Source organism: Rhodococcus pyridinivorans, assembly GCF_900105195.1.
Lineage (GTDB): Bacteria > Actinomycetota > Actinomycetes > Mycobacteriales > Mycobacteriaceae > Rhodococcus > Rhodococcus pyridinivorans.
This window is the reverse complement of the sequence record NZ_FNRX01000002.1, coordinates 740950-796550: the sequence shown is the minus strand read 5'-3', so window position 1 is coordinate 796550 and position 55601 is coordinate 740950. Positions and strand designations below refer to the sequence as shown.

58 protein-coding genes (2 of these 58 only partly in view) are annotated in these 55601 nt (G+C 66.9%); 27 read left to right on the top strand and 31 right to left on the bottom strand.

What is annotated here, in order from left to right:
- Together BLV31_RS04510 and BLV31_RS04505 are read right to left on the bottom strand one after the other, a co-directional pair.
- Positions 1–1127: the 5' portion of a sigma-54-dependent Fis family transcriptional regulator gene (locus tag BLV31_RS04510; RefSeq protein WP_496559998.1), read on the bottom strand. Its footprint begins 649 nt before the window's first position; 1127 of the gene's 1776 nt are visible here — the first part of the coding sequence; the start codon lies at positions 1125–1127; its stop codon lies off the left edge, out of view.
- A 99-nt stretch (positions 1128–1226) separates the two neighbouring features.
- A complete protein-coding gene (locus BLV31_RS04505; RefSeq protein ID WP_006554680.1) occupies positions 1227–2807 on the bottom strand; it encodes a long-chain-fatty-acid--CoA ligase in 1581 nt (526 codons plus the stop codon).
- A gap of 232 nt (positions 2808–3039) precedes the next feature.
- Here BLV31_RS04505 and BLV31_RS04500 point away from each other — a divergent pair, with 232 nt between their 5' ends.
- The 4 genes from BLV31_RS04500 (at position 3040) to BLV31_RS04485 (ending at position 7851) form a co-directional block, all read left to right on the top strand.
- Positions 3040–3939 carry an SMP-30/gluconolactonase/LRE family protein gene (locus BLV31_RS04500; protein ID WP_039583700.1) on the top strand — a complete coding sequence of 300 codons (900 nt, stop codon included), beginning with the start codon at positions 3040–3042 and terminating at the stop codon, positions 3937–3939.
- Between the two features lie 2 nt (positions 3940–3941).
- A complete protein-coding gene (locus BLV31_RS04495) occupies positions 3942–4916 on the top strand; it encodes an NAD(P)H-dependent flavin oxidoreductase (protein ID WP_170318582.1) in 975 nt (324 codons plus the stop codon).
- Between the two features lie 19 nt (positions 4917–4935).
- Positions 4936–5820 (top strand): crotonase/enoyl-CoA hydratase family protein, encoded by an 885-nt coding sequence (locus BLV31_RS04490; protein WP_039583701.1) that lies wholly within the window; start codon positions 4936–4938, stop codon positions 5818–5820.
- A gap of 1302 nt (positions 5821–7122) precedes the next feature.
- Complete coding sequence (locus BLV31_RS04485) at positions 7123–7851, top strand: MOSC domain-containing protein (RefSeq protein ID WP_064060407.1); 729 nt, start codon at positions 7123–7125, stop codon at positions 7849–7851.
- Positions 7852–7857: 6 nt separating this feature from the next.
- On the opposite strand, the gene BLV31_RS04480 is transcribed toward BLV31_RS04485, so the two are convergent.
- A complete protein-coding gene (locus tag BLV31_RS04480) occupies positions 7858–9291 on the bottom strand; it encodes an acyl-CoA synthetase (protein WP_064060408.1) in 1434 nt (477 codons plus the stop codon).
- 141 nt (positions 9292–9432) lie between these two features.
- Between BLV31_RS04480 and BLV31_RS04475 the strand changes: the two genes are divergently transcribed.
- The 3 genes from BLV31_RS04475 (at position 9433) to BLV31_RS04465 (ending at position 11186) form a co-directional block, all read left to right on the top strand.
- Entirely contained in the window at positions 9433–10170 is a 738-nt protein-coding gene (locus BLV31_RS04475) for an IclR family transcriptional regulator (protein ID WP_039583705.1), read from the top strand.
- 123 nt (positions 10171–10293) lie between these two features.
- The gene (locus BLV31_RS04470) at positions 10294–10968 is read left to right on the top strand and encodes a hypothetical protein (RefSeq protein WP_039583707.1); all 675 of its coding nucleotides are present in this window, start codon (positions 10294–10296) and stop codon (positions 10966–10968) included.
- Entirely contained in the window at positions 10968–11186 is a 219-nt protein-coding gene (locus tag BLV31_RS04465; RefSeq protein ID WP_039583709.1) for a helix-turn-helix domain-containing protein, read from the top strand. The genes BLV31_RS04470 and BLV31_RS04465 overlap by 1 nt, the downstream gene beginning before the upstream one ends.
- A gap of 100 nt (positions 11187–11286) precedes the next feature.
- Here BLV31_RS04465 and fahA read toward each other — a convergent pair whose 3' ends face one another.
- The 4 genes from fahA to BLV31_RS04445 form a co-directional block, all read right to left on the bottom strand.
- Positions 11287–12471 carry a fumarylacetoacetase gene (fahA, locus tag BLV31_RS04460; protein WP_039583711.1) on the bottom strand — a complete coding sequence of 395 codons (1185 nt, stop codon included), beginning with the start codon at positions 12469–12471 and terminating at the stop codon, positions 11287–11289.
- Positions 12468–13349, bottom strand: coding sequence for a hypothetical protein (locus BLV31_RS04455; RefSeq protein ID WP_039583712.1), 882 nt, complete (start codon positions 13347–13349; stop codon positions 12468–12470). Before BLV31_RS04455 ends, fahA begins: the two co-directional genes overlap by 4 nt.
- Positions 13346–14548 (bottom strand): homogentisate 1,2-dioxygenase, encoded by a 1203-nt coding sequence (locus BLV31_RS04450; protein ID WP_039583714.1) that lies wholly within the window; start codon positions 14546–14548, stop codon positions 13346–13348. Before BLV31_RS04450 ends, BLV31_RS04455 begins: the two co-directional genes overlap by 4 nt.
- Before the next feature lie 116 nt (positions 14549–14664).
- Positions 14665–15192, bottom strand: coding sequence for a MarR family winged helix-turn-helix transcriptional regulator (locus BLV31_RS04445; protein ID WP_039583716.1), 528 nt, complete (start codon positions 15190–15192; stop codon positions 14665–14667).
- A gap of 157 nt (positions 15193–15349) precedes the next feature.
- Here BLV31_RS04445 and BLV31_RS04440 point away from each other — a divergent pair, with 157 nt between their 5' ends.
- From BLV31_RS04440 to BLV31_RS04430, 3 genes are read left to right on the top strand one after another with little or no spacing between them, the layout of a single operon-like run.
- Positions 15350–16000, top strand: coding sequence for a DedA family protein (locus BLV31_RS04440; protein WP_006554664.1), 651 nt, complete (start codon positions 15350–15352; stop codon positions 15998–16000).
- A gap of 9 nt (positions 16001–16009) precedes the next feature.
- The gene (locus BLV31_RS04435; protein WP_064060406.1) at positions 16010–17101 is read left to right on the top strand and encodes a sensor histidine kinase; all 1092 of its coding nucleotides are present in this window, start codon (positions 16010–16012) and stop codon (positions 17099–17101) included.
- Positions 17089–17763, top strand: a complete 675-nt coding sequence (locus BLV31_RS04430; RefSeq protein ID WP_006554662.1) for a response regulator transcription factor — start codon at positions 17089–17091, stop codon at positions 17761–17763. The genes BLV31_RS04435 and BLV31_RS04430 overlap by 13 nt, the downstream gene beginning before the upstream one ends.
- 13 nt (positions 17764–17776) lie before the next feature.
- Here BLV31_RS04430 and BLV31_RS04425 read toward each other — a convergent pair whose 3' ends face one another.
- Positions 17777–18181: a hypothetical protein gene (locus tag BLV31_RS04425; RefSeq protein ID WP_033097552.1), complete on the bottom strand. Its 405-nt coding sequence runs from the start codon at positions 18179–18181 to the stop codon at positions 17777–17779.
- A 216-nt stretch (positions 18182–18397) separates the two neighbouring features.
- On the opposite strand from BLV31_RS04425, the gene BLV31_RS04420 reads away from it, so the two are divergent.
- On the top strand, positions 18398–19903 hold the full coding sequence (locus BLV31_RS04420; RefSeq protein WP_006554660.1) for a YhgE/Pip domain-containing protein: 1506 nt from the start codon (positions 18398–18400) through the stop codon (positions 19901–19903).
- Between the two features lie 132 nt (positions 19904–20035).
- The gene (locus tag BLV31_RS04415; RefSeq protein ID WP_170318580.1) at positions 20036–21601 is read left to right on the top strand and encodes a bifunctional 3'-5' exonuclease/DNA polymerase; all 1566 of its coding nucleotides are present in this window, start codon (positions 20036–20038) and stop codon (positions 21599–21601) included.
- Here the strand turns inward: BLV31_RS04415 and BLV31_RS04410 are convergent.
- Genes BLV31_RS04410 through BLV31_RS04395 form a run of 4 tightly spaced genes read right to left on the bottom strand, consistent with a single transcriptional unit; the run spans position 21574 to position 24083 of the window.
- Positions 21574–22470 (bottom strand): DNA-3-methyladenine glycosylase family protein, encoded by an 897-nt coding sequence (locus tag BLV31_RS04410; RefSeq protein WP_039583723.1) that lies wholly within the window; start codon positions 22468–22470, stop codon positions 21574–21576. The genes BLV31_RS04415 and BLV31_RS04410 overlap by 28 nt on opposite strands.
- Entirely contained in the window at positions 22467–23063 is a 597-nt protein-coding gene (locus BLV31_RS04405) for a methylated-DNA--[protein]-cysteine S-methyltransferase (RefSeq protein ID WP_006554657.1), read from the bottom strand. Before BLV31_RS04405 ends, BLV31_RS04410 begins: the two co-directional genes overlap by 4 nt.
- Positions 23051–23566: an RNA polymerase sigma factor gene (locus BLV31_RS04400; protein ID WP_064060405.1), complete on the bottom strand. Its 516-nt coding sequence runs from the start codon at positions 23564–23566 to the stop codon at positions 23051–23053. Before BLV31_RS04400 ends, BLV31_RS04405 begins: the two co-directional genes overlap by 13 nt.
- Positions 23553–24083, bottom strand: a complete 531-nt coding sequence (locus BLV31_RS04395; protein WP_064060404.1) for a methylated-DNA--[protein]-cysteine S-methyltransferase — start codon at positions 24081–24083, stop codon at positions 23553–23555. Before BLV31_RS04395 ends, BLV31_RS04400 begins: the two co-directional genes overlap by 14 nt.
- A gap of 108 nt (positions 24084–24191) precedes the next feature.
- On the opposite strand from BLV31_RS04395, the gene BLV31_RS04390 reads away from it, so the two are divergent.
- Positions 24192–24914 carry a hypothetical protein gene (locus tag BLV31_RS04390; protein WP_019288272.1) on the top strand — a complete coding sequence of 241 codons (723 nt, stop codon included), beginning with the start codon at positions 24192–24194 and terminating at the stop codon, positions 24912–24914.
- Positions 24915–24955: 41 nt separating this feature from the next.
- Here BLV31_RS04390 and BLV31_RS04385 read toward each other — a convergent pair whose 3' ends face one another.
- Complete coding sequence (locus tag BLV31_RS04385; RefSeq protein WP_064060403.1) at positions 24956–25576, bottom strand: TetR/AcrR family transcriptional regulator; 621 nt, start codon at positions 25574–25576, stop codon at positions 24956–24958.
- A gap of 95 nt (positions 25577–25671) precedes the next feature.
- Here BLV31_RS04385 and BLV31_RS04380 point away from each other — a divergent pair, with 95 nt between their 5' ends.
- Positions 25672–27051 carry a cytochrome P450 gene (locus BLV31_RS04380; RefSeq protein ID WP_064060402.1) on the top strand — a complete coding sequence of 460 codons (1380 nt, stop codon included), beginning with the start codon at positions 25672–25674 and terminating at the stop codon, positions 27049–27051.
- Between the two features lie 4 nt (positions 27052–27055).
- Here BLV31_RS04380 and BLV31_RS04375 read toward each other — a convergent pair whose 3' ends face one another.
- From BLV31_RS04375 to BLV31_RS04355, 5 genes are all read right to left on the bottom strand, one after another.
- On the bottom strand, positions 27056–27790 hold the full coding sequence (locus BLV31_RS04375) for an SDR family NAD(P)-dependent oxidoreductase (protein ID WP_064060401.1): 735 nt from the start codon (positions 27788–27790) through the stop codon (positions 27056–27058).
- Complete coding sequence (locus tag BLV31_RS04370; protein ID WP_064060400.1) at positions 27787–28815, bottom strand: phosphotransferase family protein; 1029 nt, start codon at positions 28813–28815, stop codon at positions 27787–27789. Before BLV31_RS04370 ends, BLV31_RS04375 begins: the two co-directional genes overlap by 4 nt.
- Complete coding sequence (locus BLV31_RS04365; protein ID WP_006554684.1) at positions 28812–30023, bottom strand: acyl-CoA dehydrogenase family protein; 1212 nt, start codon at positions 30021–30023, stop codon at positions 28812–28814. Before BLV31_RS04365 ends, BLV31_RS04370 begins: the two co-directional genes overlap by 4 nt.
- Positions 30024–30115: 92 nt before the next feature.
- A complete protein-coding gene (locus tag BLV31_RS04360; RefSeq protein ID WP_019288267.1) occupies positions 30116–30742 on the bottom strand; it encodes a TetR/AcrR family transcriptional regulator in 627 nt (208 codons plus the stop codon).
- A 47-nt stretch (positions 30743–30789) separates the two neighbouring features.
- Complete coding sequence (locus tag BLV31_RS04355; RefSeq protein ID WP_006554686.1) at positions 30790–31917, bottom strand: NDMA-dependent alcohol dehydrogenase; 1128 nt, start codon at positions 31915–31917, stop codon at positions 30790–30792.
- Between the two features lie 150 nt (positions 31918–32067).
- Here BLV31_RS04355 and BLV31_RS04350 point away from each other — a divergent pair, with 150 nt between their 5' ends.
- Positions 32068–32508 carry an SRPBCC family protein gene (locus tag BLV31_RS04350; protein WP_064060399.1) on the top strand — a complete coding sequence of 147 codons (441 nt, stop codon included), beginning with the start codon at positions 32068–32070 and terminating at the stop codon, positions 32506–32508.
- An 8-nt stretch (positions 32509–32516) separates the two neighbouring features.
- On the opposite strand, the gene hppD is transcribed toward BLV31_RS04350, so the two are convergent.
- On the bottom strand, positions 32517–33722 hold the full coding sequence (hppD, locus tag BLV31_RS04345) for a 4-hydroxyphenylpyruvate dioxygenase (protein WP_064060398.1): 1206 nt from the start codon (positions 33720–33722) through the stop codon (positions 32517–32519).
- A gap of 186 nt (positions 33723–33908) precedes the next feature.
- Here hppD and BLV31_RS04340 point away from each other — a divergent pair, with 186 nt between their 5' ends.
- The 3 genes from BLV31_RS04340 to BLV31_RS04330 all read left to right on the top strand — a co-directional run bounded on the left by BLV31_RS04340 (position 33909) and on the right by BLV31_RS04330 (position 37329).
- Positions 33909–34418, top strand: a complete 510-nt coding sequence (locus tag BLV31_RS04340) for an Lrp/AsnC family transcriptional regulator (RefSeq protein ID WP_006554689.1) — start codon at positions 33909–33911, stop codon at positions 34416–34418.
- Positions 34419–34559: 141 nt separating this feature from the next.
- Positions 34560–35813 (top strand): Glu/Leu/Phe/Val dehydrogenase dimerization domain-containing protein, encoded by a 1254-nt coding sequence (locus BLV31_RS04335; RefSeq protein ID WP_033097445.1) that lies wholly within the window; start codon positions 34560–34562, stop codon positions 35811–35813.
- A gap of 145 nt (positions 35814–35958) precedes the next feature.
- Positions 35959–37329, top strand: a complete 1371-nt coding sequence (locus tag BLV31_RS04330) for an amino acid permease (RefSeq protein ID WP_024102304.1) — start codon at positions 35959–35961, stop codon at positions 37327–37329.
- Here the strand turns inward: BLV31_RS04330 and BLV31_RS04325 are convergent.
- Positions 37311–37727: a VOC family protein gene (locus BLV31_RS04325; RefSeq protein ID WP_006554692.1), complete on the bottom strand. Its 417-nt coding sequence runs from the start codon at positions 37725–37727 to the stop codon at positions 37311–37313. The two genes, BLV31_RS04330 and BLV31_RS04325, sit on opposite strands and share 19 nt — an antisense overlap.
- A 131-nt stretch (positions 37728–37858) precedes the next feature.
- On the opposite strand from BLV31_RS04325, the gene BLV31_RS04320 reads away from it, so the two are divergent.
- Positions 37859–38473, top strand: a complete 615-nt coding sequence (locus BLV31_RS04320) for a dihydrofolate reductase family protein (protein WP_033097447.1) — start codon at positions 37859–37861, stop codon at positions 38471–38473.
- A 159-nt stretch (positions 38474–38632) separates the two neighbouring features.
- Positions 38633–39193 (top strand): TetR/AcrR family transcriptional regulator, encoded by a 561-nt coding sequence (locus BLV31_RS04315; RefSeq protein WP_019288261.1) that lies wholly within the window; start codon positions 38633–38635, stop codon positions 39191–39193.
- Positions 39194–39228: 35 nt separating this feature from the next.
- On the opposite strand, the gene BLV31_RS04310 is transcribed toward BLV31_RS04315, so the two are convergent.
- From BLV31_RS04310 to BLV31_RS04300, 3 genes are all read right to left on the bottom strand, one after another.
- Positions 39229–40341: an alpha/beta hydrolase gene (locus tag BLV31_RS04310; RefSeq protein WP_064060397.1), complete on the bottom strand. Its 1113-nt coding sequence runs from the start codon at positions 40339–40341 to the stop codon at positions 39229–39231.
- 220 nt (positions 40342–40561) lie between these two features.
- Positions 40562–40759 (bottom strand): helix-turn-helix transcriptional regulator, encoded by a 198-nt coding sequence (locus BLV31_RS04305; RefSeq protein WP_006554696.1) that lies wholly within the window; start codon positions 40757–40759, stop codon positions 40562–40564.
- A gap of 2 nt (positions 40760–40761) precedes the next feature.
- The gene (locus tag BLV31_RS04300) at positions 40762–41238 is read right to left on the bottom strand and encodes a hypothetical protein (RefSeq protein WP_006554697.1); all 477 of its coding nucleotides are present in this window, start codon (positions 41236–41238) and stop codon (positions 40762–40764) included.
- Between the two features lie 148 nt (positions 41239–41386).
- Here BLV31_RS04300 and BLV31_RS04295 point away from each other — a divergent pair, with 148 nt between their 5' ends.
- Positions 41387–42007, top strand: a complete 621-nt coding sequence (locus BLV31_RS04295) for a class I SAM-dependent methyltransferase (RefSeq protein ID WP_006554698.1) — start codon at positions 41387–41389, stop codon at positions 42005–42007.
- A 98-nt stretch (positions 42008–42105) separates the two neighbouring features.
- On the top strand, positions 42106–42618 hold the full coding sequence (locus BLV31_RS04290) for a DinB family protein (protein WP_033097554.1): 513 nt from the start codon (positions 42106–42108) through the stop codon (positions 42616–42618).
- Positions 42619–42630: 12 nt separating this feature from the next.
- Here the strand turns inward: BLV31_RS04290 and BLV31_RS04285 are convergent, their stop codons facing one another.
- Entirely contained in the window at positions 42631–43245 is a 615-nt protein-coding gene (locus BLV31_RS04285; RefSeq protein ID WP_024102311.1) for a YdcF family protein, read from the bottom strand.
- Between the two features lie 1229 nt (positions 43246–44474).
- Positions 44475–45260, bottom strand: coding sequence for a PASTA domain-containing protein (locus tag BLV31_RS04275; protein WP_064060396.1), 786 nt, complete (start codon positions 45258–45260; stop codon positions 44475–44477).
- A 267-nt stretch (positions 45261–45527) separates the two neighbouring features.
- Here BLV31_RS04275 and BLV31_RS04270 point away from each other — a divergent pair, with 267 nt between their 5' ends.
- Together BLV31_RS04270 and BLV31_RS24620 are read left to right on the top strand one after the other, a co-directional pair.
- Positions 45528–46172, top strand: coding sequence for a ribonuclease HI (locus tag BLV31_RS04270; RefSeq protein WP_072740449.1), 645 nt, complete (start codon positions 45528–45530; stop codon positions 46170–46172).
- A 37-nt stretch (positions 46173–46209) separates the two neighbouring features.
- Entirely contained in the window at positions 46210–46713 is a 504-nt protein-coding gene (locus BLV31_RS24620; RefSeq protein ID WP_139192932.1) for a hypothetical protein, read from the top strand.
- A gap of 161 nt (positions 46714–46874) precedes the next feature.
- Here the strand turns inward: BLV31_RS24620 and eutC are convergent, their stop codons facing one another.
- The 3 genes from eutC to BLV31_RS04250 all read right to left on the bottom strand — a co-directional run bounded on the left by eutC (position 46875) and on the right by BLV31_RS04250 (position 50035).
- The gene (eutC, locus tag BLV31_RS04260) at positions 46875–47639 is read right to left on the bottom strand and encodes an ethanolamine ammonia-lyase subunit EutC (protein WP_064060393.1); all 765 of its coding nucleotides are present in this window, start codon (positions 47637–47639) and stop codon (positions 46875–46877) included.
- Positions 47636–49048, bottom strand: a complete 1413-nt coding sequence (locus tag BLV31_RS04255; RefSeq protein ID WP_064060392.1) for an ethanolamine ammonia-lyase subunit EutB — start codon at positions 49046–49048, stop codon at positions 47636–47638. Before BLV31_RS04255 ends, eutC begins: the two co-directional genes overlap by 4 nt.
- Before the next feature lie 120 nt (positions 49049–49168).
- On the bottom strand, positions 49169–50035 hold the full coding sequence (locus tag BLV31_RS04250; protein ID WP_064060391.1) for an SGNH/GDSL hydrolase family protein: 867 nt from the start codon (positions 50033–50035) through the stop codon (positions 49169–49171).
- 158 nt (positions 50036–50193) lie between these two features.
- Between BLV31_RS04250 and BLV31_RS04245 the strand changes: the two genes are divergently transcribed.
- Positions 50194–51525 (top strand): serine/threonine-protein kinase, encoded by a 1332-nt coding sequence (locus tag BLV31_RS04245; protein WP_064060390.1) that lies wholly within the window; start codon positions 50194–50196, stop codon positions 51523–51525.
- A 6-nt stretch (positions 51526–51531) separates the two neighbouring features.
- Here the strand turns inward: BLV31_RS04245 and BLV31_RS04240 are convergent, their stop codons facing one another.
- On the bottom strand, positions 51532–52539 hold the full coding sequence (locus tag BLV31_RS04240) for a LacI family DNA-binding transcriptional regulator (protein ID WP_371850687.1): 1008 nt from the start codon (positions 52537–52539) through the stop codon (positions 51532–51534).
- 144 nt (positions 52540–52683) lie between these two features.
- Between BLV31_RS04240 and BLV31_RS04235 the strand changes: the two genes are divergently transcribed.
- Together BLV31_RS04235 and BLV31_RS04230 are read left to right on the top strand one after the other, a co-directional pair.
- Positions 52684–53871, top strand: a complete 1188-nt coding sequence (locus BLV31_RS04235; protein ID WP_019288237.1) for an acyl-CoA dehydrogenase family protein — start codon at positions 52684–52686, stop codon at positions 53869–53871.
- Positions 53868–54971: a CaiB/BaiF CoA transferase family protein gene (locus tag BLV31_RS04230; RefSeq protein ID WP_039584222.1), complete on the top strand. Its 1104-nt coding sequence runs from the start codon at positions 53868–53870 to the stop codon at positions 54969–54971. The genes BLV31_RS04235 and BLV31_RS04230 overlap by 4 nt, the downstream gene beginning before the upstream one ends.
- Positions 54972–54984: 13 nt before the next feature.
- On the opposite strand, the gene BLV31_RS04225 is transcribed toward BLV31_RS04230, so the two are convergent.
- Positions 54985–55197 carry a DUF4287 domain-containing protein gene (locus BLV31_RS04225; protein ID WP_006554713.1) on the bottom strand — a complete coding sequence of 71 codons (213 nt, stop codon included), beginning with the start codon at positions 55195–55197 and terminating at the stop codon, positions 54985–54987.
- Positions 55198–55317: 120 nt separating this feature from the next.
- Positions 55318–55601, bottom strand: partial view of a 3-oxoacyl-ACP reductase FabG gene (gene fabG / locus BLV31_RS04220; RefSeq protein WP_006554714.1) — the 3' portion only. Its footprint extends 475 nt past the window's final position; 284 of the gene's 759 nt are visible here — the last part of the coding sequence; its start codon lies beyond the right edge, outside the window; its stop codon occupies positions 55318–55320.

Sequence of the window (55601 nt, the reverse complement as noted above, 5' to 3'; positions counted from 1 at the left end):
ACGCTCGGGACCGGGTCGTGCCGGCCCCAGCGGTGCTGGATCTGCCGCGCCAGATGGGTTTTGCCGACACCGGACTCACCGACGATCAGCACCGGCGCGACGGTCGCGGTGATCTCGTCGACCCGGTCCTGGAGTCGGTGCGCGGCCAGGCTGCGGCCGGCGATACGCGTCGCCGGCGCCGCACCGGCGGGCGCGGCGGGGGCCAGGCGGGCGCGCGGTCGCGGCGGAGCCGGGGAGGCCAGCGGGCGCAGTTCGAGGATCGCGCTGAGCGGATCGGTGGACTCACCGACCCGGCGGGCATGGACCCGCACGTCGATCCCGTCGGCGAAACGCAGCGGTCCTTCCCATTCGTCCTTGGCGGCCAGATGGGTGCTGATCCAGTCCCAGATCATCATCTGATCGGTCGAGTCCATCAACCGTGACACCGTCGGGGTCGCGATCACCGTGTCCCGGCTCATCGCCACCACCGCGGCGTGGCCGCGGCGTTTGCTGCGCATGTATTCGCGCAGCAGGTTCTGCTCGCTGCGGGCGGACAGGGCGAACAATCGCTCTTCGATATCGCGTACCGCCGAGAGCACCAGCGGTGCCATCAGCTCGTTGACATCGCCGATCTCGCAGGTGATGTCGACGATGCCGGTCACCGCGCGTGAGACCGGATCGACGATCGGGGAGCCGACACAGGCCAGCGGATGCAACGCCTCGAGCAGGTGCTCTTCCCCGCGGACCCGGAACGCTTTGCGTTCTTCGAGGGCGGTGCCGATCCCGTTGGTTCCGGCGCATTCCTCGGCGAAGATGAACCCCGGGGCGACCTGGGCACGGTCGAGACGGCCGAGCAGTGACCGCTGCCCGGCCCGCCGATCGACGATGGTCGCATCCTGCGAGGCGAGCAAGATCGTCACCGGCGCATCGGCGAGTTGATCGGCCAACCGATCCAGGACCGGCCGCGCCGCACGCACAAGCTTCGAGTCTGTGGGGGTATCGATGTAGCGCAGACGAGAACCGTCCGAAGCCGCCCCGATGGCACGGCAGCGGCGCCAGGACTGCTCGATCTCCGGCCGCACTCGTGGCGAAGCACTGTCATACCTGTCGGAGTCGTACCTGTCGGAACTGCGATCGTCTACGTGCATGCGAAGCCGCTCGGTCACGTCGTCACCACCTCCAACACCTCACGATCAGTACGAACATTATGTAATAGAGGTCACATGAGCCATGGGTGTCCCAGAACGCTACACCGCAGACTTCTGAGCCCACATCCGGCGTATGCGCACCTTGTCCAATTTGCCCACTGACGTCTTGGGGACCTCGTCTACCCGCACGAACGTGTCGGGGTGCCAGAACTTCGGCAGGGTGACCGCCAAGTGGGCCCGAAGCTGATCATCGGAGACCTCCGCCGTTGTCCGAACCCACGCCACGGGGCGCTCTTGCCAGGTTTCGTGCGGCACCGCGATGACAGCGGCTTCCACCACCGCCGGATGCAGGAGCAGCTGGTTCTCGACCTCGACGGAAGAGATCCATTCTCCTCCGCTCTTGATGAGGTCTTTGACCCGGTCGCGGATCTCCAGCCGGCCGTCCGGGTGGATCACCGCGACGTCGCCGCTGCGCAGCCAGCCGGCGTCGAACGCCTCGGCGGCGCGGTCGTCGTCGAGGTACGTCCCGGTCACCCACGGCGAACGAACCTCCAGCTCGCCGGTGGTGAAGCCATTCCACGGCAGTTCCCGACCCTCTTCGTCGACGACACGCACCTGGAACAACGGCAAGGGTCTGCCTTGGCAATCGGCCGAGTTGCTGAAAGTTCCCATAGGGGAGGTTTCGGTCATCCCCCACCCGTTGACGGTCGCCACTCCCCGCTCCGCCCACCACCTCACCAGCACTGGTGGCAGCACCTGCCCGCCCAACCACATGGTCTGCACACTTCCGAGGTCGTAACGCTCGGGATCGGCATCGAACTGTGCACGCATGAGCGCCGCCACGGCCGGGGCGCCGACGAAGACATCGGGTGTCTGATCTGTGATGATGCGCAGCAACTCCGCGGGCGAGGGGTGCGGCCCGGGGAGGACGAGACGTGCGCCCTGCAGCACCCCCGCGTACGGAACACCCCAACTGTGTACGTGGGACATCTGCGTGGCAAGGAGGTACGAGTGCCGACCGTCGATCGCGACGCCCCCGGAAGCACTGATCGCCATCGCGTGCAGCACCGTACTTCGATGGCTGTACACGACCCCCTTGGGCAGCCCGGTGGTACCCGAGGTGAAACAAATCGACGATGCGGTCGTCTCGTCGAACTCCGGGAATTCCTCGATCGGCACGGCATCGAGCAACAATCCGTCGAACGACCACCAGGTCACCTCTGCAGGTACCGAACACTCGGCCTGCTCGAGATCACCGATGACCACCACATGCCGGATCCGCGGGAGGCGCGGGAGAATCTCGAAGAGAACGGACAACAGATCAGCGTCGATCAGCACAACCTCGTCCTCGGCCTTGTCCATTGTGTAGGCGATGTGCTCGGGTGACATCCGATGGTTGACCGTGTGCAGCACTGCCCCGCACGCAGGAACTGCGTAGTAGGCGACAAGATGCTCGAAGGTGTTCCAGGCCAACGTGGCAACCCTGGTTCCGAACCCGATGCCCAAGTTCTCGAAGGAGCCAGCAAACCGGCGTGCGGTCGCGCCGAGATCACGGTAGGTGAACTCTCGGTCTCCGCGGGTTGCGTCGCACGAGACGCCGACCCGGTCGGCGAAGACGTTCTCAGCACGCCACAGCAGCGAGCTGATCAGCAGTGGACGATCCATCATCGTGGTGAGCATGGCGCATTCCTCCGGATCAGGTGAGCGAGGGTACGACCAGCCTGCACACCAACCCTGGCACCGAACCGTCCGAATTTGCGACAGCGCCCGATGAACTCGTCCGCACTGTTGCGTTGTGGGACACCTCGACCGCCGTGAGGATCCCGAGACTGGAGCCACCTCACCCGCATAGGCGCCCGGCCGACACCGGCCGAGCCCAGCGGGCAACGAGCGCCGGAAGAAAGGTACTCCCATGACAAGTCGTCCAATGACGGAAGTCGCAACAGGATTCACCTACACCGAGGGACCTCGGTGGCACGAGGGCCGACTGTGGTTCGTGGATTTCTACACCCACTCGGTCAATGCCGTGAACGCCGACGGATCCATCGAACAGGTCTGCACCGTCGAACACCAGCCGTCCGGACTCGGATGGCTTCCCGACGGGCGCATGCTCGTCGTCTCGATGAAAGACCGCAAAGTCCTGCGCCGCGAACCCGACGGCTCACTCGTCGAGCACGCCGACATCTCCGAACACTGCCACGGTCACGCCAACGACATGGTGGTCGCCGCGAACGGGCAGGCATACGTCGGCGAGTTCGGATTCGATCTCATGGGAGGAGCCGACCACGAGCACGGCGTTGTCGTCCTCGTCGACACCGACGGCACTTCCCGAGTCGCAGCCGAAGGATTGTCCTTCCCGAACGGCATGTGCATCTCCCCGGACGGAAGAACGCTGTACGTCAACGAACTGTTCGGCAACCGCGTCTCCCGATTCGATATCGAACCGGACGGCACACTCGGCCCCCGTCAGGACTTCGCCTCGTTCGGCGATCTCGGCGACGAGCCGAGCGTGGAGAAGCGGCTTGCAGCGTGCACGATTGCACCTGATGGTCAGGCCCTCGACGCTGAAGGTGCCATCTGGATTGCCGACTGCGTCAACCAACGTGCCGTACGCCTGGCCGAAGGCGGAACCATCCTGGACGAGGTGAGTACGGCTCCGCTGGGAGTGTTCGCGGTCGCGCTCGGTGGCGATGACGGTCGCACACTATTTCTCTCGGTCGCACCGGATTTCGACGAAGCCAAGCGCAGCGCTGCGCGTGAAGCCAAGGTCCTCTCGACGAGAGTCGACGTTCCGCACGCAGGGAGGCCGTGATCGTGCTGCGCACACGTTTCACCGACACTTTCGGGATCGAGCACCCGGTGGTGTGCGGTGGCATGACCGGGGTCGGCACCGCGGAGCTGATCTCCGCGGTGGCCAATGCCGGGGGTTTGGGTTTTCTCACCGCGCTGACGCAACCCACCCCCGAAGCTCTCGTCGCTGAGATCGCCCGGTGCCGGGAAATGACCGATAAGCCGTTCGGTGTCAATCTCACCCTGCTGCCCACCGTCACTCCCGTGCCGTACGACGACTACCGGGCCGCGATCATCGACAGCGGTATCACCATCGTGGAAACCGCCGGCAGCAACCCCCAAGAACATGTGGCGGCGTTCAAAGCCGCCGGGATCAAGGTCATCCACAAAGCGGTAGCGGTCCGGCACGCGATCAAAGCACAGTCCATGGGTGTCGACGCCGTCAGTATCGACGGGTTCGAGTGCGCCGGCCACCCCGGCAACGAGGACATCCCCGGCCTGATCCTCATCCCCGCCGCAGCGCGCGTGCTCGACATCCCGATCATCGCCAGTGGCGGATTCGCCACCGGCGACGGATTGGCCGCAGCACTGGCCCTCGGCGCATCCGCAATCAACATGGGCACCCGGTTCGTGGCCAGCGACGAAGCTCCCGTGCATCCGAACGTCAAGGCCCAGATCGTTGCCAACGACGAACGCCAGACCATCCTCGTGTTCCGAGAGTTCCGTAATACCGCACGTGTGGCCCGCAACTCCATCTCCGAGACGATCGCAGCCCTCTCCGCCCGCCCTGACGCCACGTTCTCCGACGTCGCACACCTCGCCTCCGGGGTACGCGGCCGAACGGAAGTGCTGGAGAAGGGGAACATGGAAGACGGCATGTGGTGGGCAGGTCAATCCCAAGGTCTCATCGATGCCGTGCTTCCCTGCAAGACGATCATCTCGGACATCGTGAGCGATGCCGAAGCCGCCATCCGCAGGATTGCCGCCGACCTCGCCTGACAGGCAGACGGGAGAAGTCATGGAATACACCACCCTTCGCCACGAAGTCGAGGACGGCATCCTCACCGTGGTCCTCAACCGCCCCGACCGTCTCAATGCGTTCACCGTCGAGATGGCCGACGAACTCGAGCACACCTTCGTGTCGGTGAACGACGACGACACGGTCCGGGCCGTGATCGTCACCGGAGCAGGGCGCGCTTTCTGCGCCGGCATGGACCTGTCGAGTGAAGGGAATGTGTTCGGGCTCGACGAGTCGAAACGCCCCACTCTTGCCGACATGAAGAATCTCGACGACCCCGAATTGCGCCGGATCCGCGACACAGGCGGCCGCGTCACCCTCGCAATCCATGCCTGCCGTAAACCGGTGATCGCCGCAATCAACGGCGCGGCCGTCGGAATCGGTGCAACCATGACGCTGGCGATGGACGCGCGCCTGATGTCGACCCGAGCGCGGTTCGGCCTGGTGTTCGGCAAACTCGGAATAGTGCCCGAAGCGTGCTCGACATGGTTCCTTCCTCGGCTCGTCGGCATGCCCACTGCGCTGAATCTGGTCTATAGGGCAGAGATCCTCAACGCCGAGGTCGCATACATCGACGGGTTGGCGCAGGCGCTCCATGAACCCGAGATGTTGCTCAGCGAAGCGCGCGCGTTGGCGAATGCCTGGACCCGCGACCGCTCACCGGTCTCGGTGGCCCTGATGCGCCAGATGCTGCTGCGAAACGCGGCCGCTGCTCACCCCGCAGATGCCCACCGCGTCGATTCGCTGGCCATGTTCTACACCAGCATCGGCGACGGCGCCGAGGGAGTGCAGGCATTCCGCGACAAACGCCCACCCGAGTTCCACGACAAGGCCTCAGCCATGCCGCCATTCTACGAAGAGTGGATCGAGACAACGACGCCGTGAACACCTACTGCATCCCCGCTCCAATCAACCGAACAAAGAAAGTCTCATGAAGCCCACTGTCCTTATGCATGAACTCCGCCAGGAAATCGGACTACCGCTCGGCGACGGCATCCCCGCTGATTCGTCCACATCTCTGATGGTCTCAGCCGATGCTCTGAGCGCGTGGGGCGCAGAGACCGAAGCGGCCGCAACACGCGAGTTGGCAGCGATGCTCCATCAGTGTCGCTGAATACCGAACCTTCCACTTCACCACCTCAGTTCGTGATGATCGGCTCGTGCAGGGCATCGAACTCTCAACGGATCAGGACTGGAGAAGCCCCGCGCCCGGTTGGAGCCACCTTCCCGACCACGGGGAAGGTGACCCGCCGCACTTCGCACGGAATGCGCCCCGTGTGCGAGTGTTCGACGTCCCCTACCCGAAACGCGTACTTACATCGGGGGGACTGCTGCACGATTCGGCGACAGTTTCGGTCACGCAGCCTGTGCGACTGGTGTGGTCATGATGGTTTCGAACTCGACCGGCGTCGATCGGGGGAGAGGCAGGTCCGGGACACCAGCAGGTCGACGGTCACGCCGAGAGGCCGTAATGCTCGGCGATCTCTTCGAAGTGTTGCGCCGAGCGAGAATATCGGTCGGGGCCATGAGGACCGCCTGAAAGCCGCCTTCGATTACCAGTAACGCAAACGCAGTGGCTGCCAGGACAGGGGCCTTTCCGGCGCCGACGTCTCCCTGCAGCAGCCGATTCGTCGGCCGGAGGCGGTCATGTCGGTGTGGATATCGGCTATCACCCGCAGCTGTGCACCTGTGGGTGTACGGCAGGCAGGCCAACCATGCATCGAGCAGTCGCCCGGTGGGCTTGTGGGCGATGCCGACTTCTGCGGCATGTGCGTTTCGAAGCACTCCGAGGGCAAGCTGCGACCGCAGGAGTTCGTCATAGGCCTGTCGGTCCCGTCCCTTTTCTGCGTGCTGTTTGGATGCGGGGACATGGACAGCGCGTAGCGCGGTCAGCCGCGACGGCAGCTTCCGTTGAGCCAGCAAGGTCGAGGGATTCGGGTCATCCAGCTTCGGGAGTCGGCGGCGTGCATCGACCGCGGCACGGCGCAGCATCCACGTGTCCACCTCATGTTTCTGCGATTGGGGTAGATCGCGAGCAGTGGTGCGGTGGATTCGCTCATCGGCTCCAACAGTGGTGAGGTCATCTGCAATGCGCCGTTGAAGAACATGGCGGAGACTCGGGTGTTTTCGTCCGCGAGTTGGAATCGCACGTAACATTTTCCCCAGTTCCCCGTATGCTCACGAGTCGTGCGTATCGATCAGGTGTGGCGTTATCCGGTGAAATCGTTCGGAGGAGAACGGATCGACGCCGCAGCGATCGAAGCGGACGGTGTGCGCGGCGACCACCTGTGGGCGCTGGTCGACGCCGAAACCGGAAACATCGCGAGTGCGAAGCGTTTCCGACGCTACGGACTGCTGTTGACCTGCTCCGCACGACTTCTGAACGACGACGACCCCCGCGATCCGGCGGCACTCGAACTCACGCTCGCCGACGGCACGGTGGTGCGCGGCGACGATCCCGAGGTCGACGACCTGCTGTCGAAGCTGCTCGGTCACGACGTGCGGCTCGAACCGCGCGACCGCACCTACGACGAGGCGCCGGTGCATCTCGTCTCCCGCTCCGCGGTCGAAGCGCTCGGCACCGGCGACCCCACCGATATCGCGTTGCGGCGGTTCCGGCCGCAGCTGGTCGTCGACACTCCGGACACGACCGGTTTCGTGGAGGACGAATGGATCGGCCGACGGGTGTCGGTGGGCTCGGCAGTCCTCGAACCGCACAAGCGCACCGCGCGGTGCGTCATGGTGACGCTCCCCCATCAGGAGGTTCCCGCGCGGCGCGACATGCTGCGTGAGGTGATGACCGCGCATCAGGTGCCCAATGTGCCGGAGGGCAAGCCGATGCCGTGCATCGGTGTCTACGCGACCGTCCCGACTCCCGGCGACATCACCGTCGGCGACGAAGTCCGGATCGGGTAGACCGGGTCACTTCCCGGCGAGGTAGTCCTCGACGAGAAGCTTCTTCTGCACCTTGCCCATGGCGTTGCGCGGAAGAGCGTCGGCGGTACGGATCTCGCGGGGGCGCTTGTGGATCGACAGGGTCTGCGCGACGAAGTCCGAGAGTTCGCCCGGATCACGGAGATCCCCGACGACGTAGGCGACGATCCGCTGTCCGAGATCGTCGTCCGGCACACCCACCACCGCCGCCTCCTGCACGCCGGCATGGTTCAGCAGCGCATGCTCCACCTCGCCGGCGCCGATCCGGTAGCCGCCGGACTTGATCATGTCGACCGATTCGCGGCCGACGATGCGGTGGAAACCCTGGTCGTCGATCACGGCGATGTCGCCGGTCTTGAACCAGCCGTCTTCGGTCACCGACTCGGCGGTCTTCTCGGGGTTGTTCAGGTAGCCGTCGAACAGGGTCGCGCCGGACACCTCCAACTGGCCGAGGGTTTCGCCGTCGTGCGGCACGAGGTTGCCGGCCTGGTCGCGCAGGCGGGTGGAGACGCCGTCGATCGGCAGACCCACCCAGCCGGGCCGGCGCTCACCGTCGTGGCGGGTGCTGATCGTGATGATCGTTTCGCTCATCCCGTACCGCTCGATCGGCGCGGAACCGGTGAGGGCGAGCATGCGCTCGAAGACCGGAACGGGCAGGGGCGCACTGCCCGACACCAGAAGTCGCGCGGACGACAGTGCGCGAGCGGACGATTCGTCGGCGGCGACCCGCGACCACACGGTGGGAACACCGAAGTAGAGCGAACCACCCGCCGCTGCATAGGCTTCGGGCTTCGGTCGCACCGTGTGCACGAGCGACGAGCCCTGCCGGAGCGCACCGACGACGCCGAGGATGAGTCCGTGGACGTGGAACAGCGGAAGTCCGTGGACGAGAGTGTCGTCGGACGTCCAGTTCCACGCCTCGGCGAGGCCGTCGAGGCCGGCCGCCACGGCGGACCGCGAGAGCACGACTCCCTTGGGGGCACCGGTGGTTCCGGAGGTGTACATGATCATTGCGGCGCTGCCCGGGTCCGCCTCGGCGTGCGAGGACGACGAGCGCGCGTTCGCGTCGACCGGGATCGCGGGCAGGGTGACGTCCTCGGGGGCAGTGCCGAGCCACACCTGCGCACCCGAGTCCTTCAGGATGTGCGCGCGTTCGGCCGGACCGGAATCCGGCGGCACCGGCACGGCGGCCACACCGGCCATGAGGCATCCGGTCGTGGCGATCACCGTCTCGATGCTCGCGGTGGCGTCGACAGCGACCCGCGAGGAGCCTGCGACCTCGTCGGCCACCGCGGCGGCAGCCGCGATCAGTTCGGATCGGGTGAGCGAGACGTCTCCGACGCGGACAGCGCTGCGGTCGTCACTGCCTGCTCCGGACTCGGTGAGCGAGGTCAGCAACGGCACGGGCGTGGTGGTGGTCATCGGTGGTGGTCCCTTCTCGACGTCCTGCCGGACGGTGTCGCGCGGTGCACGGTCCACATTGTGGACCAGCGTGCTACGATGCGGTCCGGCTCAACCTATAGCCCGTGCCGCCTGCCGTCAACGACCGCGCGAAAGGTTCCGATGAACAGCGTTCTCACCGCACTCCGCGTGTTCGAGGAGGTCGCGACCACGCAACCGGTCGGGCTGTCGGACCTGAGCAAGCGACTCGACGTCCCCAAGAGCACCGTTCAGCGATGCCTCAAGACCCTCGCCGAAGCCGGCTGGCTGCGCCCCTCGACGACGAACGCCGGGCAGTGGGTCATCACCGGCCGCGCATTCAGCCTGGGCAGCGCGATGTCGTCCGGCGACGACCTGCGCGAGGTCGCACTCCCGGAGCTGAACCGGCTGCAGACCGAGACGGGCGAGACCGTCCATCTCGCCGTGCCGGACGGGAACGAGCTGGTCCTGATCGAGCGACTCGACAGCGCCCATCAGCTGCGCGCCTTCCTCGCCCTCGGCACGCGCCTTCCCCTCCACGCCGCGTCGACCGGCAAGGCCTATCTCGCGTCGCTGCCCGACGAACGGATCGAAGACTTCCTCGCGACCGAACTCCCATCACTGACCGAGCGCACCGTCACCGAACCGGCAGCGCTGCGCGAGGAGATCGCCGAGATCCGCGCCCGCGGGTATGCCGTGACCGAACAAGGGCTGCACGACGGCATCGCCGCCGTCGCCGTCGCGCTGCGTGGGCGCGGTGGCACCGTGCGCGGTTGCTTCAGCATCTCCGGTCCGGCTTCGCGGCTGACACCCGACCTCTTCGCCGACTACGGCGCGAAGGCGCTGGCAGCGCGGGACGCGATCGAGCGTCGCCTACCCTGATCCGCTCCGAGCAGGACTGGCGGGCGCCCCCACCTCTGGACATATCGTTTATCGATAGGTATAACGATTATCGATGATATCGACAATCGATAGCCCCGCCGTCCGGCGAGTTCGGAGACGACCATGAATTCCACCCACGGCACCGACCGCCCCCAGGGCCCGGGCGGCGAACCCGACACGCTCTCCCCCACCGAGACGTCGAAGAAGGACCGCACCGATCTGCGGGCGTCCCTCACCGTCTTCGCGCTGACCTCACTGATCGTGCTCTTCACCTATGTCCGCGACCTCGCGAGCTCCCTCGGCGACGGCATCGTGACCGCGCGGGTCCGGTTCGACGACGCGGCAGCGGCGCCGGTGCTGTCCACCCCGAACGGCGCCGACCTCCAGACCACCTCGACCACGGTGATCGACGTTCCGACCGACACCCTCTCACCCGTCAGCGTCGGCCTCCTCCGCGCCGGGGAGGCGGTACAGACGTTCGGTTACCTGACAGCCCTGGCCCTGCTGAGCTGGATCGTCGTGCGATTCGTCCGGGGCCGATTGTTCGACCGGGGTGTCATCCGGCTCGTGTGGGTCACGTCGATGGTGGCGATCGCGACCATCATCGTCCCGATGATTCCCCGCACGCTGGGCACCAACATGTTGATCCGTGACGTGGACATGAACGAGGTCCTCTCGAACGCGCCTCTCGGACCGGAGTTCTGGTACGCCTACGTCTTCTGCATGGTGATCTCGGCCGTGGGCGTGGTACTGCGGATCGGCAGCCGCATGGCGCGCGACAACGAAGGACTCGTCTGATGCCTCCGGAAACCGAGCATGCCGTCCGGTGTCATCTCGACGAGCTGCTGGCCGATCGGGGCATGACCCTCACCGAATTGGCCGACAAGGTCGGCGTCAGCGTGGTGAACCTGTCGGTACTCAAGAACGGACGCGCCCGCGCGATCCGCTTCTCGACCCTCACCGCCCTGTGCCGCGTACTGGATTGCGCTGTGGGCGAAATTCTTTCGGTCGACTGACCGACCCCGGAAAACAGCGATACCCGGAACCTCGTGGGTTCCGGGCATCGCCGATCGGCCCGGCCGGTGGCGCTCCGGCTGACGCACGGACCTGTTTCCTCTATTCCCCGATCGCGGGAAGAATGCGGGTGCGGACCTCACCGAAGCCGATGCGGGTCCCGTTCGGGCCGGGCGCGGTGGCAGAGATGGCGATCTCGTCGCCGTCCTCGATGAAAGTGCGGGTCTCGTCGCCGACCTGCACGGGTTCTGCTCCGCCCCAGGTGAGTTCGATGAAGGCACCGCGCTGGTCCTTCTCCGGGCCCGAAATGGTGCCGGAGCCGAACAGATCACCGGTGCGAGTCGCGGCACCGTTGACCGAGGTGTGGGCGAGCATCTGCGCCGGCGACCAGTACATCTGCGCGTACGGCGGGCGCGACACGACGTGCCCGTTCCACTCGACCTCGAGATCGATGTCCAGGCCCCACTTCTCGGTGCCCTTCAGGTACGGCAGCGGTTCCGGGTCCTGCACCGGGGTGTCGATGCGGGCCGCCTCGAGCGCGGCGAGCGGAACGACCCACGGCGAGATCGACGTCGCGAAGGACTTGCCGAGGTTCGGGCCCAGCGGCACGTACTCCCACGCCTGGATGTCGCGGGCCGACCAGTCGTTGAGGATGACCGCGCCGAAGCAGTGGTCGGCGAACTCGTCGGGGGTGATCCGCGAACCCATCGGGGAGCCGACACCGACAATGAAGCCCATCTCGGCCTCGATGTCGAGGCGGATCGACGGACCGAAGACCGGCCCAGGATCGTTGGGGCCCTTGCGCTGCCCACACGGCCGCACGATGTCGACGCCCGAGGTCACGACGGTGCTCGACCGGCCGTGGTAGCCGACGGGCAGGTGCTTCCAGTTCGGCATCAGCGGGTCGGGGTTCTGCGGGCGGAACAACCGGCCGAGGTTCGACGCGTGGTTCTCCGACGCATAGAAGTCGACGTAGTCGGCCACCTCGATCGGCAGGTGCATCGTCACGTCGGTGACGGCGAAGACGGCCTCGTCGGCGACGTCACCGGCGACGAGTTCCTTGATCGCAGCGCGGACTTCGTCCCACCGGGCGCGGCCCCGGGCCATGAACGCGTTGAGCGACGGCTCGGCGAAGACGATGTCGTCCTCGAAGACACGGCTCAGGTCGAGGACCGAATCTCCGACGCGGACACCGACGCGGGGTTCGCTGTCGGCCGTGGAGAAGATGCCGTACGGCAGGTTGTCGAGGCCGAAGAGCGAGCCCTCCGGAATGGCGATGGTGGTCATGCGTTCGTTCCTTCGGTGATCGGGGAAACGGTCGAGGGTGCCAGACCGAGGCCGAGCAGATCGTCGAGCGGTTCGGCGATGCTGCAGGTGCCGTACGACAGGAAACGGCGCCGGACCTCTGCGGCCCGGTCGTCGGAGAGGGCGCCGAGGCGGGCGGAGAGCACTGCCCCGTCGCGTTCGGCGAGCACGGAGGCGACCTCGTCGGTGTCGGCTCCGGACAGCACCGCGTCCACTGCGGCCAGCAGGTTCACGAACCCGTGCTGCTCGAAGCCCGTCTTCGGGTCGGTGTTGCGCACCGCGTGGTGCAGACCGGCGGTCGCCTTGAACGGCACACCCGTAGTGACGACCGTGCCGACAGCTGCGGCGAGTTCGGCTTCGTCGGGATACGCCTCCGCGACGATGCCGCCGGTGCGGAACTTGGCCGCGTAGGGCGTGCCGACCATACGGGCGAGGATCTCGGCGCGGCGCTCGTCGCGCGGAACCTCCACGAAGACATCGACATCCGGGCGGCCCACGGAGATCTCGGCGAGTGCCGCGAACAGTTCGTCGACGGATTGCTCTGCGGGGACCGCGATCTCGAGCGCCACCACGGACACCGAGTCCATCGCGTCGACCTGCTCGAGTGCGGGTCGGACGGCGGCGGTGCCGGTCGGTGCGGTCAGGCTCAGGCCCAGCTCGCCGGGATACGGGTGCTGCGTGAGGTGATCTGCGAGTTCACCGAGGCGACCGGCCGGGAAGACGAACGCTCCGACGAGGGGTGCGTGCGCGGACGAGCGGTGTCCGGCGTGGGCGGGGACGGCGACGGGCAGCGGGGCGTTGCCCGGAGGGAACAGCGCCGCGTCGTCGCACAGTCCCGTCAGGAGAGGTCCGAAAGTCATTTCGTCGCTCCTGCATTGCGGTTCCAGCTGCCGGCGTAGGCGGCGTCCTCGCACGCGAGCGCACCCTCACCGAGTTCGAGGGGGCGGAAGGTATCGACCATGACGGCGAGTTCGTCGAAGAACTCCACACCGATGCTGCGCTCGTAGGCGCCCGGCTGCGGGCCGTGCGCGTGACCACCGGGGTGCACCGAGATCGAACCCTGGCCGATACCCGATCCCTTGCGGGCCTCGTAGTCGCCGCCGCAGTAAAACATGACCTCGTCGGAGTCGACATTCGAGTGGTAGTACGGCACCGGCACGGCCAGCGGGTGGTAGTCCACCTTGCGGGGCACGAAGTTGCAGATGACGAAGTTGTTGCCCTCGAACGCCTGGTGCGCCGGCGGCGGCTGGTGGACACGGCCGGTGATCGGCTCGTAGTCGTGGATCGAGAAGGTGTAGGGGTACAGGCAGCCGTCCCAGCCGACCACGTCGAAGGGGTGGTGCGGCATCAGGTAGCGGGTGCCGACGACGCCGTGCGAGGTGCGGTGCTTGACGAGCACCTCGACGTTCTCCTCCTCGACCTGCATCAGTTCGGTCGGGCCGTGCAGGTCGCGCTCGCAGAACGGCGCGTGCTCGAGGAACTGCCCGAACTTCGACAGGTAACGCTTCGGCGGGACGATGTGACTGTTGGCCTCGATGGTGTAGGCGCGCAGCGGTGCGTCGCCCTGGGGCACCCAGCGGTGGGTGGTGGCCATCGGCAGCAGCACGTAGTCGCCGGCCTTCGCCTCGAGCGGGCCGAAGACCGTCTCGACGGTGGCCTCACCGGACTCGACGTAGACCATCTCGTCGCCGACGACGTTGCGGTACAGCGGCGAAGGCTTGGACGACACGACGTACGAGATGCGCACGTCGGCGTTGCCCAGGACCAGACGACGACCGGTCACGACATCCGTCTCGGCCCAGATCGTCTCGGGGAACAGATCGTGCAGCTTCAGGTGCCGCGGCTTGAGCGGGTGATTCGGCGTGGTGGTCTGATCGGGCAGCTTCCACTCGGTGGCGTCGACGATCGCCGAGGGGATGTACCGGTGGTAGAGCAGCGCCGAGTCGGACGAGAAGCCCTCCTCGCCCATGAGCTCTTCGTAGTACAGGTCGCCGTTCTCGTCACGGTGCTGGGTGTGACGCTTCGGCGGGATGACGCCGAGCTGTCGGTAGAACGCCATGATCTGACTCCTCGCGGATCTCGGGCGTGCGAGGGAAGGTCGCTCGCCTGGAAGTAGTAAATACGTTAACTAAACGGAGGGCGTGAGCGCAACCACAGAGAGGTCACGAGGCTGCGTCAGTTGCGTCCGCGCACGTCGAACTGGCTGCGGTTGGTGATCAGCTTGTTCAGGAGCATCACGAGAATCTGCTGCTCGGTGGGGGTGAGCACCTCCACCCAGGCCTCCTCGCGCTCGTTCTGGGCGCGGAAGCTGTCGCGGATCTCCTTCTCCCCCGCCTCGGTGAGCGACAACTGCACCGAACGCGCGTCGTGGCTGACCGGTGTCTTCTCCAAGATTCCCGCTTCGACCAGCGGTTTCGCGAGGTTCGACACCGCGGCGCGGCTCATCCCGGTGAGTCGCGCGGCGACGTTCGGCTCGATCGGGCCGGCAAGCCAGATGACGAACATGAGCCGATAGGCCGACCACGACCGGCCGCGCGGACGGTGAACGGCGGCCTCGAGGTCGTAGGTGACGATGTCCGAGGCCCGGTTGAGCGTGAGCAGAACTTCGGTCGCGCTGCGGTGATGTTGGCCGAACTTGCTGTTCAGACGCTCCTGCGCGAGTTCGACGAAGGACCAGTAGTCGAGGTCGCGGGGTCCGGACATGCGGTCACAGTACCGCAGATCCGGGATAATTCATCCATTTACTATCCGGTGGATAGACCGGAATTCGGCAGGACTGCGGAAAACCACACCCCGAACGCCGCGAAGTCGGCGGAAAACCGCAGCGACCTGCACGTTCGCCGCTCATAGCGTTCCGGACATGAACCTCGCACACACCCTCACGCAGTCCCCCACGGACGAACTCCACGGCCTCGCGGGTCTGTCGCTACAGCTGATGGAGATGCTCGGAGCACCCGGTGCCGGTGTCGCGGTCGCCGCGGAGAACCTCTTCCCGCCGATCCCGAGCGAGGTGATCCTTCCCCTCGCCGGCTTCGCGGCCTCCCGCGGGGAGATCTCCCTCGTCTCGGCCGTCGCGTGGACCACCCTCGGCTCCCTCGTCGGCGCACTGCTGCTCTACCTCGCCGGACGCGCCTTCGGCCGTCAGCGGATGTATGCCGTTGTCGAGCGACTCCCCCTGGTGAACACCTCCGATCTGCGGCGCGGCGAAGAGTGGTTCGCCCGGCACGGCGAGAAGTCGGTGCTCCTCGGCCGGATGGTGCCGCTCGTGCGGAGCGTGATCTCGGTTCCCGCCGGGGTGGAGGCCATGCCCGTCGGTCGGTTCGTCGTCCTGACCGCCCTCGGTAGCGCCCTGTGGAACTCGATCTTCGTACTCGCCGGATACCTCCTCGGTGAGAACTGGGGAGTCGTCGAACCGTATGCCGATGTGCTGCAGAAACTCGTGATCGTCGCGGTGGTCGCAGCAGTGGCGGTGTTCGTCGTCCGCCGTGTCCGATCGATTCGCGCCCGTTAGGGTCGGTCCGTGATCGATCACCTTCGGCGCTCACTCGGGACCTCGGTCCGCGCCGTCGTCGGGCTTCTGCTCGGGATCGTCACCGCGGTGACGGGTGTGGCGGCATCGGCTCGCCGTACCACCGACGGACCGGGTCGCGCGGCCGAACGCGACCGTATTCGTCTCGTGCGATGGTTCGACGCCGAGGCGGTCCGGGATCTTCCGGATCGCGAGCCGACCGGATATTTCCTCGTCCGCCTGGCCTACGGTCCGCTCGTCGGCCTCGTCGTCCTGCTCGTCCTGATCTCCGCGACCGGCTACGGGGGCTGGGCGTTCGTCCTGCTGGCAGGCGGTCGCATCTCCGTCGCCGACGGTCTCGTCTCGCTCCTCGTCGCCGCCGTGATGATCTATCTCTCCGTCCGGATGGCGATGATCGTGGGCCAGTGGGACGTCCGCACAGCCCTGCGGTTGCTCGGCGACGATGCCACGCAGCATCGCCTCCGCGACCTGCAGCGCACCCGCGCCGACCTCGTCACCGCCATCGACGACGAACGCCGGCGGATCGAACGCGCCCTGCACGACGACGTCCAGCAGCGGGCCGTCGCGCTCGCACTCGACGTCGGTCGCGCGCGTCGCACCGCCGAACGCGGCGGCGGGAACCTCGTCGCCGACCTCGACAACGCCGTCGCCCAGGCGCAGGCGTTGCTCACCGAACTGCGCGACGTGGCGTGGCGGATATACCCGGCCGCGCTCGACAAGCACGGAATCGCCGCGGCGCTGGAAGGGTTGTCCGCGCACACCTTCCTCCCCGTCGACCTGGATCTGTCGATCGACCCGGAACCACCACACGATGTCGCGGCAGCCGCGTACTACGTTGCCGCGGAAGGGGTCACGAACTCGACGAAGCACTCCGGCGCCGACAACGTGTCGGTGACCGTCGCGGCGGACGGTCACGTCGTCACGGTCACGGTCGTCGACGACGGATGTGGCGGGGCCGAGATGACGGGCTCCGGGCTGACAGGTCTCGCGCGCCGTGTCGCCGCGCTGGACGGGCAGTTCTCCGTACACAGCCCCCGCGGAGGGCCGACCGTCGTGGAAGCGAGGATCCCGTGCGCATCGTGATAGCCGAGGATTCGACCCTTCTTCGCGAGGGCCTGTCCCGGTTGCTCGCGGACGAAGGCCACGAGGTGGTTGCCGGTGTGGGCAACGCCGTCGAGCTGCGTCACGTCGTCGAGCGCGAGGTGCCCGACCTCGTGTTGCTCGACGTGCGTATGCCACCGACCTACTCGACGGAGGGCATCGACGCGGCGCGGTGCATCAAGGAGGAGCACCCGCAGGTCGCTGTGCTCGTGCTGTCGCAGTACGTCGAGCACCGGAACGCGACCGGCCTGCTCACGAACGGCTGGGGTGGCGTGGGCTATCTGCTCAAGGATCGCGTGTCGGACGTGGGGGCGTTCCTCACCGACCTGGAACGTGTGGCCGCGGGCGGGACGGCCTTCGATCCCGAGGTGGTGCGGCAACTGTTCGCGAGCACCCGCCGCACCGACCCTGTCGCCACCCTCACCGAACGCGAACGCGAGGTGCTCGAGGCCCTCGCCCAGGGGCTGACGAACACCGGCATCGCCGATCGTCTGACCATGTCGGTCAGCGCCGTCGAGAAGCACGTCAATTCGATCTTCGTGAAGCTCGACCTGCCGCGCGAGGCCGACCGTAGTCGGCGGGTACGGGCGGTTCTCCTCTATCTCGAGAGCACAGGCACCCCGAGCTCACGGGACGACCGCTGACGCCCCGTACGGATCAGAAGAGCGGATACACGAAGTGCCCGACGCCTCCGCCGGGTGCGCTCGACCCCGTCACATTCGGAAGGTTCGCGGGCAGACGCTGAAGCTTATGTGGACGGCCTTCGAGGTCGGCCTGCCAGCAATCGGTCGTCACGCCGTGGAAGCCCTGACACACGATGCGGGTGTTCGTGCCGAAGGGCGAGGTCAGCCGCGGCTCGTTCACCAGCGGATTCCAGTAGGCAAGCTCGTCCGGCGTGAGCCAGTTGGCGGGGTCCACGTCGTACACGTAGATCGGACTGTTCGGTTGCTGGACCGGCCACTCGTCCTGCGCCGCCGCGATGCCGGCGCCGCCGAGGACGATCCCTCCTGCCACTGCGGCGACCGCTCCCGCTCGCAGTACCCGCCGAAATCCGTTCGCCATCGTTCCCTCCGCCCATTCTGTCGGATCCGTCCGTCGACCACATCGAAACACGGACCGCGGGGTCCGATACGACAAACCGAGATTGTCGATCTCCGACGCTTTCCGGCAATTCGGGCGGGGAGGACGCCTTCGAGTGACAGATCACGCAACCCGACCTCGCGTGCATTCGAGCACTCGAGCCCTCCAAGAGCACACATCTGTGTGCACAATTGATAGGTGAGTTCAACCCAGTCGACCACCGATCCGCACCACGGCACCCTTCGCAGCCCGCGCTTCTGGCTCGCGCCCTTCGCTGTCGTCGCAGCGATGATGAGTGCCCTGGCCTACTTCTATCTCGGCGCACTCCTCGATCCGAGCGAGAACCTGAGACAGTTCCCGATGGCCATCGTCAATCAGGACGTCGGCGATGTGCTGCCCGGATCGGACGAGCGACAGAACTTCGGCGACCAGATCACCGAGGGCATCCTCGACGGCATCGATCCCGAGGAGATCGACCTCCGACGGATGGGAATCTCGGCCGCCAACCAGGGCCTCGACGACGGCAGCCTGTACGGCGCGATCGTCATCCCGAGCGACTTCACCAAACGCATCTCGATCCTCGCGCAGGCCTCGGTCGTTCCCGGTGACATCGAGAAGCCGATCATCACCCTCTACACGAATCCCCGGACGGGCGCGTTCGCGACGGGCATCGTCACGACGATCGGCGACCGCGCGCTGACCCAGGTGAACGACACGGTCGGGCAGCAGCTGACCGAGACCGTCACCGCGACGCTCGCAGAGTCGGCACCCGACCTGCAATTGTCCGGAGCTTCCAGCCTCGTCCTGACCCAGCCGATCGATGCACTCACCGTCGAGCACAAGCCGCTGCCCGACGGGACGGGCGCCGGCCTGTCCGCCTTCTTCTACACCCTGCTGCTGATCCTGGCCGGCTTCACCGGCGCCACGATCATCAACGCGGTCGTCGACAGCGCCCTCGGTTTCGTGCCCACCGAATACGGCCCCCTCTACATCGCGCGGGAGACCACCCGGATGTCGCGCCTGCAGGTGCTGGCACTCAAGTGGGGCATCACGGTGGTCATGTCGTTGATCGTCTCGGCGTTGTATGTGTGGATCGCCACCGCACTCGGCATGCCGGCGCCGCGCGCGCTGCTGCTGTGGGAGTACGGGGCGCTCGCGATCTCGGCCGTGGGCATCACGTCCCTCGCGGTGATGTCGATTTTCGGCGCGGCGGGCCTGCTGGTGAACCTGATCGTGTTCATCGTGCTCGGCCTGCCGTCGTCCGGTGGCACCATTCCGATCGAGGCCACCCCGCGGATGTTCGAATGGTTGTCGACCTTCGAGCCGATGCACCAGATCTATCTCGCGGTGCGGTCCATCCTCTACTTCGACGGACGACCCGACGCCGGGCTCGGCCACGGCGTGACGATGACGATCGTCGGCGTCGTGTTCGGTCTCGTCGTCGGCGCCCTGGTGACGTGGATCTACGACCGTGTCGGTTTCCACCGGGCCGCGGACGCACCCGTGCGTCTGCCCTGGCGGCCGTCGCGACAGCAGGTTCGGGATTCTGCGGTCGCGACCGACACGGTTCGTTCGAACGACAGCGTGGACGCCGGTGAGGACGATCGTGACGATACGGGCGAATCCTCCGGCAGCTCCGAGCATGCAGGCGAAAGCGACGGGCCCACGAACGAAATGGGGGACCCCGCCGCGCGTCGGGGGTAGCGGCGGAGTCCCTCCACTACCACGGTAGTGGCGGTTCTCGCGGGGATCGCTCTCGATACGGGTGAATTCGAGGGTGAATCGGGGGGTCACCGCGCGTCGGGGTCTGTCGCCGTGATGGAGCACACTGTATGGGTGCGCACGGTCGTCGTTCCTCATCCTGCGGACGGCCGGGGCCGTCGCGGTGCAAGCATCGTCGAGGTCGACGCATTCGGTGCGCCGCTCAGCTCGGTGCGGGAGTACCCCGGATTCGCGGATGCAGTCGCTGCGATCGAAGCCGAATCGCGACCGCGTTGGGTGTGGACCTCGACGGCATCGGTCTATCCCGAGCTGCTCCGCGCCGATGTTCGGGTGCAGCGATGCCACGATCTCGCCACCACCGGCGCCATCCTTGCCGTACGCGAGGGCCTACCCCCGCCCACTGCGGAGGAGCCGGTCGACGAGCGGCCCGGCCTCTTCGATGCGGCTCCCGCGATCGACGTCGAGGCGGTGGTCGAGCAGTTCGCCGAGCAACGTCGCCGCATCTCCGGCGACGCCCGCCTCGAGTTGCTCACCGCCGCCGAATCGGCCGGCGCTCTCGCAGCGGCCGAGATGGGTTTCGACGGGTTGCCGTTCTCGGCGCAAGCGCATCGTCGCCTCCTCGAGGACACCCTCGGGCCGCGCCCGACCGGCTACGACCTGCCGAGCCGTATCGCCGAAGTGGTCGAGGAGGTCAGCGCGGTCTTCGGCCGCCCCGTGAATCCCGCCTCCCACAGCGAGGTGCTCGAGGCGTTCCGTCGCGAGGGCATCACCGTCGAGTCGACCCGCAAGCATGTGCTGCAGCGGATCGACCATCCCGCGGTGCCTCTGTTGCTGCGGCACCGCGAGCTGTCGAAGTTGTACAGCACGAACGGCTGGCACTGGCTCGACACCTGGGTCCGCGACGACCGGTTCCGTCCGGTCTATGTTCCCGGCGCGGTCGTATCGGGCCGGTGGGCGAGTCGCGGCGGTGGCGCTCTGCAGATCCCCAAGGCGCTGCGGTCGAGCGTGATCGCCGACCCGGGGCGGTCGTTCGTCGTCGCCGACGCGGGCCAGCTCGAACCGCGCATCCTGGCGGCGATGTCGGGCGATCGGCGCATGGTCGCGGCTGCCGGTTCGGACGATCTGTACGCCCCGGTCGCCGCGGCGTCCTTCGGCGGCGACCGCGCGAAGGCGAAGGTCGCGGTGCTCGGTGTTCTGTACGGCGCCACGTCGGGCGACGCGCGTGCCCTGCTGACGGTGCTGCGTCGCAGCTTCCCGACCGCCGTCGACTTCGTCGAACGTGCCGCCCGTGCGGGTGAACGTGGCGAGGTGGTGCATTCGTGGCTGGGCCGTGCGTGCCCACCCGCTCCGGAAGGCTTCCACTCCCACGGTGATGCGCATGCGCGGGGCCGGTTCACGCGGAACTTCGTCGTGCAGGCCACCGCGGCCGAGTGGGCGCTGTGCGTGCTTGCGGAACTGCGACGGCGGCTGACCACCGATCCCGACCCGACGGCCGGCGATCTCGTGTTCTTCCAGCACGACGAGGTGGTGGTGCACACCGGCAACCCGGAACTCGCGTCGTCGCACATCACGGCGTCGGTCGAGGTGGCGACGCGCCTGATGTTCGGCGACACGCAGGTTCGTTTCCCGATGGACACCGCCGTGCGCAGCGTCTACGCCGAGGATGCGGGCGGCGAGTAGGTGGCGTGTGTCCACAGATGCATGACGGCGTAGGCCCGCCACGGCCGCCATTGTTCGGCGCGCTCGGCGGCTTCGCGCGCACTCTCCACCTGCAGGGCTCGTCGGAGAACGAGGTCGCCGGACGGATACGCGTCGCGGTCGCCGAGTCGTAGAGCGAGATAGTCGACGGTCCACGGTCCGATCCCGGGAAGCGCGAGAAGGTCTGCCGCGAACGACAGATGCTCCGGCGCCACCCCGTCGGCTGCGACCCGGGCCAGTTCGGCGACGGTGCGGGCGCGCGACTGCGTCGTGCCGATGACGGCACGCAGCTCGCTCTGCTCGACCGTCGCGAGTCGGTGCGGCGTAGGGAAGCATCGCAACCCACCGGGTGCACCGTCGCCGAAGGCTGCGACGAGTCGTCCTGCGAATGTGCATGCCGCAGCGACACTCACCTGCTGCCCGAGCACTGTCGACACGGCGGTGGCGAACCAGTCGGTGGTGCCGAGCACGCGCAGACCGGGGTGGGTCTGCACAAGAGGCCCGAGCACGGGATCGGGCTCGAATGCCGCATCCACGACGGACGGGTCGACGCCGAGATCGAGCCACTTCCGGACCCTCTCTTCGATCTCCTCGACATCCGCGCGACCTGCGGTCTCGACATGAACCTCGAGATGTCGCACATCCCCGTGTCTCCCGTCGTCGGGTGTCGCAGGGTCGGCGAAGCGGACGGCGACGTGCGCGGCGCCGCCGTTCGTGCGGATCGCGCGGTGATGGGTGCCGGTAGCGCTGTTGTGGTGTTCGTAGCCGGGGACGGTGTGGCTTCGCAGCGACGCGAGCATCGGCCCCACCGCAACGGGTTCGGCCACCGGGATCCGGAGGGTGGTGATCATGCCACCGACTCGAGTTGCAGCAGCGCCCTCTTCGCCTCGACTCCCCCGACGTACTGCCCCATGCTGCCGTCGCTGCGCACCACCCGATGGCACGGCACCACCACGGGCAGCGGGTTCTTCGCGCACGCCGTACCGACCGCCCGCACCGCGCGCGGGCTCCCGGCCGCGGCGGCGATCTCGGCATAGCTCGCCGTGCGCCCGTATTCGATCTCGGGCAGACGCGTGATCACTTCACGACGGAATCCGTCGGCGAGACGCAGATCGAGCGGAACGTCGAAATGTGTCCTCGTACCGGCGAAGTACTCGTCGAGTTGCCGGACCACCGGGTCGAGTCGCCGCGGCGCGTCGAGCACGCGCGGGCTGATCCGGCGGGAGAGTTCGTCGAGCACGGCGTCGGATCCGTCGGCGACGTAGGCGACCCGCACGAGTCCGACGGGGGTGGTGGCCAGCAGGAGCGGACCGACGGGGGTGTCGACGACGCGGAACGCGACATCGAGCAACCCGGCCGCCTCGGCGTCGAGTACGAGCTTCTCCCGCAACCACGCGAGATCGGCCGATCCGACCGAGGGTTGTGGAAAGTTCATGAGCGACATCCTGTTCCGTGTTCGATCCGACGACGCAACGCAGCCCGACCGTCGGCCGCCGCGCGACGTGCCGCGGCCGGGCTGTTGCCGAGGATCGTGCCTATCTCCGCATAGGGCAGGCCTCCGACGTAGTGGTAGACCAGCGCCGCACGCTGCGTGAAGGGAAGTTCGGCGACCGCGCTCCACAGTTCGTCGTCGCCCTCACCGGGGTTTCCCGTGGCCGACGCGGGTTCGGGGAGGTTCTCGGTGGGCACCGGCGTCCGCCCGCGCACCCGGTGGATGTCGACGGCCTTGCGGTGCGCGATGGTCACGAGCCACGCTTCGATCTTGCTGCCCGGTGGCAGGTCGGGATAGGCGCGCAACGCCGCGAGGAAGGTCTCGGACCAGGCGTCGTCGGCGTCGACCGGTCCGAGCAGTGCGCGGCAGACCCGGAGGACCGTCGCGCCGTGGCGGGTGACCACCTGCTCGAAAGGAGGCAGGCTCGCCCGCGGTAGGTGATCAGGCAGGGACATGGGTATCGCCGGCGACATCGGGCTCGGCGGAACTCAGCACCCGTGCCTCCTGGTCGAGCAGGAAGCGTTTGCGCTCGCGACCACCGGCGTAACCGGTGAGCTTGCCGCTGCTACCGATGACGCGATGGCACGGCACGATGATGCAGAGCGGGTTGCGGGCATTGGCCGCAGCGACCGCCCGTACCGCAGTGGGCCGGCCGAGGGCGAGTGCAATCTCCGAGTAGGTGCGCGTGGTGCCGTACTCGATCGTCATCAGCGCCCCCCACACCTCGCGTTGGAACGGGGTGCCGACGGGAGCGATGGGGACGGTGAACCGGGTACGGCGACCCGCGAAGTACTCATCGAACTGGGTGATCGCCTCGTCGAACCCCCCGGTGACCTGCTCGCCGAAACCGGCGCGGTCGGGCGCGGGGTGATGCTCGGCCATGTACACGCCGCTCAGGACGCCGTCGGTGTTCACCAACGTCAACTCGCCGATCGGTGTGTCGATCACGGTGTGGGTGCGCAATGCGGTCACGGCCTCGATCCTTCCATCCGGTGTGTGCTCTGTACCGGGTAGACGAACGGGACGCCGAAAATGTGAGGTCCGCGATCACGACGATCGGACGTACTGCACTATGACGACATGATCTCGCTGCCTGTGCCCGCGCTCGGAGTCTCGGTCGCCGGTTCCATCGTCGACGTCACCCGGACCGTGCTCGGACGCACCCGCGAGACCGCCGAGTTCGCACTGTCGCTCCCGACGCGGGTGGAAGGCCTGCTCAGCGAGGCCGAATCGCTCATCGACTCGGTCGAATCGCTGATCCGCCGCATCGACAGCGTGGTCACCGACGCCACCGACATCGTCGAGGGAGCGTCGGTGGCCGTCGCGCAGGCCACGCAGGTGATCGCCTCGACCATCGGTGTGGTGGAGGAAGCCGCCGATGCGGTCACGCGCGCCACGGAGATCATCGACTCGACGGGCGGGGTCGTGCGCGATGCGACGGTGGTCGCGGCCGACGCGCGGATCGTCGTCGAGTCCGCCGGCCGCAGCTCCGACGCCGCCGGGGAACTGCTCGAGACCTACAAACCCCTCGCCGAACGTGCCGCTCCCCTCGCCACCCAGTTCGTCGAGGAGTTCTCACCAAAAGAACTGCGCGCCGCGATCAAGCTCATCGACCGGCTCCCCGAGATCACCGAGCGGGTCGACGCGGTCCTGCCCATCATGGCGACACTCGACACCGTCTCCCCCGAGATCCACGAACTGCTCCTCGTCGCCAAGGACGTCCGCCAGGCCATCGTGGGCGTGCCCGGGTTCAACTTCCTGCGCCGACGCGGCGTGGAGAAGGAAACCAACGGTGATGATTGACCGCACCGCGGTCGGTGATGATTGACCGCCCCCGGACGGCTCTACTGATGGGCCGTGGAGAGGAACTGGTGCGTCGCCACGTCGACGATCTCGTCGGGCGAGATGGCGATCTCGTCGTTCAACCACGCGGTGACCAGTTCGGCCAGACCCCCGACGAACAGCAGTCCGTTGATCTCGCCCCGTTCGGGCGGCCACGCCCGGTCGCCGTACATGCGGGTCGCTTCGTCGGCGACCATCTGGGCGAAACTCCGTAGCGACGCTCGTCTGTGGGTGCGCAGGGGTTCGAAGCCGGCGGACTCGATGAGTGAGACCCGGCCCTTGCGCGGGTCGTCGGTGAGGATCGCGACGAACGACGCGATGGCGTTCCGCACGAGGTCTTCGAGTGTGCCCGTGCCGGTGCGGAGCGCGGCGAGTACGGCCTCGCGCACCTCGTCGGCGATCTTGTCGAGGACCTGCTGCAGCAGATCGTCCCTGCTGGTGAAACTCTCGTAGAAATACCGCTCCGTCAGCTTGGCGTGTGCGCAGATGGCGGTCATGGTGGCGCCGCTCTTCCCCGAGGCCGCGAACAGTTCCAGTCCTGCTTCGAGCAGGGCTTCGCGCCGCAGCGCGACACGCTGTTCGCCGCTCAGACCGGCGTAGCGGCGGGATGCGGGGGAAGTCATGGGACCGATCTTGACAGACCCGATCGATGTGACGCAGACTACACCCCAATCTGACAGGGGTTCCTGTCAGATGTCCGCAGAACTGGAGGTTCATCGTGACCCGAATCCTGGCGGTTCCCCCCGCCCACTCCCATCTGCGCCCGGTCCCGGGGCGATCGGGAATACCCGGCATCGGGCACGTCCTCGAATACATCCGCGATCCCCTCGCGATGATGCAGAAGCACTGGGACCGATACGGCGAGGTCTCCTGCTTCTCGGCGGCCGGCCGACGCTGGATCTCGGTTCTCGGACCCGACGCATGCCAAGAGGTGCTGCAGAACAAGGACCGGGCGTTCGTCAACGGCGACGGCTGGTCGGCACTGATCGGGCCGTTCTTCCACGGTGGCCTCATGCTCCTCGACTCGGAGGAACATCTCCGGCACCGCCGCATCATGCAGCAGGCGTTCACCCGGTCACGCCTCGAGAAGACCGTCGACGCCATGAATCCGTCGATCGCCGAGAAACTCGACAAGTGGGTTCCCACCGACGGATTCCGCGCCTACACGGCACTGAAGACACTCACGCTCGATCTTGCCACCGACATCTTCATGGGCGGCGCCGAGGACTCCACGCCGGCCGAGATCGAAGTGGTGAAGAAGGCATTCATCGACTGTGTGCAGGCTGCGACCTCGATCGTGCGGTATCCCGTCCCCGGCACCAGATGGAAACGCGGACTCGACGGACGCCGAGTGCTCGAGGACTTCTTCCGGCACTATCTCCCGGCGCGACGGTCGCGGGAGACGGACGACCTCTTCTCGGTGCTGTGTCACATCGAATCCGAAGCGGGACAACGGTTCAGCGACGACGAGATCGTCGATCACATGATCTTCCTGCTGATGGCCGCGCACGACACGTCGACCATCACGATCTCCACGATGATGCAGTATCTCGGGCAACACCCGCAGTGGCAGGACCGGTGCCGGGCCGAGTCGCTCGCGCTGGGCACCGCCGCACCGAGTCACGCCGATCTCGACGCGCTCGGCAGCCTCGATCTGGTGATGAAGGAATGCCTCCGGCTGGTCTCCCCGGTCCCGGTCCTAGCGCGACGGGCCGTGCGCGACACCGAGGTCCGGGGATATTTCGTGCCGGCCGGCACGTATGCCTCTGTCGCGCCGCACTTCACGCACCACATGCCGGAGTACTGGCCGGAGCCCGAACGTTTCGATCCCGAACGCTTCGCGGACCATCGACGCGAGGACAAGGTGCACCGCTACGCCTGGGAGCCGTTCGGTGGGGGCGTGCACAAATGCCTCGGCATGCACTTCGCCGGGGTCGAGGTCAAAGCGATCGTCCACCAACTGCTGCTGCGCTTCGACTGGCACGTCGACCCCGGCTACGTCGCCCCGCTCGACTTCACGTCGCTGCCGTTCCCGTCCGACGGCCAGCCGGTCGACCTGAAACAGCGGTCGACCGACCCCGAACGTCAGGCCGTGTAGAGAATCAGGCGGTGTAGAGACCTGCGCCCGCGCGGCTGAGCACGAGCTTGGGCACCACTGCCCGCGACGACAGCTTGAGCAGCGCGTCGACGATCTCGACGACGTCGTTCACCTCGATCATGGACTCGGCCGGAATCTTGTCCTTGATCCAGTCGGACATGTCGGTGTCGACGTATGCGGGTGCGAGCGCCGACGCGGAGATGCCGTTGCCGGACTCCTCGGCGTTGAGCGTCTCGACCAGGGAGATCAACGCGGCCTTCGTCGCACCGTAGGCGGCGAGACCGGCCTCGGCGTAGACACCTGTGATCGACGAGAGCGCAACGATCTTCGATCCGCGGGCCGGATCGTTCTCCGCCTCGGCGCGCAGCAACGGCAGCGACGCCTGGATGAGCGCGAACGGAGCGTTGAGGTTCACGGCGACCGTCTTGTCGAACCGTCGGGCCGGGAACTCGGCGATCGAGCCTGCCGTGCCGACACCGGCATTGAGGATCAGCGCCTTCATGGAACCGAACGCCTCGCGATGCGTCTCCACGACGCGGGCGGTGGCTTCCGGATCGGCGAGATCGGCTGCGACGGCGCGTACCTCCTTCGCACCCGCCTCCCGTAGACGCTCGGCGACACTCTCGAGGCGTTCCGCCCCGCGGGCACTGATCGTCAGTGAATAGCCGCGTTCGGCGAGACGGGTGGCGATTCCGAGGCCGATACCCCTCGAGGCTCCGGTCACGAGCGCGCTGGTCACGCGTGGGCTCCCTTCAGTGCTGCGAGTCCTGCTGCCACCAGGTCGGGCACGGCTTCACCGGCGCGGTCGAAACCGTCGCCGATGGTCGCCCCGGCACGCCACCGATGGTTGATGCCCTCCGCGATGACGGCGAGCTTGAGGTAGGCCAGACCCATGTAGAAGTTCCAGCTGGCGATGTCGCGCCCCGACGCCGTGGCGTAGCGCTGCACCAGATCGTCCGCCGCCGGCAGTCGTTCGCTCGACCATGCCGCCGGGAAGCCCAGGATGTCGTCGAGTGCCGGATGCCGGTACACGCACATCATGGCGAGATCGGTGAGCGGGTCGCCGAGGGTGGACAGTTCCCAGTCCACCACGGCGACAACGCGTGCCGGGTCGTTCGGGTCCAGGATGGTGTTGTCGATACGGTAGTCACCGTGGACGATCGACGGAGCGGGCGATTCCGGAATCGACTCGGCGAGCGCGGCGTGCAGCCGTTCGAGATCCGGCAGTTCCCGGGTCTTCACCCGGCCCCACTGGCTCGCCCACAGCTTCACCTGCCGGGTCACGTAGCCGTCCGGCCGGCCCAGTCCCCCGAGGCCGACGGCCTCGAAGTCGACATTGTGCAGTTCGGCGATGATGCGCACGAGTTCACCGACACAGCGGTCGATCTCGTCGTCGCCGAGCGCATCGAGGTCGGCCTTGCTGCGCACCACACGTCCGTCGACGAACTCGACGACGGTGAACGGCGCACCCATCACCGAGTCATCCTCGCACTGGGCGACGGTGGGCGCGACCGGCACACCGGTGCCCTTGAGCGCCGACGTGATGCGGAACTCGCGGGCGACGTCGTGCGCAGACGGGGTCAGGCCCGTGGTCGGGGGGCGACGCAGCACCCAGTGGGATTTCTCGTCGCGCAACCCGTAGGTGAGATTGGACTTGCCACCCGAGATGAGCTCCGCCCGAAGTTCACCGTGAACGGTCACACCGGAATCGGCGAGGAAACGCTCGAGAACGGCAAGATCGAGTCCCTCGTGTACGGCGGTCATTTCGCGGCCTCGCGGGCCGCCTTGCGAACGGCACCGACGGCGCGCTTGGCGATGGCCCAGCGGTGCACCTCGGACGGACCGTCGTATACGCGGAACGGCCGGACCTCGCGGGTGAGGCGTGCGATCGGAAGATCTTCGGAGACACCGAGACCGCCGCACATCTGAGCGGAACGGTCGACGATGCGGAAGATCGCCTCGGCGGCGAAGGTCTTGGCGATCGACGTGGCGTTCGAGGCGTGCGAACCCTGGTCGAGTTCCCAACACGCCTGCACGAGCAGCGCGCGGGTCGCGGCGATGTCGATCTCGTTGTCGGCGATCATCTTCTGGATCATGCCGAGATCGCCGAGGCGGGAGCCGAATCCTTCACGCTCCGAGACGTAGCGGACGGCGGTGTCGTGACCGCGGCGAGCGGCGCCGAGCCAGCGCATCACGTGCGTCATGCGGGCGGGGCCGAGGCGCACCTGCGCGTAGGCGAAGCCCTGGTCGACCTCGCCGAGCACGGCGGAGTCGGGGACGAACAGGTCCTCGAAGTCGACCTCGCAGTGACCACCGATCATGGAGCGGTCGAGGGTGTTGATGTGGCGACCGACCTTCAGGCCCGCGGTGTCGGCGGGGGCGAGGAACATGGTGGCGCCACCGCGCTGTCCGGGCTCGCCGGACGTGCGGGCCATGATGATGAAGAATCCGGCGCCGTCGGCACCGGTGATGAAGTGCTTACGGCCGTTGATCTTCCAGCCACCGGAGACCTTCTCGGCGCGCGTGTTCAGAGCGTTGGGATCGGCACCGGCACCGGGGGCGGGCTCGGTCATCGCGAAGGCCGAGCGCACGTCGCCGGCGGCGAGGGGCGCGAGGAACTGCTGCTTCTGCTCGTCGCTCGCGATGTGCGCGAGCATGTGCACGTTGCCCTCGTCGGGCGCGGCGATGTTGAGCGCGGTGGGACCGAAGAGCGAGTAGCCGGCCGCCTCGAAGACCGGGGCGCGGTCGGACATGTCCAGGCCGTGGCCGCCGTATTCGACGGGCGCGTGCGGAGCGAAGACACCGGCAGCCTTGGCGGCCTTCTGCAGATCCGCCCGGATCGCGTCGCCACCGGCCGCGGTGATGTCGCCACCGTGGGCGTCCTCGACGGGAAGCACCTCGTCGCGGATGAACTGCTCGGTCCGCGCGATGAGGTCCCGGACGTGATCCGAGTAGGACAGGTCGACCGCCATGCTGAGCTCCTTCCGTACCGACCGATCGATCGCTCGGTCGAGTTCACGGTGGCATATCCCCGCCATCGGGTCAAGCCCGGAAGGGGTGTCGGCTACTTCGCTCCGACCGCGTTCCGCGCGACCTGCAGGTAGCGGTGCACGATCTCGTCGGGAGACAACGAACCGTCGGGCCGGTACCAGCTCGCCACCGCGACGCACATCGTCGTCACGGCGCGACTGGCGTCCTTCGGATAGGGCGTGGAGAAGGTGCCGTCGGCGACACCGGCCTCGACGATCTCGTCGATCATGCACTGCTGCTCGTCGCGCAGGGCGACGAATGCACGGCGGGCCTCGGGTTCCATGCTGCGCATCTCGGTCGACGCCACGAACGCCTGATCGCGGCGGAACATATGGAAGCGCAGCAGCGACTCGACGACGGCGTCGAACTTCTCGGAGGGGGTGGGTCCGGCTTCATCGATCGCCTGCCGGCTGCGGGCGAGCAGGTCGTGCAGCACGGTGGTCGTGAGCGAGACGAGCAGCGCCTGCTTCGAGGGGTAGTGGTGGTACAGACCCGGCACCGACAGACCGGACCGCGACGCAACCTCGCGGATGGACGTGCCGTCGTAACCGCGTTCGGCGAACGCCTCGAGTGCAGCGGCGAGCGGCTTCGGCAGGTCGGTCGGGCCGTAGTCCCGCCAAGAGCCGACGTCGCCGGAAACCGAATCCTCACGCGTGTCCATGCTCAACACCGTAAGGGACGGCTCCGGCGACGTCGGCGCTCACAGGATCAGTAGTCGTCCTCGCCGTAGAGGACGAGACCGCGGAGGTTCTTGCCGGCGTGCATGTCGGCGTAGCCCTCGTTGATGTCCTCGAGCTTGTAGGTCTTGGTGACGAGGTTGTCGAGGTCGAGCTGCCCGTTCCGGTACAGCTCGAGCAACTTGGGGATCTGCGAGCGCGGGCCGGTGCCACCGAAGATGGCCCCCTGCAGACGCTTCTGCAGCAGCGTCAGCTCGAACAGGCTCATCGTCACCTGCGAGTCGGTGGCGTGACCCATGCCGACGACCACGACCTGGCCACCCTTGGCGGTGAGACCCAGTGCGGGGCCGATGATGTCGCCGGTGATCTCGCCGACGGTGATGACGGTGACGTTGGCCATCTGACCCCACGTGATCTCACCGATCACCGGTGCGGCCTCCTCGATCGACGCGAAGACATGCGTCGCGCCGAACTCCTTGGCCTTCTGCCGCTTGAACTCGACCGGGTCGATCGCGACGACGAACCGCGCCCCGGCGTGCGCCGCTCCCTGGACGGAGTTGATGCCGACACCGCCGACACCGATGACGACTACGGTGTCGCCGAGCTTGGTGCCGCCGATCTCGGTGGCCGAACCCCAGCCGGTCGCGACACCGCACCCGAGCAGGGCCGCCTTCTCGAGCGGGATGTCCTTCTCGATCTTGATGACCGACGCCTCGTTGACCGTGACGTACGGCGCGAACGTGCCGAGCAGGCACATCTGCAGCACCGGGTCGCCGTTCAGCGTCGCGCGGTAGGTCTTGTCGGAGATCGCCTGACCGGTGAGCAGGCCGGCACCCTCGTCGCAGATGTTCTGCATGCCCTTGGCGCAGGCCCGACAGCGGCCGCAGGCGGGGATGAACGCGAGGACGACGTGGTCGCCCTCCTCGAGACCCCGCACTCCCGGACCCACCTTGGTGACCACGCCCGCGCCCTCGTGACCACCGAGGACCGGGAAGGACGGAAGCGGTGTCGCCCCCGAGCGCAGATGCTCGTCGGAATGGCACAGACCCGAGGCCGCGAGGCGGATCTGCACCTCACCTGCGACGGGATCGCCGAGATCGATCTCCTCGATCTCCCACGGCTGGTTGATTCCCTTGACGACTGCTGCCTTCGTCTTCACCCGAGCCTCCTGAACCGAAAGTGTGTGTGATGTGCGTCACGGCATTCAAACACTTATCGGACGTTAGAGCAACGGGTTCTGACCTCTTCCACAGCGGGCAGTTACCCGCTACATTCGGTAACAGACAACTTCTCGTGAAGGGCTCCAGCCATGATTCACGTCCGCCACAGCGCCGTCGCAGACATCCCTATCGACCTCGCGTTCACCTACGTCGACGACTACCGGAACGTCCCCGACTGGATGTTCGGGGTGGCCCGCTTCCAACCCGTGAGCGAGCAGGTCTCCGGCCTTGGTGCCATCTACGACTCGACCATGCGGATCGGCCCCAAGGATCTCGACTCGCGCGTGGAAGTCGTCGAATGGGAACGCAATCGCGTGATCGTCCTCGACTCGATCGCCGGATTCCGCGCCGCGTCGTCATGGACCTTCACGGACCTCGGCGACGCGACGCGGCTCGACGTCGACTTCGGCTACCGACTGCCCGGCGGGATCGCCGGCCGCACACTCGGCATGCTTATCGAACCGATTGTGGGAACGGCGATCCGGCAGACCGAGCACGCGTTGCGCACGCGGCTCGGTCAGCTCGTCTAGGATCGGACTCAGAAATTGCCGCGCGCGGCCTGCTCCCGCTCGATCGCCTCGAACAGCGCCTTGAAGTTGCCCTTGCCGAAGCCGAGCGAGCCGTGGCGCTCGATCAGCTCGAAGAACACGGTCGGGCGGTCGCCGACGGGCTTGGTGAAGATCTGCAGCAGGTAGCCGTCCTCGTCGCGGTCGACCAGGATGCCCCGCTTCTTTAGCTCCTCGATCGGCACCCGGACCTCACCGATACGGGCGCGCAGCTCCGGATCGTCGTAGTACGCATCGGGAGTCGCGAGGAACTCGACGCCCTCCTCGCGCAACTGGTCGACCGCCGTGAGGATGTCGTTGGTGGCCAGCGCGAGGTGCTGTGCACCCGGCCCGCGGTAGAAGTCGAGGTACTCGTCGATCTGCGAACGCTTCTTCGCGATAGCGGGCTCGTTGAGCGGGAACTTCACGCGGTGGTTGCCGTTGCACACCACCTTGCTCATGAGCGCCGAGTAGTCGGTCGCGATGTCGTCGCCGATGAACTCCGCCATGTTCGTGAAACCCATGACGCGGTTGTAGAAGTCGACCCACTCGTCCATGCGTCCGAGTTCGACGTTGCCGACGACGTGGTCGAGCGCCTGGAAGATGCGCTTGGGTGCACCCTCGCGCTTGCGGTAGGTCGAGGTGCGCTCCACGTAGCCGGGCAGGTACGGGCCGTTGTAGCGCGACCGGTCGACGAGTGTGTGCCGCGTGTCGCCGTAGGTCGCGATGGCGCCGATGCGGACGGTGCCGTTCTCGTCGCTGATCTCGTAGGGTTCCTCGAGAACGGTCGCCCCCTGCTTCCGGGCATGCTCGATGCACTTGTCGACATCCGGGACCTGCAGGGCGATGTCGACGACGCCGTCACCGTGGAGGCGGTGGTGCTCGATCAACGGGCTGTCCGGATCCACCGCACCCTTGATCACGAATCGCACGGCGCCGCTGCGCAGTACGTAGGCGTGATGGTCGCGGTTACCGGTGGTGGGTCCGGAATAGGCGATGAGTTCCATGCCGTAGGCGGACTGGTAGTAGTGCGCCGTCTGCGTGGCGTTTCCGACCACCCACACCACGGCGTCCCAGCCGCTGACGGGGAAGGGATCCCGTTCGCTGTCGTACTCCACGAGACCGACCAGGCGCCGGAGTTCCTCGGCGTCGAGTTGAGCAAGTCGTTCGCTGTCGGTCAGGGTGTATTCCAGAGTCATCGCTGCAACCTCCTGCCGCTCACTGCGGCACAGTCGTTGTGTCGTGTGTCACCAGGAGAAACCCACCCGTCGGTTCGACGCAACGTCGCCTTCGGCAACTGGCCCGACTGACTGGAATTCGCCGGAATCTGCACACTCACCTATACAATCGGACTAGTTTTCGGCGCTCGATGGGAAGGAACCGCGATGCGCGAGCCTGTGCAGCTGGACGAATTGGATTTCGCCCTCCTCGAGGCCCTGCACGCCGACCCGAAGATCGGCGCGCTCGAGTTGTCCCGTCGATTGAAGGTCGCGCGCGCCACCGTCTCGGCCCGCCTGCGACGCCTCGAGGACACCGGGGTCATCGCCGGCTACGAACCCCGGATCAACCTCGCCGCAGCAGGTTTCGAAGTGCAGGCGTTCGTGACGATGGAGATCGTGCAGGGCGCGCTCGAAGACGTCACCGAGGTCCTCGAAGGCATCCCCGGTGTCCTCGAGGCGTTCGCCACCACCGGCGCGGGCGACGTCCTGTGCCGCATCGGAGCCGAATCACACCTCGGTCTCCAGCAGACCCTCATCGAGCTGAACCGCTCCTCGATCGTCGCGCGGTCCACGAGTGTGATGGTGCTGTCGGAAGTGGTGCACTACCGGGCGATGCCGCTGCTGCGCACCCTCGAGCCGGAACGATCCGCGAAGGCACCGGCCTACCGCCGCTGAACCGACCACGTCCACAATCCGTCTCCGACTAGCCGGATTGCACAGAAAAAAGCGCTTCGGGCATCCGGACCCTCCGCACGCTGCACAGTTCGATGAAGCACAGTTGCGCAGCATTTGTTACTGACGTCACAGTCTTTCGCCATGAAGAACCTGCTGACGCGATTCGAAGAAAAAGCCCCCGAGATCGTCTTCGAGTGGCACGACACCGAGACCACCGCCCGGGGCTGGGTCGTCATCAACTCGCTGCGGGGCGGCGCGGCCGGCGGCGGCACCCGCATGCGCCGCGGCCTCGACCGGCGCGAGGTCGAGTCGCTGGCGAAGACCATGGAGATCAAGTTCACCGTCTCCGGACCTGCGATCGGCGGTGCCAAGTCCGGCATCGATTTCGATCCGTCCGACCCCCGCAAGGAAGGCGTGCTGCGCCGCTGGTTCGCGGCCGTCACTCCCCTGCTGCGTGCCTACTACGGCACCGGCGGCGACCTCAACGTCGACGAGATGAACGAGGTCGTTCCCCTCACCGAGTCCAACGGCCTGTGGCACCCGCAGGAAGGTGTCGTCAACGGACACTTCGGCAAGGACGAGCGCCAGCGCATCCAGCGGGTGGGCCAGCTGCGACTCGGCGTCGCGAAGGTTGTCGAGGACGCGCGGTTCACCCCTGCCACCAGCACGAAATACACTGTCGCCGATCTGATCACCGGTTACGGCGTCGCCGAGTCGGTCCGTCACCACCAGCTCGTCTATCGGGGCACCGACCTCGCCGGCAAACGCGTCGTGGTGCAGGGCTGGGGCAACGTCGGCGCCGCTGCTGCCTACTATCTCGCCCAGGCCGGCGCCTCGATCGTGGGCATCATCGACCGCGACGGCGGCATCCTCGCACCCGAGGGTCTCTCCTTCGACGAGGTCCGCACCCTGCTGCTCGAGCGCGACGGTAACGCCCTGCACAGCGACCGCATGATCCCCTTCGACGAGGTGAACGCCCGCATCTGGGATCTCGGAGCCGAGATCTTCCTCCCCTGCGCCGCGAGCCGCCTCGTCACTCGCGAGCAGGTCGACCGCATGGTCGCCGCGGGACTCGAGTCGATCGCCTCCGGCGCCAACGTTCCGTTCGCCGACGACGAGATCTTCTACGGCCCCACCTACGAGCACGCCGACAAGTCCGTCGCCGTGATCCCCGACTTCATCGCCAACTGCGGTATGGCCCGGGCCTTCGCCCAGCTCATGGAGGGCGACGTGGAGGTCTCCGACGCCGCCATCTTCGGCGATGTGTCCACCACCATCGAGACGGCACTGCGCCGCTGCCACGACCGGTCGACCGAGCTCACCGGGCTCGCCGCGACCGCCTTCGAGATCGCACTGGACCAGCTGGTCCCGGCCGGGGAGCGCATTGATGACTGACACCCTGGCTACGGCGACGACCGGCGCCCAGGGCACCGCCGGGACGACGACCAGCGCCCAGAGCACCGCCGGGACGACGACCGGCACCCAAAGCACCGCCGGGACGACGACCGGCACCCAAAGCACCGCCGGCCTGCATCGTGCCATGCGGCCCCGCCAGCTCGTCATGATGAGCCTCGGCGGCGCCATCGGGGCCGGCCTGTTCGTCGGGTCGGGGGCGGGTATCGCCGTCGCCGGCCCGGCGATCCTGATCTCGTTCCTGGTGGCGGCCGTTCTCGTCGTGTTCGTGATGCGCATGATGGGCGAGATGGCCGCGGCCAACCCCGCCAGCGGTGCGTTCTCCGAGCACACCGAGAACGCGCTGGGCCCTGTCGCGGGACGGACCATCGGGTGGTTGTACTGGGTGCAGGTCATCATCGTGATCGCCGCGGAGGCCACCGGCGCCGCCGCGATCACCGCGGTGGCGCTGCCCGGCATCCCCCAGTGGGCGTCCGCGCTGTTCTACATGGTCGTGCTGACGGGCGTGAACCTGGTCGGCGTCCGCCGCTTCGGTGAGGTCGAATTCTGGTTCGCCGCAATCAAGATCGTCGCGATCGTCGGCTTCCTGGTGATCGGCATCGCGATGATCGCCGGGTGGATGCCCACCTTCGAGACGACCGGCTTCTCCAACCTCACGGCGCACGGCGGGTTCGCCCCCACCGGTATCGCCGGTATTGCCGCCGGCCTGCTCATCGTGGTCTTCGCGTTCGGTGGCACCGAGATCATCGCGATCGCCGCCGCGGAGACCGCCGATCCCCGTCGCAACGTGGGCCGCGCGGTGCGCACCCTGGTGTGGCGCATCCTCGTGTTCTACATCGGGTCGGTGCTCGTGATGGTGACGATCCTGCCGTGGACCTCCGAGGATCTCGCGACCGGTCCGTTCGTCGCCGTGCTGCAGGCCGGGGCCGTCCCGGGCGCCGCCGCGGTGATGACCGTGATCGTCGTGGTCGCGCTGCTCTCGTCGCTCAACGCGATGCTGTTCAGCGCTTCCCGGATGATCTTCTCGCTGTCGCACCGCGGATCGGCGCACCCCGTCTTCGGGCGGCTGTCGTCCAACGGCGTTCCCCGCAATGCGGTGCTCGCCTCGGTGGCGTTCGGCTTCGTCACGGTCGGACTGAACTATCTCTACCCCGACCGGGTGCTGCCGCTGCTGCTCAACGCCGTCGGCTCCACGATCCTGGTGCTGTGGACGTTCGTCGCGGTCTCGCACCTCGTGCTCCGTCGTCGCGCACGCCGCAACGGCACCGAGGATGCACTGCCGCTGAAGATGTGGGGCTTCCCGTACCTTTCGTACGCGACGCTCGGTCTGCTGGCCGGCATCGCGGTGCTCGCCCTGTTCGACACCGCTGCCCGCACGCAGCTGCTCGCGACCGGCGCGTTGACCGCAGCGATCGCCGGTACCTGCACGGTGCTGGCACGGCGACGCGCTGCGGCCGGGACGGCTCGGGTCGAGACGGTTCAGGAGCGCCAACCGTAGGGACGCGTGATTATCTCCATGAAGTGACCGGCGGGGTCGAGGAAGTAGGTTCCTCGACCCCCGTCGTTTCTGTTGATGCCGTGCGCCGACTGCCGGGGATCGGCCCAGTGTTCGATCTTCTGCTCGAGGATCCGGGCGTAGATCTCGTCGAACTCCTCCTCCGACACCAGGAATGCGTAGTGCTGCGGCGGATACTCCACATCCGGTGGCGGTTCGGCGAAATCGAGGGTGACGCCGTTGGCGAGTTCGACAGCGAGGAAGTGCCCGGCGGGCACCGGATCGGGCAGCCCGAACAGGGTGGTGAGGAAGTAGGCCGAATGCTGCTTGTCGTCGGCCGCGACGATGGTGTGGTTGAACGCAATACTCAAGGAGAACTCCTTGTGGTCCCGCGCCTCCATGCCTGACGCAGTCCGTCATCGACACGCGACGCTGCGTCCAGAGATACCTTCCGTGCCGGAGGGATGCAAGCGATGAGTTCTCCCCGCTTCCCGGGTCTGTACTCGGCGACAACCTTCGAAAGGGGACGACGATGAAGCTCACGGTGACGACCTTCGTATCGGCCGACGGTGTGGCCCAGGGGCCGGGTGGCCCCGACGAGGACCGCAGCGACGGCTTCGACCGCGGCGGTTGGGTGGTGCCGCTGTTCGACGAGGACACCGGCAAGTTCATCGACGAGGTGTTCTCGAAGGTCGACGCATTCCTGCTGGGCCGGAACACCTACGACGTCTTCGCTGCGTCGTGGCCGAACTCGACCGATCCCGACGATCCGGTCGCCCGTGCACTCAACACCCTCCCGAAGTACGTCGCCTCCACGACGCTCACCGCCCCCGAGTGGCAGAACACGACGGTCCTCGAGGGCGACGTGCCCACCGCGGTCGCGGAACTGAAGAAGCAGCCGGGACGGGAACTGCAGGTGCACGGCAGCATCCGTCTGGTCCACACCCTCTTCGAACACGGTCTCGTCGACGAGTACCGCCTCATCACGTTCCCGGTCGTCCTCGGTCAGGGGCGGCGGCTGTTCCCCGTCGGGGGTCGCGACACGAAGTTCGATCTCGTCGAATCGCGCACCACCTCGACCGGTGTCGTCATCACCGTGTATCGGCCTGCCGGACGACCCGAGTACGGACTCGCCGAAGTCGAGTGACCCGAAGTACGAGCCGGTCTGTATCGAGAGCTGCTCTGGCTCGCCTGCCTCATCATCTGTTCGAGACGGTTACGGACCTCGTTCCGGAACGGTCGGTCGGGCCCGCTCTTGGGGGCCGGTCAAGATAGCATCGGGGCGGGAACTAGGTCAGGACTGGAGATGCCCCGCAACAGACGTCCGCAGGATCGGGAAGAGAAACGCGCAGAGATCGTGGTAGCCGCCCGACGGTTGTTCGTCGAGGAAGGATACGACGCGGCATCGATGACGCGGATCGCCCGTGACGCCGGAGTCGTGTCGAACACGCTGTACTGGTACTTCCAGGACAAGGACTCGATATTGATCGCGGTCCTGGATGCGGTTCTGGCCGACTCGATGGCCTCCTACAGCGAGATACTGGGCTCGGGCCTGGCCGATCGACTCTTGTGGTTGGTCGAAGAATTGGAGCAACTGGGTCGGTTGGTGAGCACGGTGCACACACGCGCCGAGAAGTCCGCGTCCGTTCAGCAATGGCACCAGCAGTTCCACACACTGGCCGAAGGATTGTTCCGGGCAGAGCTGATCGGACTCGGCGTGCCCGCTGACGAAGTCGATCCGCTGGTGGCGATCGGCGTTTTCGTGGTCGAGGGCTTGCTGATGCACCCGACGGATCAGGCTCAGCGGCGCGCGGTGATCGAGACGTTGCTCAACAGCGCTCGCAGTCGTGCCGCAGCCACCGGCTGAGCACCTGATCTGCGCGTCCACGAACGCGGAGCGACCTACTGTGCGGTGCGGTCGAATTGCCTTTCCAGGAAATAGAGTTGGTCACGCACGGCGCGTTCGAAGTGGTCACCGACGTAGATGTCGAAGTGGTCACACACGTAGCTCTGAACCTGTACGTGCGCCAGACCCTGTGCGTGACGCTTCGTGGTCTTCGCGGGCGCGGCCGCGTCGTTGTCGCAGACACACAGCAACGTCGGAATGCTGAAGCGGGCCAGCGCACGACCGGGTCGATCGAGCGGAAGACGCAGCGCCAGCCGGGCAGCGAGGGCGTTGGCCGCCTCGAATTCGCCGTTCGGACCGCGCAGTACACCCCAGACGCTGTCGCGGCCGACCCCGGTCTCGGGTTCTTCCCTACCGTCGATCTCCGTCGGCTCGATGTTCTTCGACAGCTGAGCCCGCACCGACGGAAGTCGTTTCAACACCGCGCTGGTGCGCCGCGAGAGCCGGGTCCCCGCGGGCAGGAGTGCGGAAGCGCCGGCGAGGGCGTCGGGTGAGGCCACGAACGCGGGCATCCAGGACGTCCCCGCCATCGGCAACAGGATCGGCTTCGCGCCGAACCACGACCCGACCGTGTCGAGAATGCCTGCCACTGTCAGTGCCACCACGCTCAGCGGGCCGGTCCGTATCCGCGCGCGCAACGACGCCGGACCGTCGGTGAAGGGGCACTGCGCCACGATCGCCGCGATACGGGTGTCCTCGGAGGCGACTCGAAGGACATGACCTCCGCCGAACGAACTGCCCCACAAGGCGATCCGGTTGACGTCGACCTCAGGAAGTGTGCGCGCGAAGGCCAGAGCGGCATGCCAGTCGGCGCGTTGCCGGCCGATGTCGAGGATCTGACGCGGCTCACCGCCGCTGGCCCCGAGATGACGGTAGTCGAACACCAGCACCGACCACCCCGCGGCGGCGAACCGCTCCGCGTAGGCATCCAGGCGCATCTCCCGCACCGCTCCGAGCCCGTGCCCCATGATCACCATCGGGCGCGGACCGTTCAGGTCGGGTGCGGTGTACAGCCATGCCGCGCACTCGTCCTGGCCGGAGACGAACGAGACCTCGCGCCGCTGCACCGCTACCACCTCGCGCCGATCGGCAGACTCACCGATGTTCATGACTAGCACCCTCCCGCTTCACCACCACATTTCTTGGACGCCATCCAAGAAGGCGTGACGATTACGGTAAAGGCTTCTTGAATGCCGGTCAAGAAGGGAGGGCGAGGTGTACGTCGACGACATCACCGGACTCACACTCACCGTTGACGCCGGTAGTACGCTCGAGTGATCGGCAAGTGGCCGAGCGGGTTCTGTCGGGGAATCCGCTCGGCCCCTTCGCTTATCCCTCGTCGGGCAGAAATATGTCCTCGATTCGACGTCCGAACAGGTGCGCGATGCGGAACGCCAACGGAAGAGACGGGTCGAATCGCCCCTTCTCGATCGAGATGATCGTCTGGCGCGATACCCCGAGTTCGTCGGCAAGCCTCTGCTGCGACCATCCGTTCTCCGCGCGCAGGGCCGCCAGCGAATTCCGCACCCTCAGCCCTTCCGACGCTGCACGGCGTAGCGCACACCGAACGACGCGAAAGCCACGAGAATGACCGCCATCAGCGCGTGCAGGCCCTCGACCTCGATCGGAGCGAACGCCAGAGCGGTGCACCCCAGGCCCGTGACGAGAAGGATGTCGGTGAAAGCGCCCGAGGCGGCTTTCTCGTACCAGGACGACTCGACCGAATCCTCGGGCCGGTCCGTGGCGCCTTCGAGGGTCGACCGATCCACGAGGAGCACCCACGACAGGGCCGACAGTGAGGGTGCGGTCGCCAGCGCGACCGCCACGCCGGCGGCCACGGGATAGCCGGGCACCAGCCCCAGAGCAGCTACCACCGCTGCCAGAACGGCTGTGGCCAGGATTCCGAGGGCGATCGCCGGCGGTACCGCGCCGATCCACCGCGAACCCACCCGCACCTTGCCCCACTTGCTTCGCCCGACCACCGATCCGGCACCCCCGCTGTCCATCGTTTCCCCTTTCGCCGTAAAGCACACTTTACATGTAAAGGTAACTTAACAGTCCGTTCGGTGCGACAGAAACGAGGGGTTCCGTTCGGCCGGGCAGGTGTCATGATGGATCGAGCAGATCGACACGCCACCAGGCGAAGGGACTGCCATGAGCCTCTACAACGATCACGTCGTACCGCGACTGGTGAACATCGCCTGTGCACCGTCGTTCACCGAAGCGAACCGGAAACGAGTGTGCGCCGGCCTGAGCGGCCGCGTCGTCGAGATCGGATTCGGATCCGGCCTCAACGTTCCCTACTACCCCACCACCGTCGAGTCGGTCAGCGCCGTCGAACCCGCGGACCTCGGATGGAAGCTCGCGCGTTCGCGCATCGATGACTCCCCCGTGCGCATCGAACGATCCGGCCTGGACGGTCAGTCACTCCCGTTCGAGGACAACACCTTCGACAGCGCACTGTCGACGTGGACGCTGTGCACCATCCCCGATGCCGACGCGGCTCTGCGCGAGATACGTCGTGTCCTCGCACCGGGCGGCACCCTGCATTTCGTCGAACACGGACTCGCGCCGGACGAGAACGTCCGGCGGTGGCAGCACCGGCTCGAACCGATCCAGAAGCGCGTCGCGGGTGGTTGCCATCTGACACGACAAATCGCCGACCTCGTCCGCGGTGCGGGGTTCGAGATCCGCGAACTCGACACCTTCTACGAGGAGAAGACGCCGAAGTTCTTCGGTGCGCTGTCGCTGGGAGTGGCGACACCGACCGCGTGAAGGCGGATAACTGCACAGCAACGTTTGCACACTTCCGGGGACAGATACACGGTGTCGACATCGAGCACATGTCCACTATGTCCGCGATGATTGCATGCATGCCCTCGGACACCCTGCCACTCGCCACGCGCACGCTGCTGAAGCAACTCGACCTGGTCTGGCTCTTCACGGAACAACATGTCCTGCCGCGGATCGACGAGGCTGCCGTGCACTGGGAGCCGTCGTCGAACTCCGTGGGCGTCCGGCGGGTCGACGGGCGTCTCGTCGCCGACTGGCCGGACGAGACGGCCGAGGCCCTCCCCGAGCCCACGATCGCGTGGCTGCTCTGGCACATCGAGTGGTGGTGGACGAACACCGTGGCGGTCTGCAGTGGGGGAACTGCGGTCGGGCCGGACGCCTACGAATGGTCCGGCTCGACCGGCCGCATCCGGGCTCTTCGCACCGAATGGGCCGCGCTTCTCGAGACTGCCGACATCGAGAAGACGATCGTCGGCCTCATGCCCGAACCTTCACCTCTGTGGGAAGTAGCCGGGTGGGTCAACTTCGAACTGGCGAAGAATGTTTCGGAGATCAGTCAGGTACTGACGCGGAAGGCGAATACGCCGGGCTGATACTTCCTGCGTTTACGCTGGGACGATGCCCGCGATCGGAATGCGCGCGTCGACCGCCTGCCGGAAGTTGATCATCGCGCGTTCGAGGTGGTCGCGGTTCGTCACCAGCACAGCGCCCGTGGCTCGCCGTTCGAGCAGAACGTCGTTGGTGAAGCGTGCGTTCTCGACGGTAGAGGTCGACTGCGATTCCTCGGTGATGCGTTCAGGCGGAATGCCTCGCACGACCAGCCAGTCCTTCATGGCCTGCGCTTCGGTGACGCCGTTGCGCGGCACGCCACCGGTGACGACGATCGGAGATTCCGGATAGCGTTGCGCTGCACGGAGAGCTGCCTCGAGCCGTTCTTCGAGCACCGGCCGGATCTTGCCGTCATCGGTGAGTCCGGCCCCGAGCACGACGAGATGCGTACCCCGCGGATTCAGGTCGAGCATCAGCGGGAAGTGCGGTGTCAGCTTCTCGAGCTCGGTGCACGCGATGATCAGCGCGTCGATGGTTCCCTGGCACAGCGGGGTGACGGACAGTGCACCGTTCACGACGGTGTCGATTGCAGGAGTCGCCGCTGCCTGCCCCGTCGATACACCTACCGCGGCTGTGGCCGCGACTGCGGTCGCCACCACCGTGCGTCGCACAGCTCCCACGCGAGCCCCCCTTCTTCCCGGACATCGGCCGTGCCGCACTGTGCCATCTCGACGCGCACGTGTGGGAAGTTGGAGCTCGACGCGAAGAAGTATCACCATAGGCCGCGTCGGATTCGATGACGGCTGACAATCGGTTTTACATCCGAACCACTGGTCTATCCATGAACAAGCGCGACAATCGTTGCAAGAGGCGCCATTCGGACGAATCACTGCGCTTCCCGTACTTGCAGAACAGACAGAAACAGAACGTGTGTTCGAGTTGACGACTTCGCACACCCGTGCGACCATCCCTCCACCGACCTGAAAACAGGTCGACCCCGGAAGGTGCGCCAACACCTCACCGGGGTCTGGGCACAAGACAGATAGGGACTGTCATGCACCGTAGGGTGGAGTCTATCCACACGCCTTCGAGAGGCGTATTCCAGCAACGAGCCGCGAGCGCATTCGTCCGCGCCGGCCGACACACACCCGCTCCCCCGGGTTCACACCCGACGTTCTGACTTCCAGCCCTCCGATCCACCGTGATCGGAGGGCTCGAGGCGTTTCACCTGCATCGTCGCGCACGAGGGCCGTTCCGGTAGCCGAGGCGCGTCGACGCAGCTCGTCGCTCGTCTCCCACAGTCCGACGTCAGCGCGCCGACGCTGCGAGCCGGGGTCGTTCCCTGTCTCGAAACCGACTGGGCACCAGTATCCCTCGTCTCCACAGCTGGTGGTGGAGCACCCGATCGTGCGGGTCGACACGAACGACCGGGTCCAGTGCGAGCCGCACGTCCTCCGCGACGTGGGGCTATCCGTGCTGGCCGAGACGGTCTATCGGGGCATGGCGACCGGGCAGCCTTGGGGAAGGGGACGACGACTCAGGGACCCGAAGGGTCTCCGATCGGTCGAGGGCAGCCGCCCGCAGGGCGCCCGATTCGTTCCCGATCGAATTCATCCTCGTTGCGCGAACCCCGGGTGGAGTACTGTGATCGGAGCACGGGTCTACGGGAGGGGCCGACGTGACCGGCGTCGTTCAGTTCCGCGAGCGGGACGACACCCCGAAGGAACGGGCCTATTCCGGTCGGATCGCCTCGACGATCAAGGGTCTCGGACTGAAGGCCGCGATGGCGGGCCTGCGGGGTCGAGGCCCTACGGCCGGGATCGGTGGGATTCCCGAGGGGCGGCCGGCATCCGTCGAACACCGCCACCGAGGATCTCTCCCGCACGGAGCAACCGATGGCCTAACAACCGCTGAACTCGTCCTCTTTCAGAACCGACAGCACTGGGTCGCCTTCACCGATCGATGCTCCCACCGAAGGAGTCTGGTCGACGACGACCCAGTTCCTGTCCCACACCTGTGCGCGTCCCTGACCGGTCGCGTCGACGCTCGTGGAATAGAAAACGCCGGCGGCCTGGATAATGTCCTGTGCCGCTTGGAGATCCATGCACACGACGTTCGGCATCACGGCAACGGACGCCACAGCAGCGACCTGCGTGGTGGAAATCCTCGTTGCGGGAGCGGTCTCCGGAGCGACGGTCCGCGCCGTAGTGGCAGCCGACGTCGTCGATGGCGTGGTGGTCGTCGGTGCAGCGGCACGAGGAGTGGGTTGCGGGGTGGTGCTCGCGTCGTCCTTCGTGGGCGAGTCCAGCCCGTCCGAGATGTCGTTGATGATGCCCATGAAGACGAGCAGCCCGGCAACGGCAGCGGCGATAACGACTCCGCGGCGGATCCTCGCAGGCTTCGGCGGCGCAGGCGGCGGCGCCATCGCGGCCCGCACGTCCCCCGCCAGGAATGCGCGGTGACCGGCTTCGGCGCGGGCGGCGATCGCGTCCTGTTCGGCCTTGATCCGCTTGCGGCGGTCGCGCAGAGGCTTGCCGATCGCGAGATATCCCAGGCCGGCCGCGAATGCCACGAACAGGATCGCGTCGGCAAAGTTGCCGTTGACTACTTCCACGATCGCCAGCCACAGCGTGATGGCGGCGAACATCCCCGCTACGACGCGCAGGTAGGGGACGACGAACTTCATGTTTCTCCTTCAACCCGACACCAGGCCCCGCGTGCCGCTGCTTTCCCGACCGCACACGCGCTGAGTGCCCTCCTGAACTGGTGTCGGAGTACCGCCCCTCGTCGTTACGGGAGGCCGTTGATGGAGGTCATGCGGCCATGGTGGGTGCGATGGCCTCCATCTGCTCGATAACGAGCTTGGTAGCGCTGGTGCGACGGTCCGGCGGTCCGGCGGTCCGGCGGTCCGGCGGCGCAGACCTCACCCGCCCGGGTCCACATCTCCGACGGCGTGTTGCGTCGCACCTTGAAGAACGTCGCCGAGTCGTTCCCGGCCGCACAGTTCGTCGACACGGCCTTCGGCCCGTTCGGCGTGCTTCTCACTCGCGCATCCGACACCATCGGGGCACACGTCGCGGCCCTGCTCGCAGCGGACGAAGCACGCCGCGAGGCGGCACTCGAAGCGCGCCCGCCGCTGGTGGTCGCGACCGACGCATCGAAGGCCCGCAATCGTCGCGGCACCGGACTCGGCTGCGTATCGAACGCCGGTGCACATCACATGCGGATGGCCTGCGACGCCCGCTCGATCCTCGAGGGCGAATTGCTCGCGATCGACATGGCAATCGCTCGCTTCATGCACCGCAAGTTGCACATCCTCACCGACAGCCGGCTTGCCCTCGCCTGCATCGAGGGCACTTACGAGGGCCGTCCCGAGATCGCGGACGTCGTGGAGCGCATCCGGAATCGGATCAAGGGTCGCACTGTCGAGTTCTCGTGGGTGCGCGGGCACAGTGGACACCCGCTCAACGAGGTCGCCGATCGGCTGGCGGTCGCGGCGAGGCGCTGCCACGACGCGAACGTTTCGCCGGAGGTGGCGTCGACGATCGCGAACAACATCGTCGCTTCGTTGAAGAACCCGCTTCCCGAAACCGCTTGACCCGAACAAGTTCCACGAATCGCAAATAGGAGACCCAATGAGTACTCGAGATTTCGACCAGCGCTACAACGCACATCTGATCGCGTCGCTCGCCGCAAGCGTCGGCATCATGCTCGGCAGCATCGGCCCCTGGGCAAGCTTCATGGCCTTCACCAAGAACGGCCTCGAGGGGGACGGCATGATCACTTTGATCCTGGGCGTACTGTCTGCCGTCGCGATGTTCACACTGTTCTCCCGGGGGGTCGGCCGGCGGGACCGTTGTTCGGTGGGTCGCACCCGCCGCGAGTGTGATCTGCCTGGGTATCGCGATCTACGACATCATGGACGTCTCGTCGCACACTGCCGAGTTCTTCGGAGAGACTATCGGCGTCCAGATCGGCTGGGGATTGTGGTTGGTGGTGATCTCGTCGGCAATCCTGTTCCTGACGTCGACGACCGTCGCGAAGAAACCCCGCAATCGCGATGGCATCCCTCCCGGGAGCGAGGTTCGCAACTGAAAGGTGAGGCTCACAACCCAGATGGTCGACCAGCAGGGTTGTGAGCCTCATCTTCAGGTTGTCTACCTCTCGAAAAGCTTGCTCGGGCACAGCAACATAGGCAGTGGGACGAGTGAGATGTACCCTGGCAATCTGCACACAACGGCGCAATCCTCCGCCCTCGACCGAGGGCAGCAGAGTGCGAAGTGGTCATAGGTGCGCGCTATTACGCGCTCTGCTGACCGTTTCGCGCTCCGCTGTCGGGGTCGGTGAGTGCGGGATCCCGCGAGGTGTCCTTCAACGCCACCCCCGAGGCCCCCAACTGCCGCGCCCCGTTCACGAGGGCCGCGACGACGCGCGCCGCGTGCTCGTAGGTCATCCCGCCGGGCGGGTGGATATTCGACACGCAGTTGCGTTCGGCGTCACTGCGTCCCGGCGTCGGGTGGTGCGTCAGGTACACGCCGACACTGTCGGCCACCGACAGGCCGGGCCGTTCGCCGATGATCACGAGCATCGTCGTGACGCCGAGCCGCTCACCGATATGGTCGCCCAGCGCGACGCGGGCCTGCGTCGCGATCACCGGTGACGCCACGGTCAACCCGGGCAGGGCAGCGACGATCGCCGCGAGCAGATCGGGTCCGTGGGCGTCGAGAGCGGTGGACGACAACCCGTCGCACAGCGCGATACCGAGATCGGCCTCCATGCGCGGCAGCGTGGTCCCCTCGGCGAGCTGCCGGCCGAGGTCGGGGCGACGCAGATACGTACTGCGATCTCCTGCTGCGCTTTCCACGATCAACTGCTCACCGAGCCCGAGATCACGAACCCGCTGAGCCAAGGAATGCACATCGAGCGGGACGTGCACGGCGTCGCGCGCCTCGGCATGGGCCGCCACGAATTCCAGATGACGGCGCGTCGGGATGCTGTTCCCGGTGCGTCCCAGGCCGATCCGTGCCTGGGTGTTCCGGCGCAATTCGTCCCACAGGTCGCTCACAAGGCACCTCCGAGTGCGCGCAGAGGGGAGGCGCCGACGTCCACCGGCAGGATGCGACCGATATCGTCCGCCATCCCCTGCCTGCGTAGCCAGTCCTCGAACTCCGGTGCCGGCCGCAGGTCGGCGGCCTCCCGCACGTACAGCGCGTCGTGGAACGACAGCGATTGATAGCCGAGCATCACGTCGTCGGCACCCGGCACGGTGATCACGAATGCTGTTCCGGCAACGGCCAACAGGGTCAGCAGGGTGTCCATGTCGTCCTGATCGGCCTCGGCATGATTGGTGTAGCAGACGTCCACACCCATAGGCAGGCCGAGGAGTTTGCCGCAGAACTGGTCTTCGAGACCCGCGCGGATGATCTGTTTGCCGTCGTACAGGTATTCCGGTCCGATGAACCCGACGACGGTGTTGACGAGCAGCGGTTCGAACTCGCGCGCAACGGCATACGCGCGCGCTTCGAGGGTCTGCTGATCCACCGGCCTGCCACCGGTTCCGAAATGGGTTCCCGACGACAACGCCGAACCCTGCCCGGTCTCGAAGTACATGACGTTGTTGCCGACGGTCCCCCGTCGCAGCGACCTGCCGGCCTCGTTGCCCTCCCGCAGCACTGCGAGGTCCACCCCGAAGCTGCGGTTGGCGCCCTCGGTGCCGGCAACGGACTGGAACACCAGGTCGACGGGTGCGTCCTTCTCGATCAGATCGATCGTGGTGGTGACGTGGGTGAGCACGCACGACTGGGTGGGGATCTCGAATCGCTGCCGGATCTCGTCGAGCAGGTGCAGCAGGTCGGACACGGCGTGCGGCGAGTCGCTCGCCGGATTGATGCCGACGACCGCGTCGCCGCATCCCATCAGCAGGCCGTCGAGGACGGACGCGGCGACCCCACGCGGGTCGTCGACGGGATGGTTCGGTTGCAGGCGCGTCGCGAGCCGCCCGGGCAATCCGATGGTCGTGCGGAACGCGCTGGTCACCGTCGCAGCGCGGGAGACCGCGATGAGGTCTTGATTGCGCATGATCTTGCTGGTCGCCGCGACCGTCTCCGGGGTGAGTCCCGGCGCGAGTGCCGCGAGCACGTCGGCGGAGTCCGGTCGGGCCGCGACCTCCAGGAGGTGGTCGCGCAGTTCCCCGACGGTCATGTGCGAGACCGGCGCGAAGGCCGTCGCGTCGTGGGTGTCGACGATCAGCCTGGTGACCTCGTCGGTCTCGTACGGGACGACTGCCTCGGTGAGGAAGGTGGTCAGCGGGAGGTCGGCGAGGGCCAGCTGTGCCGCGGCGCGTTCGGCGTCCGAGGTGGCGGCGCATCCGGCGAGTTCATCGCCCGAGCGGCGCGGGGATGCTTTGCCGAGCAGATCGACGAGGCCGTCGAAGACGTAACCGGTTCCGCCGAGCTGTTGTCGGTAGATCGTCATCGAGGCCTCCCGCGCAGGACCGGTTCGACGGATGTGAGCACGCAGTGGAGTGCAGCATTCCACTTTTTCGCTGTCGTGTCCGGCGAGTGTCGCGAACGAAACGTCGCTGGTCGTCGGTTCCTAGCCTCGCTGGTACCAAACGTTCGTCACCCGCTGCGCCATGTGCCGCATCCCCGCAGCGGTGGGGTGCAGTGCCTTCGCCAGCGACAGCGACTGCCGTCCCTCGTAGAAGCGCTGCTCGGAGGGCGCACACGCGTCGTGTCCTTCCGATCCCGCCATGACGTCGACGAACTCGGCACCGGCCTCGCCGGCGGAGCGGGCGAGTACTCGGTTCATCCGCACGAAGAAGTTCGTCACGAAGGAGGCGTCGGCATCGCTGGTGGGGATGTTGGGCCAGCAACCCCGGTTGCCGAAAACACCGCCGTGCCCGACCAGCAAAACCCGTGCGCGTGGTGCGCGTTGCTGGACGGCGGTGAGTGTCGCGGTGAGCTTCGGTCCGAGTGCACTCAGGGCGGTGTCCATGCGCGACGTGGTGCCCGGATCGGTGCGGCAGTGCGCATCGCCGCCCGGAAGCTCGGTGTAACAGGCCGAGACGAGCCCCGCCCAGCCGACATCGTTGCCGCCGATGCTCAGCGTGACGAGATTCGTGTCCGGAGGGAGCGAATCGATCTGCGGCGGGACCGATCCGGTCGACGTCTGCTGCGGGACGGACGTGATGTGCTCGGTGCGTGCACCCGAACACGCGACGTTGGCGAAGCTGACGGTCTGAAGCGAACCCGCGACGAGGTTCGGATATCCCGCATCCGCGCGGGCACATCCGCTGAGCATCGCCGCTGCGTCGAGGTAGGGTCCGGCGGCACGCGAGTCACCGAGCGCGACGTATCGGATGCCCTGCTCGCTACCCGGGTCGCTCATCGCGGACACCGGCCACACCATCGATGCAGCTGCCATGCCGGCGACGATCCCGGCTCGCACAATCGTCTTCATCCAGACCCTCCGGCAGCGTGGTTCTCCCGGGCATGAGATCGGCACGAATTACAAACGCGTTACGAGCACCGGGTGAAGATCACGGATGAAGCTCGGGCACACATCCTCCCACCAGCGCATTCTGTTTACTCCCCCCTTCGAACGGCTACCGTCGACCTGTGACCGTCCACAAAGTTCTCGACGGCCGCTACGAGCTGAGCGGTCTGCTCGGCGTGGGCGGCAGCGGCGAGATCCACGACGGTTGGGACACCCGCCTCCACCGGCCCGTCGCCGTCAAACTGCTCGGACGGGAGGTCTGCAGCAGACCGGACGTACGACGTCGTTTCGAAGTCGAGGCCCGGGCCGCCGCGGCCCTGAACCACCCTCGCATCGTCGCCGTGTACGACACGGGTGAACACGACGGACGTCCTTACATCGTTATGGAACGGCTCTCCGGGCGGACCCTCGCCGACGACATCACCCGCGGACCCCTACCCGCCGATCGGGTGCGCACGGTGCTCGCCGGAATTCTCGAGGCGCTCGTCGCCGCGCACGGTGCGGGGATCCTCCACCGGGACATCAAGCCGGCGAACGTGCTCATCACAGAGAACGGCGAGATCAAGGTCGCCGACTTCGGTATCGCGAAGAGCGTCGGCGACGACCTCACCCACACCGGTGAACTCGTGGGGACCGTCGCCTATCTGAGCCCGGACCGCATCACCGGACACCCCGCGTCCGTGACGGACGATCTGTACGCGGTCGGGGTCGTCGGCTACGAGTCCCTGTGCGGGCGGAGGCCGTTCGCCGAGGACAACATCCTCGCGCTGGCACGGGCCATCACGCACGACCGTCCGCGGCCACTCGCCGATCTCCGCCCGGACGCCCATCCGGGGTTCGTCGCGGTGATCGAACGGGCCATGGCACGAGAGCCTTCCGACCGGTTTGGCAGTGCGCACGAGATGCTCGTGGCATTGCAGAATTCCGACGGAAACCGCGCTGCGACAGCCTTCCTTCCGGCGAGTGAGATCGGCGGACCGACGACCACTGCAGGCACGGACCGTTCCCGTGGAGTTCTCGTCGCAGCGGGTCTGACGCTGGTCGGGGCGCTCGCCGTGGGCGGTCTCGCACTCGGATTCGGGCGGGGCGCTTCCCCGCCGGCGGCCACACCGGAGACGCGGACGCCGGGCATGTCCGCATCGACGCCCGAGCGGGTACCGGCAACCACCGAGCTTCCTGCGACCCCCGAATCCACGGTCGTCCCGGCGCGCACAGCGGACGAGACCGCCGTGGTTCCGCCCGTCGTGCCCGCTCCGGAGACCACTCCCGTCGCACCGCCTGTGGATGCCGGGCCCACGAGGTCCGAACCCGAGTCCCGCGGGAACAGCGGACCCGGCAACAACAACGGTAACGGAAACGGAAACTCGCAGGGGAACAACGGGAACCACAACGGCAACAACGGCAATGGGAACGGGAACACCGGCAACGGGAACAGTGGCCGCGGTAACGGGTGAGATCGCTCAGCTCGAGGCGCGCACCACGAGTTCGACGGGAAGTCGCGTCGATTCCGTTTCTCCATTTCGCACGAGTTCGAGGAGCCGCTCGATGGCCGTCACCCCGATATCGTGCGCGGGCGATCGCACGGTGGTGAGCGGAACCGGCAGCTGCGCCACGACGGGGATGTCGTTGTAGCCGACCACGGCGAGATCGTCCGGGATGGACAGACCGAGGTCGCGGGCGACACCGAGGATGCCGATGGCGACGGTGTCGCTGACCGCGAAGATCGCGCGGGGACGGTCGGGGCGGTCCAGCAGCGCACGCGCGGCCTCCACACCCCCGGCGACGTCGAAGCTCGACCGCATGACCCGCTCGGGCGGCAGTGGCGCCGACGCTTCCTTCAGAGTGTCGACGAAGCCGTCGCGGCGGTCGCGGGCGGTGCTGGCGTGGTCGGGGCCGGCGATGATCGCCAGGTCGTCGTAACCGCGGTCGAGAAGGTGCCGGGCGGCCAGTGCTCCACCCCGGTAGTCGTCGCCCACCACGAACGGCAACCCCGCATCGGCGTGCCGGGTGACCGCGAGGATGGGCAGCGATCCGAGTACCAGCGACTCGACGAACGGACCACCCGGGAGGTGCATGCTGCTCAGCAGCAGACCGTCGACCTGCCGGCCCACGAGCAGCGCGATGGCGCGACGTTGTGCCTCGAGGTCGTCGGGTGGGCTCGACAGCAGTACCGAGTAGCCCGCTTTCGTGGCGGCTTCCTCGATGCCCTGGTAGGTCGTGGCGACCACGCCGTCGGTGAGTCGGGGCATGACGACACCGAGGGTCGTGGTCTTGCGGGTCCGCAAGCTCGCCGCCCACAGGTTGGGGCGATATCCCAGTTCGACCGCGACCTCCCGCACCCGTAGTGCCGAGTCCGACCAGCCGTCGACCGGTTCGGGCTGGCGCAGCACACGGGATGCCGTCGAGACGTGGACACCGGCGCGCTCGGCGATCTCCTTGAGCGTCGGGGCGCGGTCGGGACGGGGCATGCGGCTCTCCTGCTCGTACGGCATCGAGTTCGTATTCCGAGTTGACGTGCCCGGAACGTGTCTTTAGCGTAGGCCATGCAATCGATCGCGCAAACGTTCTCACAATCGTTCTGACAAACGTTTCCTCGACCACCGGAGAAGGCCATGTCCAACGCTCAGTCGCTCACCCAGCTGTTCGCCCTCGACTCCCTGCTCGAGCAGGAGGAGATCGACATCCGCGACACCGTCCGCAAGTTCGGCAACGAGCGCATCCGCCCGCACGTGGCCCAGTGGTTCGAGGAAGCCAAGCTCCCGGCACGCGAGCTCGCCAAGGAACTCGGACAGCTCGGTGTGCTCGGCATGCACCTCGACGGCTACGGCTGCGCCGGCATGAGCGCCACCGCCTACGGCCTGGCCTGCCTCGAACTCGAGGCCGTCGACTCCGGCATCCGCAGCCTCGTGTCCGTGCAGGGCTCGCTGGCGATGTTCTCCATCCACCACTGGGGCAGCGAGGAGCAGAAGCAGGAATGGCTCCCCCGCATGGCCGCCGGTGAGGCCATCGGTTGCTTCGGCCTGACCGAGCCCGACTTCGGTTCCAACCCCGCCGGGATGCGCACCAACGCAAAGCGCGACGGCGACGACTGGATCCTCAACGGCACCAAGATGTGGATCACCAACGGCTCGATCGCCGACGTCGCCGTCGTCTGGGCGCAGACCGACCTCGAAGAAGGCGCCAAGGGCATCCGCGGCTTCGTCGTCCCCACCGACACCCCCGGTTTCTCCGCACCGGAGATCCACTCCAAGATGTCGCTGCGCGCCTCGGTCACATCGGAGCTCATCCTCGACGGCGTGCGTCTGCCCTCCTCGGCGATGATGCCGAAGGCCGAGGGTCTGCGCGGACCGCTGACCTCCCTCGGCGAGGCCCGCTTCGGCATCGTCTTCGGTGCCATCGGTGCCGCCCGCGACTGCCTCGAGACCGCCGTCGAGTACTCGCAGTCCCGCGAAGTGTTCGACAAGCCGCTCGCCGGCTACCAGCTCACCCAGGCCAAGATCGCCGACATGGCGCTCGAGGTCGGCAAGGGCCACCTGCTCGCCTACCACCTCGGTCGCATCAAGGACCGCGGCGAGATCGCCCCGGAGCAGGTCAGCCTCGGCAAGCTCAACAACGTGCGTGAGGCCATCGCCATCGCCCGCGAGTGCCGGACCATCCTCGGCGCCAACGGAATCACGCTCGAGTACCCCGTCATTCGTCACGCCAACAACCTCGAATCGGTGCTGACCTACGAGGGCACCTCCGAGGTCCATCAGCTGACCATCGGCAAGGCGCTGACCGGTGAGGCAGCCTTCCGGTGAGCGGAGCGTTGGAAGGGCTGGTGATCGCCGACTTCGGTCGCGTGCTCGCCGGCCCCTACGCCACCATGCTGCTCGCCGACCTCGGGGCAGAGGTCGTCAAGATCGAACGACCCGGCTTCGGGGACGACACCCGGCACTGGGGACCACCCTGGGCCGGCGACGAGTCGACCTATTTCCTCGGCGTCAACCGCAACAAGAAATCGGTGGCCATCGACCTGACCACCGACGAAGGACTCGAGCAGGCACGCGATCTCGTCGCCCGCGCCGATGTCGTCGTCGAGAACTTCCTGCCCGGCACGATGACTCGGCTCGGGCTCGGATACGAGCAGGTCCGGGAACTCGACCCCGGCATCGTCTACACCTCGATCACCGGCTTCGGCGGGCACAACGACCTGCCCGGTTACGACCTGCTCATCCAAGCCGTCGGCGGTCTGATGAGCATCACCGGGCCCGACCATGCGACACCCACCAAGGTCGGTGTCGCCGTGGTCGACATCATCACCGGAATGCACGCTGCGCTCGGCATTCTCGCCGCGCTACGGCACCGCGACCGCACCGGCGAGGGCCAGCGTGTCGAGGTGAACCTGCTGTCGTCCCTGTTGTCGGCGCTGGCGAACCAATCGTCCGGCTACGTCGCGGCAGGGGTGGTGCCGAAGGCGATGGGCAATCGCCATCCGAGCATCGCGCCCTACGAGGTGTTCCACACGGCAGACCGGCCGTTCGTCCTCGCCGTGGGCAACGACCGTCAATTCGCTTCCCTGGTCGCGGTTCTCGGCGCACCCGAACTCGCCACCGACGAGCGGTTCACCACGAACACCGCCCGCGTCGCGAACCGGGAGGAGCTGACGAAGATCCTCGACGAATTGCTGTCGACGGACACCGCCGACGCGTGGTTCGACGCTCTGACCGCAGCCCGGGTGCCATGCGGACCGCTCAACGACATCGCCGACGCGGTCGCGCTCGCCGAACGACTCGGTCTGTCGCCGGTGGTGTCGATCGACGATCCCGACCGGGACGCTCCGCTTCGTCAGATCGCCAACCCGATCCGGCTCAGCGCCACCCCTGCGACCTACCGCACCGCACCCCCGCGGCTGGCGTAGTCGGACGCTCTCGTCACTCGGACTTCTGTTCCTTCAGAGTGTGGGCGACGAGAGCATTCGCGTGCCCGTGGCCCATCCCGTGTTCCTGCTTCAGCCAGTTCACGAGCTCCATGTGCTCGGCGAGATCCGAGGCGCGGATCATGTTCTTCCACTCCTCGATCGGGCGTCCGTACTTCTGCTCGATCGACGGAAAGTACGACTGGGGCCCCTTGACCTTCTCGCTCATGCCGGAGAGGTTAACCGAGGCGACCGACACGGTCGGGCCGTTCCGTTCGATCCGCAACAGAAAAGACCGCGGCGCCGCAGTCCCGGATGGAACGCGGCGGCACGGATGTATGGAAGGGGATCAGGCCTTCGGGCCACCGGCCACGTAGATGACCTGACCGGACACGAAGCCCGCGCCCTCGGACGCGAGGAACGATGCGGTGTGGGCGATGTCGTCGACCTCGCCGATACGGCCGACCGGGATGTCGGCCGCGATGTTCGACTTGAAGTCGTCGAACGACAGGCCGAGACGCTCGGCGGTCGCGGCGGTCATCTCGGTGGCGATGAAGCCCGGCGCGATGGCGTTGGCGGTGACACCGAACTTGCCCAGCTCGATCGCGAGGGTCTTCGTGAAGCCCTGCATGC

Excerpts from the sequence above, each read along its gene's own strand:
- BLV31_RS04505 (WP_006554680.1), bottom strand. The coding sequence starts at position 2,807 with ATGCTCACCACGATGATGGATCGTCCACTGCTGATCAGCTCGCTGCTG.
- BLV31_RS04500 (WP_039583700.1), top strand. The coding sequence starts at position 3,040 with ATGACAAGTCGTCCAATGACGGAAGTCGCAACAGGATTCACCTACACC.
- BLV31_RS04490 (WP_039583701.1), top strand. The coding sequence starts at position 4,936 with ATGGAATACACCACCCTTCGCCACGAAGTCGAGGACGGCATCCTCACC.
- BLV31_RS04480 (WP_064060408.1), bottom strand. The coding sequence starts at position 9,291 with ATGACCACCACCACGCCCGTGCCGTTGCTGACCTCGCTCACCGAGTCC.
- BLV31_RS04475 (WP_039583705.1), top strand. The coding sequence starts at position 9,433 with ATGAACAGCGTTCTCACCGCACTCCGCGTGTTCGAGGAGGTCGCGACC.
- BLV31_RS04470 (WP_039583707.1), top strand. The coding sequence starts at position 10,294 with ATGAATTCCACCCACGGCACCGACCGCCCCCAGGGCCCGGGCGGCGAA.
- BLV31_RS04465 (WP_039583709.1), top strand. The coding sequence starts at position 10,968 with ATGCCTCCGGAAACCGAGCATGCCGTCCGGTGTCATCTCGACGAGCTG.
- fahA (WP_039583711.1), bottom strand. The coding sequence starts at position 12,471 with ATGACCACCATCGCCATTCCGGAGGGCTCGCTCTTCGGCCTCGACAAC.
- BLV31_RS04455 (WP_039583712.1), bottom strand. The coding sequence starts at position 13,349 with ATGACTTTCGGACCTCTCCTGACGGGACTGTGCGACGACGCGGCGCTG.
- BLV31_RS04450 (WP_039583714.1), bottom strand. The coding sequence starts at position 14,548 with ATGGCGTTCTACCGACAGCTCGGCGTCATCCCGCCGAAGCGTCACACC.
- BLV31_RS04445 (WP_039583716.1), bottom strand. The coding sequence starts at position 15,192 with ATGTCCGGACCCCGCGACCTCGACTACTGGTCCTTCGTCGAACTCGCG.
- BLV31_RS04440 (WP_006554664.1), top strand. The coding sequence starts at position 15,350 with ATGAACCTCGCACACACCCTCACGCAGTCCCCCACGGACGAACTCCAC.
- BLV31_RS04425 (WP_033097552.1), bottom strand. The coding sequence starts at position 18,181 with ATGGCGAACGGATTTCGGCGGGTACTGCGAGCGGGAGCGGTCGCCGCA.
- BLV31_RS04410 (WP_039583723.1), bottom strand. The coding sequence starts at position 22,470 with ATGATCACCACCCTCCGGATCCCGGTGGCCGAACCCGTTGCGGTGGGG.
- BLV31_RS04405 (WP_006554657.1), bottom strand. The coding sequence starts at position 23,063 with ATGTCGCTCATGAACTTTCCACAACCCTCGGTCGGATCGGCCGATCTC.
- BLV31_RS04400 (WP_064060405.1), bottom strand. The coding sequence starts at position 23,566 with ATGTCCCTGCCTGATCACCTACCGCGGGCGAGCCTGCCTCCTTTCGAG.
- BLV31_RS04390 (WP_019288272.1), top strand. The coding sequence starts at position 24,192 with ATGATCTCGCTGCCTGTGCCCGCGCTCGGAGTCTCGGTCGCCGGTTCC.
- BLV31_RS04385 (WP_064060403.1), bottom strand. The coding sequence starts at position 25,576 with ATGACTTCCCCCGCATCCCGCCGCTACGCCGGTCTGAGCGGCGAACAG.
- BLV31_RS04370 (WP_064060400.1), bottom strand. The coding sequence starts at position 28,815 with ATGACCGCCGTACACGAGGGACTCGATCTTGCCGTTCTCGAGCGTTTC.
- BLV31_RS04365 (WP_006554684.1), bottom strand. The coding sequence starts at position 30,023 with ATGGCGGTCGACCTGTCCTACTCGGATCACGTCCGGGACCTCATCGCG.
- BLV31_RS04360 (WP_019288267.1), bottom strand. The coding sequence starts at position 30,742 with ATGGACACGCGTGAGGATTCGGTTTCCGGCGACGTCGGCTCTTGGCGG.
- BLV31_RS04350 (WP_064060399.1), top strand. The coding sequence starts at position 32,068 with ATGATTCACGTCCGCCACAGCGCCGTCGCAGACATCCCTATCGACCTC.
- hppD (WP_064060398.1), bottom strand. The coding sequence starts at position 33,722 with ATGACTCTGGAATACACCCTGACCGACAGCGAACGACTTGCTCAACTC.
- BLV31_RS04340 (WP_006554689.1), top strand. The coding sequence starts at position 33,909 with ATGCGCGAGCCTGTGCAGCTGGACGAATTGGATTTCGCCCTCCTCGAG.
- BLV31_RS04335 (WP_033097445.1), top strand. The coding sequence starts at position 34,560 with ATGAAGAACCTGCTGACGCGATTCGAAGAAAAAGCCCCCGAGATCGTC.
- BLV31_RS04330 (WP_024102304.1), top strand. The coding sequence starts at position 35,959 with ATGCGGCCCCGCCAGCTCGTCATGATGAGCCTCGGCGGCGCCATCGGG.
- BLV31_RS04325 (WP_006554692.1), bottom strand. The coding sequence starts at position 37,727 with ATGGAGGCGCGGGACCACAAGGAGTTCTCCTTGAGTATTGCGTTCAAC.
- BLV31_RS04320 (WP_033097447.1), top strand. The coding sequence starts at position 37,859 with ATGAAGCTCACGGTGACGACCTTCGTATCGGCCGACGGTGTGGCCCAG.
- BLV31_RS04315 (WP_019288261.1), top strand. The coding sequence starts at position 38,633 with ATGCCCCGCAACAGACGTCCGCAGGATCGGGAAGAGAAACGCGCAGAG.
- BLV31_RS04310 (WP_064060397.1), bottom strand. The coding sequence starts at position 40,341 with ATGAACATCGGTGAGTCTGCCGATCGGCGCGAGGTGGTAGCGGTGCAG.
- BLV31_RS04300 (WP_006554697.1), bottom strand. The coding sequence starts at position 41,238 with ATGGACAGCGGGGGTGCCGGATCGGTGGTCGGGCGAAGCAAGTGGGGC.
- BLV31_RS04295 (WP_006554698.1), top strand. The coding sequence starts at position 41,387 with ATGAGCCTCTACAACGATCACGTCGTACCGCGACTGGTGAACATCGCC.
- BLV31_RS04290 (WP_033097554.1), top strand. The coding sequence starts at position 42,106 with ATGCCCTCGGACACCCTGCCACTCGCCACGCGCACGCTGCTGAAGCAA.
- BLV31_RS04275 (WP_064060396.1), bottom strand. The coding sequence starts at position 45,260 with ATGAAGTTCGTCGTCCCCTACCTGCGCGTCGTAGCGGGGATGTTCGCC.
- BLV31_RS24620 (WP_139192932.1), top strand. The coding sequence starts at position 46,210 with ATGAGTACTCGAGATTTCGACCAGCGCTACAACGCACATCTGATCGCG.
- BLV31_RS04255 (WP_064060392.1), bottom strand. The coding sequence starts at position 49,048 with ATGACGATCTACCGACAACAGCTCGGCGGAACCGGTTACGTCTTCGAC.
- BLV31_RS04250 (WP_064060391.1), bottom strand. The coding sequence starts at position 50,035 with ATGAAGACGATTGTGCGAGCCGGGATCGTCGCCGGCATGGCAGCTGCA.
- BLV31_RS04240 (WP_371850687.1), bottom strand. The coding sequence starts at position 52,539 with ATGCCCCGTCCCGACCGCGCCCCGACGCTCAAGGAGATCGCCGAGCGC.
- BLV31_RS04235 (WP_019288237.1), top strand. The coding sequence starts at position 52,684 with ATGTCCAACGCTCAGTCGCTCACCCAGCTGTTCGCCCTCGACTCCCTG.
- BLV31_RS04225 (WP_006554713.1), bottom strand. The coding sequence starts at position 55,197 with ATGAGCGAGAAGGTCAAGGGGCCCCAGTCGTACTTTCCGTCGATCGAG.